Genomic DNA, 57,671 nt, shown 5'->3' with positions numbered 1-57,671 from the left:
CCGCCGGCATGGCCTCCTTGGTACTGCAATCCCAGGTGGTCTTCACCCTGCTGTTCGCCATGATCTGGCTAGGAGAGCGCTGGCAGCCCCACCACTGGGTGGCACTGCCGCTGGCGGGAGCTGGTCTTTACCTCATCGCCACCCATGGCGAGGGCAACCTCCCCCTCATCGGGTTTGTGCTGACGCTGTGCGCAGCCGCCTGCTGGGGCCTTGGCAACGTCATCAATCGCCAGATAGGTCTGCGCTATCGCACCTCTCTGCCAAGCCTGGTCGCCTGGGGCGGGCTGGTGCCCATCCTGCCCTTCTTCGCGCTCTCCTGGTTGTTCGAGGGGCCCGAACTCATCGCGAGCAGCCTGCTCAACATCCGTTGGCAGGGCGTCTTGTGCGTGCTCTATCTCTCGTTTATCGCCACCTGGCTCGGTTATGGCCTGTGGGGGAGGCTGCTGATGCGCTATCCGGTGGCCCAGGTTGCCCCCCTCTCCCTGCTGGTGCCCTGTGTCGGCATGGTGGCCGCCGCCCTGCTGCTCGATGAACACCCCACTCCCCTGCAATGGCTGGGCTCGGGTCTGGTGCTGCTCGGCTTCGTGGTGCATCTGCTGGGGGGCAAGATGCGCTTCTTGAAGACCCAAACCGAGGATTGACCTCGCCCGGGAAACTTCCCATCATGGGTCAGGCCCTCTTGGGCCCACCCCGTTATTTCGGCAGGACGCCATCATCAGGAGAGCAAGGACATGCGTCATCCGTCACTTTCGATCATCCCCTCTTTACCAGGCATCATGCGGGTCACGGCCATGCTGCTCCCCTTCTGCTGGAGCCCGTTCGGCTGGAGTGCCACCCTGCCGGCAGATCTCAAATGGGAGAGCAACGACACCGATCCCGTCTATGCAGACCCCGAGGCCAAGCGAGGCGGCACCTTCCGGGATTTCATGTCGAGCTTTCCGCTCACCTTGCGCAAATACGGGCCGGATTCCAACGGCGGCTTTGCAGCCTACGTGCGCGAGACCAACCTGCCGCTCCTGAGCACCCATCCCGTGACGCGCAATCCCATCCCCATGCTGGCCAATCAGTGGGCTTTCGGCGCGGATAACAAGACGCTCTATTTTCGCATCAACCCCAAGGCCCGCTGGTCGGACGGCCAGCCCGTCACTGCGGACGACTGGGTCTTCACCCTCAAGATGATGCGCAGCAAGGAGATCAACGACCCCTGGTACAACAACTACTACAGCACCCAGATAAGCGAAGTGACCAAGTTTGACGATCACACCCTCGCCATCACCAGCGGCACCGAGAAGAGCCGGGAAGATCTGCTCGAAGCTCTCCCCTTCACCCCGGAGCCCAGCCACGCCATCAAGCTGACCGCCAACTGGGTCAAGGAGTACAACTGGAAGGTGCTGCCGGTCACCGGCCCCTACCAGATTGGCGAGCTCAAGAAGGGCAAGTCGGTTACCTTCGACCGGGTCAAGGATTGGTGGGGGAACGACGAGCGCTACTTCCAGCACCGCTTCAATCCGGATCGCATCGAGATCAAGGTGCTCAGGGATCAGAACATTGCCTGGCAGCACTTCCTGCGCGGTGAGCTCGACACCTTCCCCCTCGTGATGCCCAACTGGTGGCACGACAAGAGCAAGACCGCCGAATTCGAGAAGGGTTATATCGAGCGGCTCTGGTTCTACAACCAGACGCCTCAGCCCCCCATGGGGCTCTATCTCAACACGGCCGATCCCTTGCTGAGCAATCTCGACGTCAGACTCGGCATCCAGCACGCCCTCGCCCTGGACAAGATGATCGCGACCCTGCTGCGGGGGGACTACCAGCGTCTCAACACCTATGGCTCGGGCCAGGGAGATTTCACCAATACCGACCTCAAGGCGCGCCCCTTCGATCCCGCCCTTGCTCGCGAATTCTTTGCCAAGGCCGGCTTTACCAAGACCGGACCGGATGGCATCTTGCGAAACGACAAGGGCCAGCCCCTCTCCCTCAGCATCACCTACACCACGGCGGAACATGCCCAGCGCCTAACCCTGTTGCGGGAAGAGGCGAAAAAGGCGGGGCTCAACCTCGAGCTCAATCTGATGGATGCGTCTGCCGGCTTCAAATCCATGCTGGAGAAAAAACACCAGAGTGCCTGGATGGCCTGGAGCGGCGGTCGCTATCCCGCCTATTGGGAACACTTCCACAGGGTCAATGCCAACAAGCCCCAGACCAACAACATCATGAACATCGATGACGACAGGATCTCGGCCCTGGTGGAGCAATACGACAAGGCGTTCGATTTCGGCAAGAAGGCCGACCTCTCCCGCCAGATCCAGCAGCGACTCTATGAGCTCGCCAGCTTCGTCCCCGCCTATCAGGTGCCCTATACCCGGGCCGGCGCCTGGCGCTGGGTACGCCTGCCCAAGGTGCCGGCAACCCCCCAGAGCGACTTGCTCTACTGGCCCCTTGACGGCTCCAACTCGGGTTACAGCTTCGGCGGCCTGCTCTGGATTGACGAAGCAGCAAAGGCGCAGACCCGGGCCGCCATCAAAGAGGGGCAGACCTTCCCGCCGGTGACCATCACGGATACCACCTACCAGCAAAAATAGGGCAGCTGGCACCGTCGGCCCCAAAACAAAAGACCCCGCACATTGGCGGGGTCTTTGTTACAACCGGGATGGCACCAGGCAGAGGGCACTCAGCCGCGTTTGGCCTGCTTTTGCGCAATGGCGTCAGCGACGTCGGCCGGGTCCAGCACAATGCCTTCCTGATCCGGTGTCGGGAACACGGCCACGCAGAGATCATCCTGCTCCATGCCGTCCACCCAGCGATCCAGCCACACCTTGAGGGTGATAGACTGCGGCTTGCACTCGGCCCACTCCCCTTCGGCCCAGGCCTTGGCGTAGTCGGGATGCGGCCATACCGGGATGCAGTCTTCCTCTTCGGTCGTCAGCATCATGACGCCGTGTTCGTCGGTCAAGACAAACAGCTCTTCGTGCTCGACCAGCTTGCTGATGAAGTGATCAAAGCGGTAATCGGCGTTCAGTTGCAGCGCGGCATTGCGCTCGGTGTCGCTAAGTTCATAGCTCATCGGTCAAGTCTCTCGTTCAATAAAGGGCGACATGTTCACATCTTGCCGACCCCTTGTCCAGCAGGAGTAATGGGTCATCTGTCTTTCCATCGCCTCACCCCAGCTCGGGGGTCAACAGCCGGAGTCCCGCGGTCTCACCCAGTCGCTCCCTCAGCCAATAGGCGGACTCCACTTCCACAAAGCAGAGCTGATCCCGCCCCGCAGCAACCCCCACCATGATCTGCTCAAGCCGTGCTTGCTGGGCGGTACTCCAGGCAGCAACCAGCTTGCCGCCATGGGCCTCGTCCACCACCTCGCGGCGCAGCTCGAACAGGTTATCGGTGATCGGGCTGTTTATCTTGCTCGGGTGGCGCCAGTACATCTGCAGGTTGTCCAGCATCTCCTCATCGTAGCTTGCCAGCGCATCGAGCTCCGGCGTCTCTTTGCTCTGGGCCGCGAACTCGCACCAGCCTGCCGACAAGGTAGCCAGACTCTGGGCATCCTTGCCATGCTGGCGCAGGGTTGTCACGTCTTCCCCACGAATGGCCGGCAGCCAGAGATCTCCTTGATGTTGCGCCAGGAGAGGGAGCAGCAAGGAGGGAGCATAAACAGGAAAACGGGGACCCAGAGAGTGCAGCAGAGAGACCAGAGTAACAGTGATCATGAGACGCGCCTTGAACAAGATGACCTGGCATCACGCCTGGTCATGAGGGTGAACGAGGGTGCCATTCTAGCATGTTTGCCTTGCTGGGGGCGTTTGCGTCCAGCCGGGCCGGTGATAGATAGCGTCCAAAAAAGCAGCGTTTGAACCAGAGCGGCCCCGATAAAGGCCAATTGTTTGAGCCAGCGCCCACTAAAGAGGCACCGGGGATGCTAGGTTGCATACATCTTTAGCGTAAGGAGTGCATCCATGAGTGGGATCAACCAGGTTTCTGACGATTTTGTGAATGAGCTGAAAATACTGGCGTGTTTTGATCCGGCCAACATGAGCCTGGGGATCAAGCTGCGCAGCGACATGTCGGAAGCGCTTTGCCAGGCGGCAGCGCGCCTGCACAGCCAGGGCCTGATCACCGCAGCAGATGGCGGCTATCTGACCCCTTTCGGCATGACCATGCTGGAGCATCTCCAACACCTGCTGGTCGCACTCAAGCCGAATTGAGCGGTTGTGGTGCCCAGAGCGAGAAGTTGAGCAACTCCCAGCGCTCTCCTTGTCGCAGCAGACAAGCAAACAGCAAAGGACCTTCGGGTCCTTTTATCTTGCCATCGACCAGCCACTCTCCCGCCCGTTTTGGCACCGGCTGTACCCTGATCTCATCGGGTTTCACCGCGTTTCCCAGGCGAACATGTACAAACTGTTGACACACGGACACGGCATCATTCACCGCAGGATCCGGCGTTGGCGTGCTGGCCTGACCGGTCAACGCCACGGTCAGCAAGAGGGAGGAGAGCAGGGTCATGACGCGTATTGAGAAGCCATGAAAACAAAAAGCCGTGGCACCAGAGGTACCACGGCTTTCTTAAATTCTGCAAGAATTACAGAGCAGTTACGTTCTCAGCCTGCGGGCCTTTTTGACCTTGGGTCACAGAGAACTGTACGCGCTGACCTTCAGCCAGGGTACGGAAGCCGTTACCTTGGATGGCGCTGAAGTGAACGAAAACGTCCGGGCCGTTTTCTTGCTGGATGAAGCCAAAACCTTTGGTTTCGTTGAAAAACTTAACGGTACCGGTGATCATGTTAGACATATCTTTAAACCTGTATTCAAAATAATTACTTATGCTTTTCAGCGGGTAAAGCTCAAAAAACGGGATTACTTATGAACAACAGGAAAAGATGTAAAACATCATATTCATTGACATAACTATCGCCCTTTCAAGCTGGTTGAGATTATACGTGCCTTTGTCGATTACGCAAACAAATTTGTACCCCGCCAGCGGCGGGGTACGGCGGTTTAGACCTGTGCCGACTCCAGTGCCTGGACCAGGGCTTTGAGGAAGCGAGCCGCCTCTCCACCGGTGCAGGCTCTGTGGTCAAACGTCATCGACAGAGGGAGTGCACGCACCGGGCGCGCCTCGCCGTGGATGAACACCACCTTCTCGAACAACTTGCCCGCTCCTATGATGGCCACCTGGGGTGGTGTGACGATGGGGCTGGCGTAACGGCCAGCGATGGCGCCAAAGTTGGTGAGAGTGATGGTTGCCCCCTGCAGCATTTCCCGCGGCACAGCACGGGCCTTCACATCGGCGATCATCCGATCCAGCCCCTGCCGTATGTCAGCCGGGTCCCGCTCTGCCACGTTCTCCATCACGGGCACATAGAGCCCATGCTTGGAGTCGACCGCGATGGCCACGTTAACCTCCCTGAACAGGCGCCGCGACAGGGTCTCTCCGTCAAACCACGCGTTCATGGAGGGTTCGGCCCGACACGCCACGCCGATCGCCTTGATGAGGCGCACCGTCACATCTTCATCCGGGCGCCAGTGGCGCAAGTCCACTTCGTCGGTGATGCTCACCGGCACCACAGTCCGGTGCGAGAGCTCCATCGCCTTGGCCATGGCCCGGCGCGAGCCTTTCAGGAATTCGTTGCCGCTCTCCTGCTGGGCCTCGAACGCCTGTTGCACATCCTGCTCGGTCACCATGCCAGCGCTGCCGGTTCCCTTGACCTTGTCGATGTCCAGCCCCAGTTTTTGCGCCAGCAGACGGACCGCTGGCATGGCTTGTACCAGCGTGCCGCCGGGCGCCATGGACCCCACCACGAAATGATCCTCGATATGCTGCTGATGGGCGCTGACCTTGCCAACGACGGTGCCGTCATCCTCGCCCCCTTCAAACTCCACCAGCGGTGCCCCGATGTGGAGGATGTCCCCCTCCTGCCCGCACAATCTTGCGATGACCCCGGCCACCGGTGAGGGCACATCCACCAGCGCCTTGGCTGTCTCCACCGACAGCAGTACCTGATCTACCTGCACCGTATCACCGGCGCTCACCTTCCACTCGACGATCTCGGCCTCGGCCAGTCCTTCGCCCAGATCCGGCAATTTGAAAAATTTCATGACCTGCTCCCCCTCTGCTGGGACATCACCAAACATTGACAGACACCATGGAGCCCTGTGGCCCTGGCACTTGCGCATCCGTACCTGTCGTGCGTCATAGCCACTGGTTCTCCATCAGTTGCCGAGCCGCCTGCGCGATCTCCTGCTCGGTGATGAGGTAATACTCCTCGTTGCGATAGTAGGGGACGGCGGCATCCACGCCGGTGAGGCGTCTTGGCGGCGCCTTGAGGGCAGTCATAGCCTCTTCGGTCACCTGGGACACGATTTCGGCACCCACCCCGAAACTGCCACAGGCTTCGTGTACCACCAGCAGCCTCCCGGTCTTGCGTACCGAGGTCAGGATGCTCTCCATGTCCAGGGGTTTGATGGTGGCAAGATCCAGCACCTCGCACTGGATGTCCTGCTCCGCCAGCAGGTGCGCCGCACGCATGACTTCCTGGATGCAGGCACCCCAGGCCACCACAGTGATGTCCCGGCCGGGACGCAGGGTGAAGCAGACATCCAGCGGCAGGCCGACGCCGTCATCCACCACATCCGACTTCATGGAGCGATAGATGCGATCCGGCTCGAAGAACATCACGGGATCCGGATCCCGAATGGCCGACAGCAGCAGGCCGTAAGCCCGCTTCGGGCTCGAAGGGATCACGACCCGCAGCCCGGGGATATGGGCAAACAGGGCCTCGACGCTCTCGCTGTGGTGCTCGGGTGAATGGATGCCGGCGCCGTAGGGGGAGCGGTAAACGATGGGACAGGTGACGCGGCCACGGGTCCGGTTTCGCATCCGCGCCGCCTGGCAGATGATCTGCTCCATGCCCGGGAAGATGAAGCCCTGGAACTGGAATTCGGCCACGGGTTTGAGCCCCTGGGTCGCCATGCCCACCGCCACCCCGGCGATGAGTCCTTCGGCCAGCGGCGTATCGATGACCCGCTTGAACCCGAATTTATCGCGAAGCCCCACGGTGGCGCGAAACACACCGCCGTTGACCCCCACATCCTCCCCCAGTACCACCACATCAGGATCGCGTGCCATCTCGTGGTGCAATGCCAGATTGATCGCTTCGAGCAGCGTGATATCGCTCATAGTCCCTCCCCGCTCTGCTGCATGCCCTTGGCGATGATGCGCTGGCGCTGGGCAAGATAGGCCTTCGGCAGCTCGGCAAACTGGTAATCGAGCAGGGTCTCCGGCGCCTGGGGCGTGATGGCCTCATAGGCGGCAACGGCGCGTTCCACTTCCCGGCCCACCTCTGCCAGCAGCGCCTGTTCCTGCTGCTCGTCCCACCAGCCCCGTTCAAACATGAACTGGCGCAGCCGCTTGACCGGCTCCCTGGCCCAGGCCGCTTCCACCTCGGCGCCGTCACGATAGCGAGTCGCATCATCGGCGGTGGTGTGATCCCCGAGCCGGTAGCTGACGGCTTCGATAAGCGTCGGCCCCTTGCCGCTGCGAGCCCGCTCGACGGCGGCGCGGGTCGCCTCATAGACCGCCACCACGTCATTGCCGTCCACCTGAAGGCTGCGCACCCCGGCTCCTATGCCCTTCTGGGCCAGGGTGGGCGCGCTCGACTGCAACTTGCGCGGCACCGAGATGGCCCACTGGTTGTTGTTGATGATCATCACCATGGGGAGATGCCAGACACCGGCACAGTTGAGCCCCTCGAGAAAGTCTCCCTTGGAGGTACCGCCGTCACCGATGGTCACCACGGCGACCCTGGGCTGGTTGCGCAGCTTGAAGGCGGCCGCGATGCCGGCAGCATGGGTGATCTGGGTGGCGATGGGAACGCAGATGGGCAAGTCTTCCGACAACTCGCCATCGGCCTTGTAGAAGACACTGCCCCGTTCATCGCCGCCCCAATACTGCAGGTTCTGCTCCATGGGCACGCCCCTCACGTAGAGAGTGGGCATGTCCCGGTAGTAGGGCACATAGACATCCTCTGGCTGCATGGCGAGCCCGACCCCGATTCCCACCGCTTCCGCCCCGAGATGGGAGGGAAAGGTGCCGAGTTTGCCGGTTCGCTGCAGTGCTATCGCTTTCTTGTCGTAACTGCGCACCATCACCATGTTGCGGTAGAAGGTGTGCAGCATCGCCTTGTCCAGCCAGGTCGGCAGTGTCGCGACCGGGCGCCCCTCCTCATCGAGGTAACGAAGGAAGGGGATGTCGACATGGGTCATAACTGGCTCCTTGCCGTTGTCAGCGTCACCACCATGAGGTGACATTTAAAATGTAAACAACATGTTAACCAAAGGGCAACGAGATTCATCCAGGTAAGACCAGTAGAAACTTCTTTTATTTTCGAAGGTAATCGGAATTTTCGGCGAGCATAAACAAAGAAGGGAGCCTGTTCAGACTCCCTGTCATATCGAGTTCGGGATCATACCCATCACCGCCATGCTGCTTGCCACCGCCCGTGGCGCAGGATCAGCATGACAAAAAGGCGTCAATTCACTCCCACAAACGGGTGGGTACCACCAGCAGCATGGTGCGCTGCCCGATGGCCACGTTGGCGTTGGGGAAGACCACCGCCTCCCGCGGTTTCTCTACCCTGTATTGCCGATCCCCATCTTCTGCCAGCACAAAACCCTGGGGAAATTCGGTGAAGTTGTCCACATCGCTGGCAAACAGGAAGCGGAACTGCTCCGACTGCTTGTTGATCACCCGATCTATGGCAAAAAGGGTGAAGTCATCGGCTCGCCAGGGCTCGAGGGCCACCTCATCCCGGGTCACCAGCTCCTGCAATGTCTGGCGCACCTCGATGAAGCGGGTCATGTCGTTTTCACCGAAGGGCCGCACCTTGCCCAGCTCCACCGTAAAGGCATGGGCGCCGTGCTGGTGCGAGCTGTAATAGCTGAAGGTGGTGGTCGGGCCGCTCGAGAGCAGTATGGTGCGCACGCCGCAGGCACCGAGGAAACGTACCTGCTCCTTGCAGTGGGGGCGTTCGTGGGGAAAGGGATAGACGGCAAACTTCTCGTGGCGCGAGCCGCGAATGGCGGTATGGAGATCGTAGTGGTAACGGGGCCTGCCCGAGTCGGCAAAGAAGCGACTCACATACTGCTCCAGACGCATGGCGCGGATGCGCTCCCGGTTGCACAGCCCCTCCCCCTTGCTGTGGGCGCCCGAGAAGAGGCGGTTCATGTTCTCTTCCACCTCCCTCACCCCCTGGTTCATGGCGGCAGGGTTGCCAAAGAGGAAGAGCACCCGGTGACGAACCTTGAGCTCCTCTGCGAGCAACCGGGTCAGCAACTGGTTGCAGATCTCGATGGGGGCTGTCTCGTTGCCGTGGATGCCGCAGGAGAGGACGATGTCCTTGTGCCCGGGTTGCCCCGCCTCGGAAGCGGGTTCCAGGCAGATCACGCCGGTATCCCACACGCTCACCCGGGTACCGTCGGTCAGATTGAAGGCGAAAGGCTCGAGCTGCCACTCATGGCGGCGCGTCAGGGCCAAAAAGTCATGCTGGGGAATCATCCGTCTCACCCTTTAGTCTGGAATGCCATGGCCGGATTATACGCAAGGCAACCGGGCTTAAAATCAGTTTTTAAACAAATTCAAACAGTAAGGATACAAAAATGGTGAAAATGAGTGACAACTCATGCAACAGGATCAAGCGGGGGGAAACACGGAAGAGGGAAAGCGGTGAACGGGTATCGGCAGGTGAAGACAGCATGTCTTCGGCAGACAGGCGGGCAGCATGCCCCTGGGATCAGCAGAAAAACAAGGCATCCATGCCCGGCTGATCAACCACGCCAGAACGGCTTGATGGTCTCTTGATAGCGGTCGGCTTCGTTCAGACCGATGTCCTTGAGCAGGTAGGCGGGCAGCTCGGAGAGCTGGCGACGGCTGCGGCTGCGTTCCAGCCAGGTCAGGACGGTCATCTTGACGCGAGCAACCAGATTCGATTCGCTGGAATGCTGGTAACCGGCTTCGGTATAAGTCATGTTGGCCATGATATGGCTCCTCTCTCTCGTTCTGCGCAAGGCTCGGATTTGATGCGCAAAGCTTAGTCAGGGCGGGGAGGTGCCTCAATTGACGAATTTTGATACATGACATTAGTAAAAGTAATGGTTGATATCGCCAGGGCAGTAACAATAACCATATGATTTTAAAATGAAATAATGCTAAAACTTTCCCCCTGGCAGCCTGACAGCATTTTCTCCTGCGCCACCCACTTCTAACTATGCACTTTCCCACGCTAGCTATGCACGGCACGACACCGAGTCAGCAGGGTGCAAACTCTCGGTCACCAGGGTTTGTTAACAAATAGATCGCAACAAGATCGTTATTTAACAAAAAGATACGAACAGGCAACCTGAACCGGATGCCCCCATGTCACCCCCATCGTCAGGGTGGCACCGGACACTTGGCACCCTGCCATCATACTGGTATGGTTATTTATACAGTGGTTTATCATGCTGCCTTCCCACGTTGTCCCAACACCATGCTGAACAGGGGAGCGGCACACACACAGGATCTGCCGATGGACACCTTTACCCCCACCGCCGCCCTGCGTCAACAGATGGCCCTGCTGGAGGCGTCGCTGGCACGCCTTGCCCGGCAACTGGGCCAGCTCGACCTGCTGGAGGCTCATGTCTATCCCCTCCCGGCCGTGGCCCAGGGGGAAGAGCATGAGCCCATCGAGGCCATCGAGGTGGGCTATCTCTCGGGCGAGGCGGCCCTGGCCGCCACCCTCGCCGCCTTTCAGGACCACAGCGCCCGCCCCGGCTGCTCCACCAAGGCGACCCACCGTCTGCCCGGCTGGCTGCGCTTTCCTGCCGCCAGCGCCAGGGAGCTGGCCCCCGTCATCGAGGAGATCAACGCGCACAAGCTCGCCTTCAAGGCCATGGTGCAGGCGGCGGGCGGGCGGGACGAGAAGTTCGAGCTGGTGCACGGTGCCCTGCCCGGTGTCATCACCCTGCAGGTCTATCGCAAGCTGACCTGGCTTCGGGGGGATCTGCATTCGCTGGGCTTCACCTGGGCCGACAAGCAGAGCATCAGCCGCCTCAGCCGGGAGCAGGTACTGGAGATGCTGGAGCGCAGCCGCCGGTATGTACCGGCGCTCTTTGACAACGAAGAGTGGAGCAAGATGGTGGATCAGGAGGTATACGACATTCGCCGCCTGCCAGCGGATGCCGCCCTGCGGATCCGCAGGCCGGTCAAGACCCACCCCATGATCAACCTGCTCTGGCAGGACCGGGAGCCCCGCAAGCAGCAGATCAAGGCGAGCCTTCCCCTGCTGCTCTGCTCCGATACCCAGCCGGCCGTCGCCCATCTGGGCCACTACCCGCCCAAGCTCCGCCAGGCACGCCGGGATCGCAAGATTGGCGGTGACCCCATCATAGAGCGGCTGCACCTCTACCTCTATCAGGGGTAGCGCAGGCTCGGCACCGCCACAAATGACAAGGGGAGCATCACGGATGCTCCCCTTGTCACATCGGGCGACAGCCCATCGCCGTCAGCTCATCAGCAGTGCCCGCAGGCTCTCCACATCCAGCCCCTTCACCTCGGACTGGCCGCTCAGGAGGCCGTCGGCCAGTGCCCGCTTCTCGTCGTGCAGCGCCACTATCTTCTCCTCCACCGTCTGCTCGCACACCAAGCGATAGACGGTCACCGGCTGGGTCTGGCCCATGCGGTGCGCCCGATCGCTCGCCTGATCCTCCACCGCCGGGTTCCACCAGGGATCGAGGTGCAGCACGGTGTCGGCCTGGGTCAGGTTGAGGCCCGTCCCCCCCGCCTTGAGGCTGATGAGGAAGAGTGGCACCGCTTCGTGGCGAAAACGCAGGATGGACTCCTGACGGGACTTGGCCGAGCAGCCCCCATCCAGATAGCAGTAGTCCCACTGCCGCTGTTCGATACGGCTGCGCAGCAGGCTCAGCAGATCGACAAACTGGCTGAACACCAGCACCCGGTGGCCACCATCGATGGCTTCGTCCAGCAGCGCCATCGCCTCGTCCAGCTTGCTGCTGGTCTGGGACCACTCCGGCATCACCAGCTGGGGGGAGCAGCAGAGTCGGCGCAGCCGGGTCAGGCCGCTCAGCACATGCATCAGGGCACGGCCATCGGCACTTTGCACCTGCTGCACCACCTCGCGCCGGGTCGCCTCGTAGAGCTGACGCTCCTCGGGGGAGAGGCTGATGTGATGGATGATCTCGGTCTTGTCCGGCAGCTCCGTCAGCACCTGTTGCTTGAGGCGGCGCAAGATGAAGGGGCTGATCACCGCCCGCAGCATCGCCATGTGCTGGGGATCCTTGACCGCCTTGCCAAAGCGGCGCTTGAACTCCCCGAGGCTCCCGAGCAGGCCGGGGTTGATGAAGCTGAACAGGCTCCACAGCTCCCCCAGATGGTTCTCGATGGGGGTGCCGGAGAGGGCGAGGCGAAAATCCCCGTCGAGCTGGAACAGCAGCTTGGCGCGCTGGGTACCGGCATTCTTGATCTGCTGTGCCTCGTCCAGCACCATGCTCGACCAGCGGCGGGACTTGAGCGCCTGGGAGAGACTGCCGAGCATGCCGTAGTTGACCAGGACGAGCTGTCCGGCCCTGGCCCCCTGGATCAGGGTCTCCCGCTCGGCGGGATGGTCGAACACCACCACCTCGAGCTCGGGGGCAAAGCGGGCCACCTCCTCCTGCCAGTTGGTGACCACTGACTTGGGCACCACCACCAGCGCCGGGCCCAGGTGCTGGCGCATGCGCAGCACAATGAGGGCCTGCAAGGTCTTGCCCAGGCCCATGTCATCGGCCAGACAGGCGCCAAAGCCGTGATGGGCCAGGGTCGCCATCCAGCGTACGCCCTCCTTCTGATAGTCCCGCAGCGCCGTCAGCAGCTCAGGGGGACAGCTCACCTCCTGCTGCCACTCCTGCTGGAGATTCTGCCAGGCGGCATCCCCCTCGGTGGTGATGACGGAGAGCAGGCGGGCCAGCGGATAGGCCAGCTTGTTGTTGATGCGCTGCTCGTTGTCCAGCATGGCGCCGAGCACGGTGAGGCGTTCCACCAGCTTGTCGCTCAGCATCAGGCTGGTCTTCTCGTCGAGTTGCACCGTGCGCTGGCCCGGTGTCAGCTGGCGCAGGATGAGGCGAAGATCGAGGATCTGGTGCTCGTCCAGCGAGAGCGCCCCCTCCACCTGGAACCAGTCCTGACGCCGCTCGATGCGCAGGCTCAGGGCCGCCTCATCAAGGCTCTTGAGGCGGGCGCTGTCCTGGTGCCAGTGCACCACCACACCGGCGTCCACCAACTCCGGCAGGGCGTTGACCAGGGTGAGCGCCTGCTCCCCGTCCAGCTTCCACTCGTTGCCGGGCAGGCCGATGGGTAACTGGTTGCGAAGGCGCTGGGCATCCTCCTTCTCGGCAGCCAGATCCCGCTGCCAGTAGTGATACTCCCGGATACCCTGGCGCACGATGGCCTCCCCCTTGCCCAGAGGCAAGGGAGGCAGGTCCCCCTCCCGGGTCACCAGCTGGACCACGAGCTGCCCCTCCTGCCAGTCGAGCAGGACGGAGGGAACGCCGGGCCAGGGGGCCAGCTCGGCATTGCCCCTGAGCCCCACCACCTGGCTGTGCCAGGGGAGATCGGGGATCGCATCCAGCGTGCGTTGCAGCTCCTCGAGCCCGGCCGGCGGCAATGCCGGAATGGCCTCCAGGGCCGGTAATCTGTCCAGCAGTGCCTGCGGTGTCAGAATAAGCTGCCACAAATCCTGAGCCAGAGGGACGATGTGCGCACCGCGGGCGGCGGGAGCAGGATGTAGTCTGGCGCTCATGCCCTCCCCGCTCTGTACCAGTTGCAGCAGGGGGGCGCTGACGGCCAGTTGCAGCTTCTGTCCCTTGGCATTGAAGAGGCGAGGATGGTTTGCCAGGGGCACCCAGGCATCCCGGGGCAGCTTGCCCATGTTGCGCGGCAGGGTGCGCACCAGTGCCCAGTCCGCCTCGTCCAGCAGGCTGGCGTACTGGGTGGAAAGCAGGGCCGGATCGACCCTTCGCCCGGCGGTCCACTCCCCCTTGGTGCTCTGCTTCTGGATCTTGCACTCAAGCTCAGGCCCCTCTGCGTGGAGCAGCCAGACCAGCCGCTCCTGGGGCTTGCGCACCCCGCTCGAGCGTCCCAACCCCTGCAGCCAGTTGAGCCAGCTTGCCGAGGCGGGGGCCTTGCCTTCCTCCTCGGTGGCATCCTCTTCCTCCCCTTGAGCAGGGCGCAGCGCGCGCAGGGGCCAATGGGCGGCCTCCCGGCCCAGCAGGAGTCGCAGCAGATCCTGGCAGAAGGCCATCAGGCGATGCCGGGGCTCGGCGTCCAGCACGTGGGAGAGGTCCCACTTGTGCAAGATGGTCACCTGGGGGCTCTGCTCGCCGTGGCGCGCCAGGGCGCAGAGATCGAGCCAGAGGTAACCCCAGTGGAGCTCCTCCAGCGGCAGTTGCAGGGTATCGAACAGGCCGACCGCCTGGCCGTGGCGATCTCCGGCCCACTGCCCCAGCAGATCGGCCAGCAGGGGGGAGTGATGGCCCAGACTGCGCTGCCACTTCTTGCGCTGCTCGCTCCCCTGCACCGGATCTGCCTGTTGCAACCAGCCGAGCCAGAGCAGGGCGCTGAACATCCGGGGCCAGGGCGACGCCTCTTGCCCCTGCCACTGGCCAAGCGCGCCCAGCAGCCGCTCGGCCAGGGGTTGCTCATCCCCCTGCTGCGCCAGTTGTTGCAGCGCAGGCCAGTGAGTGGTTACCTCGCCGCCAAAGGGGCCGCAGAGCCACTCCCATTCTCGGGCGCGAGCCTGGATCTGGCCAGAGAGCGCCGGGGAGCAGGAGGTGACCAGCGTTGCCAGCGGCCAGCCCTCGTCAGGCTCTGCGTCAAGCAGGGCCTGCAGGGCGAAGTGTTCGAGCAGCAGGGCCTGCCAGGCGGGGCTGGAGCCTGCCAGCAGGCGGGGAGCATCGGGGAGATCCAGGAGGCTCAGGAGTTCGGCACTCTGGTAATAGGCCGGGATCTGCCCCGCGTCTCCCAGACAGAGCTCGCGCACCACCTCCTGTGCCCGCTCCAGGCCCGTGACCGAGGGGATGCGGGACCACTGCGGCATGGGGCACTCCCCCGCACGCACCGCCAGGATCAGGGTCAGGGTTCCCTCTGCCGTCAGACTCCACTGCTGCTCCGTTCGTTGACGGACAAGCCCCCACTGCTGCAACTGATCGAGGGTGTCGAGCAGCGCACGCCCGGGTGCGCCCGGGGCAAAGAGGGTGTCTTGCAGGTAACGAGTGCTGGCGGCGCGCTGCAATTGCAGCTCGCACAGCAGGGCATGGCAATCTGAAGAGAGGGTGAAGGCTGACATCAGAACTCACGGGCAAGTGCAAAGGCGGAATTTTAACGGGAAAGCGGCGGCGGCTCGACCCTTAAGCGCGAAATAGTGCAAAAAAGCTGGCGCCTTTGATGGGTACGCGAGCGACAGGGCTGACAGGGCACTCGCCCCTGCCACCGGGCAACGGGCCGCAGGAGGGGCGCGGTCATCAAAAAAGGCGCCGCAGCGCCTTCTCGAAATAGATTGTTGGCTCAGCCTTCCAGCCGGGCCAGACGGGCTTCCAGCCCCTGCAACTGCCCCTTGAGGTGCTCGACCTCTTCTTCGAGCGCAGCCAGTCTGTCTGCCGCCGGTGACACAAGGTTGCCAGCGGGCGCCGCGTCGGCCAGCGCCTGCAGATCCACCTCGCCACTGAACAGGTGCGCGTAGCGGGATTCCCGCTTGCCCGGCTCACGGGGCAGCTTGACCACATAGGGCCCCCGCTCGATGAGGGTGGCCAGCACCGCATCCACTTCGGTCACATCGTCAAAGCTGCACAGCCGGTTGGTGCGCGAACGCAGCTCACCCGGGGTCTGCGGACCACGCAACAAGAGTTCGCAGATAATGCCGAGCTCCTGGGCCGAGAACTTCAGCTCGCCGAACTCGGTATTGCAGAAACGATGCTGATAGCGGGGCACCCTGGCGTTGAAACCGGCGGTATTGACCACCAGACGGCGGCGGATCAGCTCGTCGATCACGGCGCGAATATCCAGCTCGGCGAGCTCCAGCACGGGTTCCCGGTTGCTCTTCTGGTTGCAGGCATTGACCAGTGCATTGAGCGAGAGAGGGTACTGATCCGGCGTGCAGATCTCTTTCTCAATCAGGCAGCCGATCACGCGGGCCTCTAATGGGCCTAGTACTATCTCCATGTCATACTCCCTTGCCAAACAAGACGTTAAGACGGTTATCTTAGCCAAGGCGCTTGCGCCGTCCAGCAGATAACCCCATTTTTGCGAGCCGATGAAACCCTTGCTGCAACCTTGTACAGCAAAACGGCCGCGGTGCGCGGGCGAGGTGAACGGATGGCCGGGAACCTCTTTGGCAACCAGCCCCCTCCCCCTTCAACGAGGCGGGCACAAAAACCATCACGGCCGCAAAGGCGGCCGTGATGGTTGACAGATTGAAACGCCCCTCACGAAGAGGGCTTGCGCTCCAGGGTCGCGGCCACCGTTCTTGCGGCCGACACGGTGAGCAAAGGCTCACCCGGATAGAGCATCAGGGCGCTTGCCCGCAGGTTGTCCGCCTCCGCCGTGCGCCCCAGGGCATTGAGGGCGATCACCATGTTGGCGTAGATGTTGGCCCTCGGGGTATGGCGCACGAAGGCCTGCCCCCAGTCGAGGTAGGCTTCAAGCTCCGCCTTGTTGTTGGCCTGCAGACCGACCATGAGGCGCACCGCGTTCACGTCGAACTCCACCCGGGTCAGCCAGGCCATGGGGTTGACGATGTCGAGCAGGAGCGCAGGCTGCTTGTAACCGCCCCGCTCATACTTGGTCACCACCCAGGCGGTATGCAGGGCGGTCAGCATGAAGGGGATGACGATCAGGGGAATGGCGATGGCCATGAAGCGCAGCAGCAACCAGGGGCGGCACAGATGGTCGCGCCAGTTGCCGTGGCCTTGCTCCTCCACCTCCGCATCCATCGCATACAGAAGCAGCAGCAGCGCCCACCACAGGGCGATGGCGTGGTAAAAGGGGTACTCGGTCTGGGTGTGCAGCAAGATGGGGGTCACCAGCGCAAGCAAGGCGGCGCCCTTGACCCAGCCCGCCCGGCTCAGACGCCACAGCAGGGCTCCGCCCATCAGCACCATGCCCAGCATGGGTGCCAGACCCCCTTCAACCGCCCAGTAGAGAAACTCGTTGTGGGGGTGATCCAGGTTGTACTCAATCTGCACCATGGCCGGGTTCAGCGCCTTGTCGGCCATGTAGTGATGGAGAAACACCGACTCGAAGCTGCCATAACCCCAACCGGTCCAGGGCATCTGGGCAATCAGCTTGGCTGCGTAGGGCCAGTAGATGGAGCGCATGCCACCGGACTGGTAGATCTCCAGCCCTCGTCTGGCTCCGGCCATCAGGTATTGCGAGGCCAGCCCAAGCAGAATGCCCAGGGCCACCAGCGCGAGCATCCGGCCCAGCCGCCGCTCACGCCCCAGCTGGGCGGACAGCAGCAAGAGAGCCATCACGCCGCCCAGTTGCCCGACCCGCGATTGCAGGACCACCAGCAGCAGAGAAGTGGCCAGGATCACCCCATAGCGCAGCCCCTTGAGCCAGGGGTTGGCATCACCGCGCAGCTCCAGCCAGATGGCCAGTGACAGGCCGGTCGCCATGAAGCTCGCCATCACGTTGGGTTGCTGGAAGATGCCATAGGGGCGGTTGGTCTGGGTGTCGTACCCAATCCAGTTGCCCGGCACCAGCAGGTAATACTGCACCAGGCCGAGCAGCGCCTCGATAGCAACGGCCCCCAGCAGCAGATAGAGCAGCCTGTCTCGCCCCTCGCGGCCGAATCGCCACTGATAGAGGCTTGCCAGAAACAGCAGGCCGGCAAACAGCCCCAGCAGCCGGGGAATGGCATAGTCCTTGAGCTCGGCTCCCGGATAGGCCATGGGCAGCAACAACAAGAGGCCCCCCAGCCACTGGGCCGTCAGCAGCGGCGAGACCACCAGCCGCTGGCTGAGGGTCACATGCCACAGCCCCAGTGCCATCACCAGGCTGGCGAAGATCCAGCCCCAGGCATTGAACGGCAGATAGAGCCCTGCCCCGCCCGGGTTGTGCATGAAAAAATGCATGCCAAGCAACCAGTAAAGGAGGCTGACAACCCCCAATATCCCAGTCGTCGACGTCACCGTCACTGCTCCCTGTTGTGTCATGCTCGTTTTCTTCCGACACGCCATACATGAAGGGGGGCAGAGCCCCCCTTGTTCACTTCAATCATCCTTGTGCCGATTCCGGTCGGCGAAACGCATGGCGCACCAGCACGATGCCCACCCCCAGCATGCCGCCGAGCAGGGTAGCCAGCACCACCACCAGAGGGCGCTTGGGCTGTTCGCGGCTCAGGGGCTCACTCGGCGAAGCCAGATAGGCGAACGACTGGAAGGGCTGTGCTTCAAGCTTGATGGCCTGAAGGCTGCCCAACTGCAGGCGCAGGTCGCTCAGCGCCGGGTTGAGGAACTCGGGGTTCTTGATCTCCTTGAGGATCTTGAGCTTCTCGGCGAGGGCGCGCGCCCCCAGATCGATGGGAAGGCTCCCCTGCTCCTGCAGATTCTGCACCGGCGCCTCCAGCCCGGCCGCCTGTGTAATGCGCAGACCATATTCGGTACGCAGAATATCGTCTTGCAACTGCTTGAGGGTATCGGCCTTGGCACTCTCGAACTGGGTCTGCAGCGTCTTGATGCGGTTCTGCCAGATGGTATACAGCTCCTTGCCCTTGGCCGCCGACTCCTGATGCTGGATAAAGGCGATGTACTGCTCCAGCCGGGATTTGGCCTCCCCCGCCGTGGCCGCGGCAAAGGAGAGCGTCACATCTTCACGCAACTTGTCCGGCGCCTTGGCGCTGATCCCCTCGGCCATCTTCTTGAGCAGCAGCCGCTTGCCTTTGGGATCTGTGACGTCGGCCTGCGCGGCTTCGGCATCCAGATAGCCTCTTTCCAGCAGGAACTGGCGTTTGTTGTTGAAGCTGTTGAAGTTGTTGACGAAGTCGCCATAGAGCGCCTTCTTGTCAAAGGCAGTAAAAGCCGCTACCGGTACCTGGGCATTGACCAGCTGGTTGATGTTGAGCTCGAGGGACTCCACCTCCTTGAGGGTGGGCGACTTGATCTCGGCCTGGCTGACCCAGACCTGGGGGGCCAGGAGGGCATAAGCGATACCAGCCAGGGCAAAGAGACCTGCCGTCAGCAGGACAAGGAGCTTCTGGCGCCACAGGACCAGGATCAGCTCACGCAGATCGATTTCATCACCGGAAGAGGCTTGCCAACCCTGGGGCAACTGACTGTCTGAATTATCGAATACTTGTTTGTTCATATCGGGCTCTGAAGATGAGGTGATTGCCAGAGGGGGGCGTGACGGTCTTTCTCCGACAAGCGTAATGGCACATTGTCCATGAGGGGCCACTCAATAGCCAGTGTAGGATCCGACCAGTGAAGGGAGGCTTCCAGCTCGGGAGCGTAATAATCGGTGCATTTGTAAAGCACCTGGGCCCATTCGCTCTGAACATAAAAACCGTGGGCAAAACCTGGCGGGATCCAGAGGGAGGTTCCCTCTTCGGCCGAGAGCGACACCCCCACCCACTGGCCCAGGGTCGGGCTCCCGGCGCGCACGTCGACGGCCACGTCGAAGATGGTGCCTGCCAGCACCTGTATCAGCTTGCCCTGGGGCCGCTGGCGTTGATAATGCAGGCCCCGTAGCGTCCCTTGTCGGGAACGACTCAGATTGTCCTGAACGAAGCAAAAATCACCGCACCTGCGGGTGAAAAGATCGTGGCGAAACAGCTCCATGAAGTCGCCCCGCTCATCTGGATGACGCTGGTGACGGATCTGGATAACATCCGGAATCTTCAATGAAATAAAGTGCATAGGTGTTTTCTTTGGAATAATGGGCAAGGATATATCACTCAATGGAGTGCCTTATCAATCCCAATCGGGGTGCATTTTGCCAAAGGGCTCTTGCAACAGACGCAACAGATAGGCGCCATACCCGCTTTTTGCCAGTGGCTGTGCCAGTGACGCCAGTGCCTCGTCAGAGATCCAGCCCTGGCGCCAGGCGATCTCCTCCGGAGCGGCCACCTTGAGCCCCTGGCGTTTCTCCAGGGTCTGGATAAAGCTGCTCGCCTCCTGCAGGCTGTCATGGGTCCCGGTATCCAGCCAGGCAGCACCACGCCCCATGAAACAGACCTCCAGACTTTGCTGTGCCAGATAATGGAGATTGACATCGGTGATCTCGAGCTCTCCCCGTGACGAAGGGCGCAGGCCCCGAGCAATCTCGCTTGCCGTGGCATCGTAGAAATAGATGCCCGTCACCGCATATTGACTGGCAGGAGATGCCGGCTTCTCGACGATCGACTCGACCCGCCCCTCGCCGTCGAACCCCAGCACACCGTAACGTTCTGGATCCTGTACATGATAGGCAAACAGGGTGGCGCCTTGCGTCTTGGCGCTCGCGCGCTGCAACTGGCGGGGCAGCTCGGTGCCATAGAAGATGTTGTCCCCCAGAATGAGGCAGCAGGGGCTGCCGGCCAGAAAGGGCTTCGCAATGAGCAGCGCCTGGGCCAGCCCGGCAGGCTCTTCCTGCACCGCGTAGCAAAATTGCATCCCCCACTGGCTGCCATCCCCCAGCAGCAGCTCGAAGCGGGACAGATCCAGCGGCGTGCTGATGATGAGAATCTCACGGATCCCCGCCTGCATCAGGGTTGAGAGGGGGTAATAGATCATGGGCTTGTCATAGACCGGCAGCAGTTGCTTGCTGATGGCCAGCATCGCCGGATAGAGACGGGTGGCGGATCCCCCGGCCAGGATAATGCCTTTACGCTGGTGCATGGAACACCTCCAGAGGAGAACGGAGAGCCATCAAGACACGCGTCACGTCATTCACCTTCACACTGACTGGCAAGCCAGCGGCTCATCAGCCCTTCCCAGGCCGGGATCTGGATCCCAAACACAGTGGCAAACCGTCGACAATCGAGCCTGGAGTTGAATGGCCGACGGGCTGCCTGGGGCCAGTTTGCAGATGGAATGGGTTTTATCGGAACGGGCTGCGCCAGCAGACCAAGCCGACAGCCTTCCTCAACCAGGGCCGATGCAAAGCCATGCCAGCTCGTCTCGCCTGCGGGGCAGAGATGATAGAGGCCGCCCTTGTCTGGCGCCTTCACAACCTGTATCAGCGCCAGGAGAACGGACGTTGCCAGCCAGTCCACCTGGGTCGGCGCCCCCCACTGATCCGCCACCACCTCAAGGGGCTGGCCCTCGTTGGCACGGCGCAAGATGGCTCGGGCGAAGTGTGCCCCTTCCCCACCATAAACCCAGCTGGTGCGCACGATCAGATGATGGGGACACAGCCCCTGAATGGCCTGCTCTCCGGCCAGCTTGCTGGCACCGTAGACATTGAGCGGGGCAGGCACATCCACCTCGCGCCAGGGAGCACTGCCGGAGCCATCGAACACATAATCGGTGGAAAAATGCACCAGCAGCGCCCCCCTGGCACCGGCTTCCCGGGCAAGCAGTGCGACGGCCTGATGATTGATGCGCTCTGCCAGCTCGGGCTGGCTCTGTGCGAGATCGACTGCCGTATAGGCCGCACCGTTGAGGATGACATCAGGCTGATGGCGGTTCAGGGCGCAGATCAGCGCACCGGGGTCGGTGATGTCACACTCCTCCCTGCCAAGGGCCGTCACCTGCCAATGGGGATAATCCCGGCAAAGGGCAGAAAAAAGGGCTCGTCCCAACTGGCCACGAGCCCCCAGCAACAAGATCCGCATCGGGATTACCGCGCGCCAAAACCGGTCAGGATGGTGCGGATGGTCTTGAACACAATGAGCACATCCAGCCAGAGGGAGAAGTGCTTGATGTAGTAAAAATCGTGCTCGATCTTGATGCGGGTATCATCGGCATCGGCGGCATAACCGTGGACCACCTGCGCCCAGCCACTGATCCCGGGCCGCACGATGTGACGGTACATGTAGAACGGGATCTCCCGTTCGAACTGATCGACGAACGTTCGCTGCTCCGGTCTTGGCCCAATCAGGCTCATGTCCCCTTTAAGGACGTTGAAGAACTGCGGCAGCTCGTCGATACGCAGCTTGCGGATCACCTTGCCCACCCGGGTGACGCGCATGTCACCGTCCTGGGCAAACTGGGCGCCAGCTTTTTCCGAATCCTTGCACATGCTGCGGAACTTGTAGATGCGAAAATCCTTGTTCCCCTTCCCTACCCGGTTTTGCAGGAACATCACGGGGCCCGGACTCTCCAGCTTGATGAGGATCGCCGTCACCAGCATCAGGGGGGAGAACAGCGGGATCGCGATCAACGCGGCCAGAATATCCATTCCCCGTTTGATGAAGGCATAGACGGGGGACGGCAAGAGGGAACCAAGCTGGTTCTCGTGCAGATGGTCGATCTTCACGCGCCCGGTCAGGGTCTCGCTGATCTGCTTGATGTGGTAGACGGGGATATGCGCCAGGGCGCAGCGCGCCAGGAAACGCTCCCACTCACCCGCCAGCTTCTCATCCCGAAGGTCTGCCACCACGGCGTCATAACGCACGGCCCCGAGATCGGGTTTGTCCAGCAGACGCCACTGCACACACTCGTGCCGGGTCAGGGCCTGATAGTCCCCAAAGGGCAGCAAGGCGTATTTGGGGGTCCGGTAACGGCGGCCAATGAAGTAGGCGAGCCAGCAGCAAAGCAAGGCAACCAGATACGACTCGAACAATACCTGGCGGCTGTAAGGCAGACGCAGGAAGAAGAGAATGCCGACCAGGGCACCATAGAGGGTGGTCACCGTGGGGATCATGTAGGCCACGGGACTCGCGCCCGGATAGCGCAGGAAGCGATGCAGCACAATCCCGGTCAGCAGAAACGCCACAAAGGCACCGCTCAGGGTGTTGATCCGGACAGCATCGAAGTGATGCCAAAACTCCAGGCCCCATCGCTCAATGGCTGGCAAGCAGACTGCAAGCAAGGCCCCGAAGGTAAACAAGGCAGGAGGGCTGAATAATACACGCTCATACCAGCGTGAGTGACGACGTTGAAATGACAAGGACAACCCCCAAATAAAATATTAGCTATATATCATTACACAAAACTAGAATTAAAAGAAGATAATAAAACTACAGCAGAACGATTTTATTAAAAAATATTAAATAACAAGAATAGTGCTAGAGCTAGTCGATCACGAGCTCTACGCCTTAGTTCATTAACTCTAACAAGAAGATATAAATTACCTTTATAACCATTTTCAAGGCCAAATCTGAATATGGCTGAACTTTGTAAATCCAAACATTCAGCGATATTCATCACTTGTTTACGATACCATTTGGACTTAATTAGTGAGATCCTTTTCTTGGCTGCTTTAAAATTATTATTAGTACCAACCTGATTATTAGCGTGCTGCCGATATCGCATCATAGGCATAGCGTCTATAAACCAACGATAACCATAACGACGAGAGAAAGCATAAATGAGCCAATCATGAAGTTCTATATTATTAGACACTCTAGCATAGTTACCTATCAACCATTTCTGAAAGTTAATAGCAAAGTCGCGATTAAAAACATAAGTACAACCAGGTCCGGCAGCCTCAAATAGAAAATCCCATCGACGAAATGGTTGAGCCTTGTTGATTAAAACCTCACGCCCATCCTCCCAAAAAGCAATAACATTAGACGAATAACAATCATATTCACTCAAATATTGAGTTGCACGGTATATTTTATCGGAAGGCCAGATATCATCTTGATCAGAAAAAGAAATAATATCATACTCACCAATATAAACATCTTTTAATAGTCTATAGAAATTTTTACCCGCCCCTCCAAATCGTTCACCATAGGGCAAAAGTGTTATATTAGAGAATTTATTTGCATACATAGTGCAAATATCCAAAGAACTATCACAACTTAAATCAAGGCTAATTACAATGTTAACATCAATTTTTTCTTGTCGCAAAATGCTATCAAGCTGCTCTACGAGCGTAGTTGCACCATTGTATGCTGCAACCAAAACGAGACATTTACTATTACTATTACTATTACTATTACTATTACTATTACTATTTACGATCATCTAAAAAATCCATGTCAAAAAATTCTAAAGCTACTTTAAAAAATAACACTTTAACATCCTAAGAGGATATTTCAAATTCTCTAATATAGTAGCGGTAAATAAAAATAAAAAGCTAATTTCCTTTTTATAATAAAGATCTTTTAGAACTATTTTATATGACTCATGCATATTAGCGATGTTTCCTGTCAAACCACTGGCTCCAATAGCTGCCTTAAAACCACCAGCCAATGGTATTTTTATTAAAAATGCAGGCCCCCTTTTTATATTTTCTAGCCAACAACAGTAATCATCAACCACTCTGTACTTTGGATTAAACATCACCATGTCTCTTTTAATCATAACAGTTGGCGTAAAGAAAGGATTACCAATCAAAAAATTGATTTTTTTAATCCTCTTTGATTTAATAATGTCAGAAGACTCCATTTTTTTAAAATTTACATTCTGAACGTAGTAATGCGCAGAGATATGAGCATTGCTTTCAAGCATAAAATGATACTGTACTTCAATCTTCTTGGGGTGCCACACATCATCTGAATCAAGGAATGCAATTAATGAGGAGCTTGATAACGCAACCCCCATATTCCTTGCATATGCGGCCCCCCGATTTTCCGATAAGGAATGTAACCTAATATTTAATTTGTTAGAAAAACATACTACAATATCAGAAAGCACTTTTTTATCTACACTACAATCATCAATTATAATAACTTCTCTGGGTATTAAGGTCTGTTCACAAATAGACTGTAGTGATTGAGATATTGTATTTTCACCATTGTAATATGGTATAACCACACTGACATCAACCATTATAGACCTCATTATACTTTCTCGACTTTTCCTTTACATAGAAAAGTAATAATATGGAATATATATACATTGCATCATATGGATATATCAGAGACATCCCAGCAATAATCATAGGCAATGTTATATATAAGCTATCGAATCCTACTTTTACATACGAGTAGATAATAATAGAAATATAAAAAAACATTCCAACAATACCCACTTCGCCAACAATAAGAGGTATCATTGCATGAGCATACCCACCTTCTTTCCAACTATATAAGTAGCCACCAACATCAAATCCCTGGCCAAACATAAGTGTGCCTAAATTGACTTCAAATATCTTGGAAAAAAAAGCATTAAATATACCAAACTTTGTTTCAAAACTGGCATCATTAAAATCTAAAAAATCAATATAGTGGATGATAATAGCTAGTATTAATGGCGTGATAATTGAAAACAATACAAATTTACTTTGGATACTTACCTTTCTAAGAAGGTATAATACAGGAATAATGAAAAATGCCACATAAGCTGCGCGACTTAACGTCATTATTATTATAACGATACAAAATAACGACAATATCTTCCTAAAAAAACCACAAAACAAATAATACACTAACACACTAACAACTAATGCATGCAAGGCCACATAATTTGAATCCAGATACATTATGCTTCCATACTTAAATACATAGAATGTATCTCTCTTTAAAGCGTCACTGTAGCCCTCCCCATCCCCCTTTACTGCGTACTCAGGATGCATAAAACGAATATATGTATCAATCAACATCAATAAGATGGATGCAACAGTAAAAAGCTGCCCACCTTTTATGACCTCATTTAAGTTTATTTTTTCACAGATAGACTTTAATGATATAAAAACTGCAAGTGGGTAGATAAACTCTATGCTTTTTCCAACAGCAGCGTACCCTAGATCGATTGACCATATAAGTACGTATGTAGTAGCAATAAAGGAATACAATAATAATGAAATAGCATTCCCCCACTTCAATATGCCGTTTTTAACATAAAAAGATGAGAGCAGAACAAAAGGAAATATTACTATGATAACTCGTAATGGAATATATCGGGTAGAATCATTAAAGTAAAAAGATAGCCTTATTGACAAGGAAATACTAATAATATAAAAAAACAAGGTGAAATAATTTCTACCATGTGTTTTTGTAAGATGCATTATTTATCCTGAGAGGTGTCTGAAATAGCCATGAAGCCCGTCAAAAGACTTTTCAGAAAGTAGAACTTAGAGACCCCCATAACTTTTGACATTGGTTTCAAAAATGACAACCTTAAAATCAAAAGCAGGCCGATTATAAAGCCAAACCCATATCGGTAAACCGCCCCTTTTGCTTTCAGAATACTAAAGGCATTATTTTTATTTGTTGCTGTACTTTCTTTAGGATGCGACACAATATATTGATTAATGAAGCTAACGTTTAAATTGGCATCTATTGCATCAAAAAGAAAAACACTCTCTTCTCCACAAATGAATTTAGCTCCTATCCCAAAATCTTTATTAAAGAACACCTCAGATGTGTCTATTTTTCTTTTGTCGATAACCATTTCAATAGAGCATGCATGTAAACATTCTATTTTACTTAATTGTCCACTGTTTATCGGATATTTTCTAAAATCCGTTGAGTCTTCTGTAACCTTAGCTTTAAACAAGGCAATATGAAAAGGATTTTCTTTTTGGGCTGATAATATCTTATCAGCCACATCACACTCATAGACAACGTCATCATCAGATATAAGTATTAACTCTTCTGTAGAGTACTTCAATGCTTCATTTCTGCTATTCGTCAGTCCCTTTGTATCACTTTCAATTAGAGTTATATCTTCATAAGAAAATCTTTCTTTTGCATCATTTGAGATAAATACATCGACATAATCCTGATGCACTATCAAATACCTACAATTATTTAAAAATGGTAAGGATGATAGCCTGTTTATTCTCTTTCCATATGTCGATATACATATTTCCAGCATTTGTTCACCATTATGCATAAATTTAGCGATAATTAAAAATCAGAAATGATATTTATAATTCATTTAAAAATCAAATAGATTTTTCTTTATAGAAGAAACTATCGTTTCATTTCCTTTATGATAGTCAATACCAAATAACGCTTTCATATCATTCCGTTCCGTTTGATGGTCATCACTATTGGAAATGATTTTTTCCATTGCAGCTATAAGTTCAGACAATGAATAAACTTTAACTCCCGGCGTATTTAAATCATAATCTAGATAAAGCTCTCGCTCTTTCAAATAGTTTTCTTTATCAAACGGGAAAAATATTATTGGTCTATCTAGAATCAAAAAATCAAAAAATATTGATGAGTAATCCGTAATTAAACAATCAGCCATAACCATTAACTCACAAGGATCTATTTTATTGTCAATCAAAGATATATTTGACCATCCTATAGGGTTAATAGTCAGCTCTGTCGCAGGGTGTAGTTTTATTTTTAACCTAGCATTATTTCTTGCTAAAAAATCATTGAGCAGCTCAAAATTAATGCCTGACTCTGCTATGAAATCCACACCTGAATCACGCCAAGTTGGTGTATATACGAAAGTAAAGGGGCTTTTATCAGCATCAATACTCTTATTTTTTGTCATTTTTAAAATTTGACCAATTCTAGGATAAGAAGTTATGATTAAATTTTCTATACCTCTCAGCCTGAATGCAGAAATATAAGAATATTCAGCCACATATAATGACGGGCATAGCACCAGATCATGCCTTAAGTGTGCATGAGGGTGCATAAACTTAGATAAGATATTGGCTTCATGGAATATTTTCACCAAAGGCAAACATCTGATGTCAAATTCAATTTTCTTTAATGGAATCCCATGCCATAAATTAACATTAAGAGCTCCTCTAGATGTAAACCAGCAAATATCCCTAGCGTACGAACTATAAATATAGACACCAGCTCGAAGACAGAAGTACAATCCCATAACAGAATATCTACGATAAGACTTACCATATTTAGAGGCTAATTCAACTGATTGAATATTTTGCGATATCCAGACAGGTGTTATATCTGGATTATTTTTACACACATGTTCATAAAGATATCTACTGTTATCCCCATATATGCCAAAGCACCCGAAAACCCAAATATTTTTATTCCTTGGAAAAGCTCCCGAGAGCCAATATAAAAAGTACTGCATGCATCTAAAAGCAATTCTGAAAACATTATTCATATATATGATTTCATTTTATGTTAATGAGCATGATAATAGCTACACATTAAGACTAGCATTATGCTGTGGCAATGAGCAGGAATTATCTTGAGATGACGTGTGGGACTTAGCAATAATAAGATTAAGATTTTCGACAATTTAAATGATATGTGACTACATTGTGAAAATATTTACTCTATTTTTTCTGTAAGAAATAAAAAAAAATCACTCTTATAAGCATAACTAGAGACTCTACAGCCAAAACACTTAGGCATATGTTTTTTGCCGTAATAGCATCCGTTATATACATAACACTTAGCGCCAGGATCTGAATTACCGCAGCAAAAATAACACTTCTATTTGCTATATCAATCCTGTTAATGGACGCAAATGCTGGATAGCCAAAGTTAACCCCAACAAAATTAATTAGAAGTGCTATAAGAAATATCTCTAGATATTCATGTGCAGAAATAAATTGCTCGCCAAACAAAAAACCCATTATCTCTTGAGAATAAGATATACCAATAATGGCAGTAAATGCCATAGGGATTATCCCTACTCCAACGAATTTATAAAGATCTTTTTTATTGCCGGTTCTAGCCAGATAAGGGAACAATGCTTGACTTACTGGTGATATAATACTTTGACCTGCTTGATATAATTTTTCCGCACTATTATACAATGCCGCAGCATTAGTTCCAGAAAATGAGCCCACGAGAAAGGTACTTGCACTCGTATATACTCCCACTGCTAATCTTGAAACAAAAAATACACCTCCCTCTTTCAATAGGGTATAACATTTTTTACGATCAGCCATTGAAATCCAATAGCCTTCTTTATATATGCTGATAACCCCAATAGATGTAGCCAATAGATTACTTAAAGCAAAAAATATTAAAACAGAGTCAGTTTGATTTTTTTCTTTAATAAAAATAAAAATTAAGAAAACGTAAAGCAGTTTTGCAGACACCATAGATATGGTGATTTTTTTCATTTTCTCTATGCCTAAAAAAAACCAATTAGGCTGAAAAGATTGAAAGAAAATTGATGTTATTATAGCAATATGGATGCTGCTAATATCTGGTATTGTATTGCCTAGCCTAAAATATAGTAAAACAAATGCGGAAGTTATTAAAAACAAGAAAAGTTTTACGGTAAAAATAGCCCCCAAGTAATCGGCTACCATTCTCTTATTTTCTTTGTTTCTTGCCAGCCAATAAGGAGCTGATATACCAAAGCCATAGTCGGTAATAATCAGAGCAATACTACAAAGTGACATTGACATAGCTACCGTGCCAAAACCCTCTAATCCGAGAACACGGCTAAGATAAGGTAACACTAATAACGGCGCTATATAGTTACTGAACTGAACTAACATCAATGATAGAATGTTTTTGCTTAATGCTACCTCTCTCAATTAATCCTCTCTCAGCTTTTAATGCATTTACTTTTATAAAAAGAAAGGGAAATGAATTGACTTTTAAGCTTCACTTGTTGTCAATAACAAAATCCGGGTTTAATTCCAAAATGCCTTTTCGATAGAATACAATATCTCCAGATTTATACTGTTGAGTTGTAATTGCGTTAATTATAGGTCTTATACCTTCTTCAATCGTCATTACATTTGAGTTATTTATTGAAAGTCCATCACGTAATTTTGTATCGATAGCTCCAGGACATAGAGCTAAAGTATCATATCCATCTTTAGCTAATCCCATAGTTAGTTTAATTACCCCCGCTTTAGCGGCACAATAAGCAGTCCAATCTTTATAAGCGTTAAATGCTGCTGTAGACGATATATTTACGATACGGCATCTATTATTCTTTATGAGGGCCATTCTAGATACTAGATATGTGCCGATCAAATTTGTCTGTATATCATTGATCCAGAGTGCTGGTTCGGAATCCACAATTCGACTAGAATATAATGAACCTGCACAATTGACTACGACATCAAAACTATTACCTAAAAAATAATTCTCAACAGATTTTTGACTTGTTACATCTAACTCAGCACGTTTTGGAGCCGAGACTTGATAAACATCAAATCTGCAAAGTGTCGCGGCTATATGTTTTGCTAGATCACTGTTACCACCAGTTAATAAAATTTTCATATTTTTGGCTCTGGTATTGGATGATTATCACTTCGCTCAATCAATTTTTCATACTGATCATGAATTTTCTTTTTAAGATTAGTAGAACTCACTCCTTTTCCATATGGCATATAGAAAACTTTCACACCTAATTTTCTTAAATAATCATACTTCCCTAACCAATCATCACCTATCACGAAGATGTCAATGTTTAGCTTTTTAACAGTTTCACTGTGCTCTAAAGTATGTTGAGGTACCACAACATCAGGTGCTCGTAATCCTTCTATAATTGATATGCGCTCTTCGAATGGTACAGCTGGTGGATTTTTATAGCTACAAACTAACTCGTCTGTACTAACCCCAACAATAAGTACATCTCCTAATCCACGACCATATTCTATCATTTTCAGATGGTTACTATGAAATAAATCAAATGTACCAGATACATATACAATATGTGACATAAATCACCTTATATTATTTCGCATTTAAAATAAATAAAAATACCCACTTTATTAAACCATCATATTTAATGGTAAAGCAGCTGTGTCTTTTTCTGACAATATCGGAGCCCCATCAAAAGGCCAATCAATCCTTAACTCTGGGTCGCACCACAGAATAGTTCTTTCACAATGTGGTTTATAATAACTTGTCGTCTTGTATAAGAAATCCACTGACTCGCTTAAAGTTAAAAATCCATGAGCAAAGCCGGCAGGAATCCATAATTGTCGTTTATTCTCTGCAGAAATATTCACTCCAACCCACTGTCCGAATGTAGGTGAGTTATTACGAATATCTACCGCGACATCAAATACCTCACCCACAGCACATCGCACCAGTTTCCCTTGAGCATGGGGTGGCAACTGGTAGTGTAATCCACGTAGCACGCCTTTCGACGACTTTGAGTGATTGTCCTGTACAAAGGTAACAGGATATCCTACAGCCTCTTCAAACTGCTTATGATTAAAGCTTTCAAAGAAAAAACCACGCTCATCACCAAATACTTTGGGCTCCAAGATAAGCACATCAGGAATTGCTGTCTTGATTACATTCATCTGTCTATCCACATTTAATTAAATCTTTATGGGGGAGCATATTCCCTCCCCCATATCACATCAGGCTTTGGCAACTATTTTTAACAAATATTGGCCATACGCATTCTTTGCCAACGGTGCAGCAAGTTCACGAACCTGTTCGGCATTAATGAACTTCTGGCGATAGGCGATCTCTTCCGGGCAAGCCACTTTCAGTCCCTGACGTGTTTCTATAGTCTGAATAAAGTTGCTCGCTTCTATCATGCTTTCATGGGTACCGGTATCAAGCCAGGCATAACCACGTCCCATCATGGCCACCGATAGATTGCCTTGCTCCAAGTAGATACGGTTCACATCGGTGATTTCCAGCTCACCACGCAGTGACGGCTTTAGGCTCTTGGCGATCTCAACCACGCTGTTGTCATAGAAGTAGAGCCCCGTCACCGCATAGTTGCTCTTGGGCTCCAGTGGCTTCTCTTCCAGGGAAATAGCGGTGCCCTCTTTATCAAACTCCACCACCCCATAACGTTCCGGGTCATGCACATGGTAGGCAAAAACGGTAGCTCCACTATCTTTACTTGCTGCAGTTTCCAGTTGTTTCTGCAGATCATGGCCATAGAAGATGTTGTCGCCCAGTACCAGCGCACAGGGGTCTGAGCCGATGAACTCTTCACCCAGAATAAAGGCTTGGGCCAACCCGTCCGGGCTTGGTTGCACCTTGTATTGCAAATTCAGGCCCCACTGATTGCCATCCCCCAACAATTGCTCAAAGCGAGGAGTATCTTGCGGCGTACTGATGATCAAAATATCGCGAATACCTGCCAGCATCAGGGTGCTGAGCGGATAGTAGATCATTGGCTTGTCATATATGGGCAGCAGTTGCTTGCTAACCGCCATAGTGACTGGATAGAGACGAGTGCCAGAGCCGCCGGCCAGAATAATGCCTTTACGTTTGGTCATGATGCTTGTTTCTTATTTTTAAATTGCAAAAGAAAAGGGTGGCTTGCGACTACACCTTTCAAGTTTTACCCTTGCCTGTCGGGGTTTTACTTGCCGAGGATCTCAGCCAACATCCGCTCCACGCCGACCTTCCAGTCCGGCAGCACCAGATCGAAGGTGCGCTGAAATTTAGTGGTATCAAGACGGGAGTTATTGGGGCGTTTGGCAGGTGTCGGGAAGGCACCGGTCGACACCGCATTAAGTTGCGTGACCGCTAGTTCAACCCCGGCCTCTCTGGCTTTGGCAAACACCAGCTGGGCATAGTCAAACCAGGTGGTGGTGCCGGTGGCAATCAGATGATACAGCCCGGCAACCTCGGGTTTGCTCTGCGCCACGCGGATCGCATGGGCTGTGCAATCGGCCAGCAACTCGGCACCGGTCGGGGCGCCGAACTGGTCATTAATGACTGACATCTCGCTACGTTCTTTGCCAAAGCGCAGCATGGTCTTGGCAAAGTTGGCGCCGCGGGCGGCGTAGACCCAACTGGTGCGGAAGATCAGATGACGGGAACAAAACGCAGCCCCTTGCTCACCCGCCAGCTTGGTCTCACCGTAGACGTTGAGCGGTGCCGTTGTGTCGGTTTCCAGCCAGGGGAGCTCGCCACTGCCATCGAACACATAATCGGTGGAGTAATGCACAAACCAGGCACCCAATGCTTCCGCTTCTTTGGCGATAGCGGCCACACTGGTGGCGTTGAGCAATTCAGCAAACTCCCGCTCGCTCTCGGCTTTGTCTACCGCAGTGTGGGCTGCTGCGTTCACGATGACATCAGGCTTCACCAGGCGAACAGTCTCCGCCACGCCGGCCGGCTTGCTGAAGTCACCGCAATAATCGGTTGAGTCAAAATCGACGGCAGTGATACGACCCAGCGGCGCCAATGCGCGTTGCAGCTCCCAACCTACCTGACCGTTTTTGCCAAACAGCAGAATATGCATCAGGTACGCTCCCCGTAGTTCTGCTCAATCCAGGATTGGTAGGCGCCGCTCTTGACGTTGCTGACCCACTGCTGGTTACCCAGATACCACTGCACCGTCTTGCGGATACCGGACTCGAAGGTCTCTTGCGGTTGCCAGGCGAGTTCGGCGCTCATCTTGCTGGCGTCGATGGCATAACGGCGATCGTGACCGGGGCGATCGGCCACATAGGTGATTTGATCGCGGTAGCTTCTCCCCTCACCCCGGCCCTCTCCCCCAAGGTGCGAGGGAGACAGAGGTACCATCTCGTCCAGCAGATCGCAGATGGTATGAACGACGTCCAGATTCTGTTTCTCGTTATGACCGCCAATGTTGTAGGTCTCGCCGATCACGCCTGTAGTGACCACGGTATAGAGTGCACGCGCATGATCCTCAACATAGAGCCAATCGCGGATCTGGTCGCCCTTGCCATAAACCGGCAGCGGCTTGCCATCCAGCGCATTGAGGATGACCAGCGGGATCAGCTTCTCAGGGAAGTGGTAAGGACCGTAGTTGTTGGAGCAGTTGGTGACAATGGTCGGCAGGCCGTAGGTACGGCGCCAGGCGCGAACCAGATGGTCACTGGAGGCTTTAGAGGCAGAATAGGGGCTGCTGGGGGCGTAAGGGGTGGTTTCAGTAAAGAGTGGCAATGGCTCACCAGCGGCGACTTCATCCGGATGGGGCAGATCCCCATACACCTCGTCGGTGGAGATGTGGTGGAAGCGGAAGGCCGCCTTGCGTATCTCATCCAGACCGTTCCAATAGGCACGTGCCGCTTCCAGCAACATATAGGTGCCGACGATATTGGTTTCTATAAAATCGGCAGGGCCGGTGATGGATCGATCAACGTGACTCTCGGCAGCCAGGTGCATCACGGCATCGGGTTGGTGGGCAGCGAAGATCCGATCCAATTCGGCGCGGTTGCAGATGTCAACTTGTTCAAACGCATAGCGGTCGCTAGCAGAGACAGCCGCCAAGGATTCCAGGTTGCCCGCATAGGTCAACTTATCGAGGTTGACCACTGAATCTTGGGTATGCCGGATGATATGACGAACAACGGCAGAGCCGATAAAACCGGCACCACCAGTCACGAGGATCTTCATTGAAAGGTTCCCGATTGCAATCTGATTAAATGAAAAAGAGATTTCTGGCTATGGTTGGCGACCATATGCCGTCACATCTCATTATGAACAAGCGTATTGTGTGTAATAGCGCAATAGCTGGAGTAGGGAGCATCCATTTACTTCAGCAGGTTGGCGCTTTATTTCAGGAGCGTGGAAAAACAACATTGATGGAAACGCAGATTATGCCGTTGTCAGCTCAGAAGGTGAACAAGGCTTATGCTACCGCCCTTGGGTTACAGCTCCCAACATGCTGCTTTTAACCTGATTGTCCGTGCTGTTGGCCATCACATCCTCCAGCTTCTTGTTTTGATTGATGTTTAACAATGTTGTCGCATTACATTGCACACCCAGGCAGTCCACAGCCTGCATTGCTCACATCTTGGGCTATCTGCGCCCCAAACCCGATTCGGGGTCAGATTCTATCTTGTTTAACCCAAAGATGAACAGTCAAAACAATAGGAAAGCGCCTATTGAAATCAGGATTCAAAAAAAACCATTCATGTGATACTGCCCTCCGTGAATCCACTCAGCCGTTGCCGGGGATTGCCCTGCTTTGTTCCAGCATCCAGGCAAGGCAATGTAAACATGTTTAATTTCAAACAATTAAAAACATACCTCAAGTGCTTGCAGGCACTCGGGGATGGCCTGACGCCAGCAAGGTCCCCTGCCCCTGTGTACCGGCAGGCCGGAAGCGGCATGCCGCTTGTGCGATAAGAATGGTCGCGACCAGCCCCTGCACCGGCTCTGACCCTCAACACCCAGAAACCGGCAGGCACGGATAGCGAGCCTGTACACGAGGCTGATGACACAGCGTTGCATCATGGGAAATGCATGAGGAAAGAAGGCAGGGATGATTCAGTCCCGATACAGCGGGGTCAGGTAGGATCCGGATTGACTCTCCCTCTTGTTGACCCTCTAATTGACAGCCTGGACCCTCATCATCATGCATCTTATGAAAATCCTACTGGTTGAAGACGACAAGCTGCTCAATCACCACCTCTCCACCCTGTTGACCGAGGCCCAGAACCAGGTTTACAGCACGGACAATGCCCAGGTGGCGCTACACTACGCAGCCGACTACCCCATCGATGTCGCCATCATCGATCTAGGCCTGCCTGACATGGATGGCCTTCAGCTCATCACCCGCCTGCGCGAGCAGCAGATCCCCTTTCCCATCATTGTGCTGACGGCCAGAGGCAACTGGCAGGACAAGGTGGAAGGACTGGAGGCCGGGGCGGACGACTACCTGGTCAAACCCTTCCAGAAGGACGAGCTGCTGGCCCGCCTCAATGCGCTGGTACGCCGCAGCGCCGGCTTCATCTCCCCCAGAGTGAAGGCGGGTGACTACGAGCTGGATCTCTCCCGCAAGGAGCTGACCATCGCCGGCGAGGTCACCGTGCTGACCAGTTTCGAATATCTGATCCTGGAATACCTGATGCGAAATGCCCGTCAGGTGGTCTCCAAACAGCAGTTGCTGGATCAGCTCTATGGGGATGGTGAAGGGGATCCCAACACCATCGAGGTGATGGTGAGCCGGCTTCGCAAAAAACTGGATCCGGAAGGGAGCATCCAGCCCATCTCCACCATCCGCCGCCAGGGCTACATCTTCAACCTCGCCTGCAGCTGATGCGCCTTGCCATGATGCATCCCCTGACCCTGATCCGCCGCTCCCTGCACCTCAAGCTGATGCTGAGTGCCATGCTGGTCATCGCGCTCATCATGGCCTTCTCCGTCTACATCCTCTACCTCGGCCATGCCGAGGAGCAGGCCCAGAAAGCCAGTGTCCGCATGCAGGAGAACCTCTCCAAGCTGTTCTCGTCCAAGCAGCCGGAGCCCCATGCCATGACGGATCTTGGCAAGCTCACCCCGGATGCCATCGACCCCAATCTCGACACCCTGATCTGCCGCGCCGACGGGGAGCTGAGCTGGTCCAGCCTCCACATGCCGGAGGTGGTCTCCATCAAGGAGACCATCTGCCGGGATCTGATGAGATACCTAGGGGGACTGGATCAGGACTATTTCTTCAAGCTGCATACCATCAAGAACGGCGAGAGCTACTTCATCTACAGCCTGCGTTTCCTGCGCAATCATGGCGCCGGCCCCACCACCTACTACGTGGTGATGGTCGATTCCGCCAGGCGCTATCAGGCCCAGACCCGCGATTACCTCTACCGCTGCATTCGCCAGGCGCTGCTCGCCTACTGTCTGCTGGGCGCTCTGTTGCTGCTCACCAGTTTCTGGAGCCTCTCCTCCCTGCGTACCATGGCGCGCCAGATTGACGAGATCCGCGCCGGTACGCGAGAGGCACTGTCAAACGACTACGAGCGCGAACTGACTCCCCTGACAAGCTCGGTCAACCAGTTGCTGGAGAACGAACGCCAGCAGACCCAGCGCTACCAGCACGCCCTCAACGATCTCGCCCACAGCCTGAAAACCCGGCTGGCGCTCATCCAGATCACCGCCCAGGAGCTCAAGCTCGGCCACGACATCCATGACAACATCAATGAACAGATCACCACCATGGATCAGATCATCCAGTACCAGTTACGCCGCGCCGTCACCGGGCGAAAGCGCCTCGCGAGCAAGGGCACCGAACCGGTTCCCCTTATAGAGAAGCTGCTGGCCAGCCTCGCCAAGGTCTATCGCCACAAGAAGCTGCAGACCGGCTTCCAGTTTGACGACGATGTCTTCTTCCACGGCGAGCAGGGCGATCTGATGGAGCTGATGGGCAACCTGCTGGACAACGCCTGCAAGTTCGCCATCAGCGAGATCCGGGTTCATGTCCGCCACCGGGAGAGGGGTCTGCTCATCGTGGTGGAAGACGACGGCCCCGGCATCACCCCCGGCAAATCGCAACAGATCTTCCAGCGCGGCGTGCGGGCTGACAGCTCCCCCGGCCAGGGGATTGGCCTCGCCGTGGTGACCGAAATCGTGCACAGCTACGGCGGCGAGATCCGGGTGGATGACTCCCCGCTCGGCGGCGCGAGATTCCACATCACCCTCCCCTGACAGCGCAGGAGCCAGTACCTGGCTCCTGCCGCATTCGGGCGTTGCCATCCCGGTGCTTTCCATGTCTCACTCCTTATGCCTCGACCAGGCCAATCACATGGCAGCGAGGCTGACGAGCTTGCCCCCCCATCAGAAGCTGGCCTGCAGCTCTCCTCAGCCCCATGCTCGCGCAGAAACGACAGGCATAAAAAAACCGGCCGCGAGGGCCGGTAAAACAGTTCAGGCTTGTCAGGTGACAATGCGCACCCAGCGGATGAAGACCGGTTTCAATTCCCTATGAAGCCCCGTCCTCTTGAGTACGTAGGTTCACTTTACGCCCCGGTCACTGAATCGGGACTGAACCATGTTCACGCTGGCAAGGCTCAGAGACGGATCCCGAGGGACTGGCGCAGATAGGCGCCGGCACCGAGCAGCCCCGGCCCTTCATGGGTGATGAGGAAGACCGGAATGTCTTTGAGATAAGGCTTGAAGCGCCCCTTGTCCTCGAAGGCGACCCGAAAGCCCGATCCGATGAAGAACTCCTGGAAGCGCGGCACTATGCCACCGGCGATGTAGACACCGCCGAAGGTGCCCATGTTGAGGGCCAGGTTGCCGGCAAAGCGGCCCATGAGCACACAGAACAGGCTCAAGGTGCGGCGGCAATCGAGGCAATCCCCCGCCAGCGCGCGCTCGGTGATGTCCTTGGGGGCAAAAGGTTCGGGCTCGCGGCCATCGGATTTGACCAGGCCGCGATAGAGATTGACGAGCCCGGGGCCCGAGAGGAAACGCTCCGCCGACACATGACCCAGCTCGCCGCGCATCACCTGCAGCACCGCATCTTCCTCTTCCGTGTTGGCGGCGAAGTCCACGTGACCGCCCTCACCCGGCAGGCTCAGCCACTGCTCACCGGCCTGCACCAGGTGGGCAACGCCAAGGCCGGTCCCTGCGCCATAGATGGCGATGGGCTTGCCGGCTACCGGAGCCGCGCCCCCGAGCTGGATGCGATCGCTCTCGCCGAGCACGGGCACCGCCATGGAGACGGCAGTGAAATCGTTGATCACCTGCAGGCGCGCAAGGCCGAGGTTGGCCTGCATCTCGCGGATGGAGAACTCCCAGCTGTGGTTGGTCATGGCGACCCAGTCACCGTTGATGGGACAGGCGATGGCGATGCACGCCTCGCCCACGGTGGCATCGTGCTCTTCGAGATAGAGGCGCACCACGGCCTCCAGGCTGGGATGGGCCAGCCCCGAATAGGTTTTTGCCTGAGAAATGGCGCCCGTCGCCAGTTCGCAGAGGGCCAGCCGGGCATTGGTACCGCCAACGTCGCCCACCAGCGCATGGGTATGCTGCATAACAAACTCCTTCGTTACCGACTCGGGGCGGCCCTTACCGTCCCGACATTATTATTTGGCTGCAATACTACTCGAGCCCGCAGCCGGGCTGCGCGATTTATGCAGACAAGTGTGCGCCCGCTCACAGTGTTGTTGCTTTGCAACATTTGTAAGCGTTTTCAAGACGCAAATGGAAGTTTGCAACTAAAAACACGAAATAATTAGACATGAGTCATACTTTGCAGGGCCGAGATTAGTTCCGATAAGCGCTTGTCTTGTATAGTCATCGCGGAGACTGGAAACCTGCTTGAGCTGTGAATTTAGTGCACAGACACTGAAGTTAAATTACAAAAATGCCTGGTGGTAATGATGAATACCCTCGATAAAATTACGAACAATCTGGAAAGTTTCAGTAAATCAGAGCGTAAGGTGGCTGAAGTGATCCTGGCCTCACCCCAGACCGCCATTCACTCCAGCATTGCTACCCTGGCCAAGCTGGCCGATGTGAGCGAACCGACCGTCAACCGTTTCTGCCGTCGCCTCGATACCAAGGGTTTTCCCGATTTCAAGCTGCACCTGGCCCAGAGCCTGGCCAACGGCACCCCTTATGTGAACCGCCATGTGGAAGCGGAAGACGGCCCGGACACCTATACCGCCAAGATCTTCGAATCCACCATGGCCTGCCTTGATGCCGCCAAGAACAGCCTGGACATCTCGGCCATCAACCGCTGCGTCGATATTCTGACCCAGTCCAAGAAGATCAGCTTCTTTGGTCTGGGCGCCTCCTCCGCCGTCGCCCGGGATGCCCAGAACAAGTTCTTCCGCTTCAACATCCCCGTGGTGAGCTTCGATGACATCGTCATGATGCGCATGAGCTGCATCAACAGCAGCGAAGGGGACGTGGTGGTCCTCATCTCCCACACCGGCCGCACCAAGGCCCTGGTGGAAATTGCCGCGCTGGCCCGGGAAAACGATGCCACCGTCATCGGCATGACCGCCAAGGACTCTCCCCTGGCCCGCGAATGCAACCTGGTGCTCTCAATGGACGTGCCGGAAGACACCGACGTCTACATGCCCATGGCCTCGCGCATCGCCCAGCTCGCCCTGGTGGACGTGCTGGCCACCGGTTTCACCCTGCGCCGTGGCATGAAATTTCGCGAAAACCTGAAGAAAGTCAAAGAAGGTTTGCGCGAATCCCGCTTTGATACCCCGCACTCCTCCTGATCATTCGGGGGTCCGCCCCCGACTGTCTATGCCAACGGGCTTGGTGTAGTATCGAAATTCAATCAAACAAGGCCACCCAGATGGCCTGCCAGTTGGCGCCATGCCACATGCTTGACGGGGCAGTATTTCAAGTCATATCAACTTCACATTGGAGTCTTTCATGCCAAGACGTACAAAGATTGTTACCACACTCGGTCCGGCGACCGATCGCGACGGCATTCTCGAGGGGATCATTCGCGCCGGTGCCGACATGGTGCGGATGAACTTCTCCCACGGCACTCCTGAAGATCATATCCAGCGCGCCAACCAGGTGCGTGACATCGCCGCCAAGCTGGGTCGCCACGTGGCCATCATGGGCGATCTGCAAGGCCCCAAGATCCGCGTCTCCACCTTCAAGGATGGCAAGATCTACCTCGCCATCGGTGACAAGTTCATTCTCGACGCCGCCCTCGGCAAGGGAGAAGGCTGCCAGGAACAGGTTGGCATCGACTACAAGAGCCTGCCGCAGGACGTGGTATCCGGTGACATCCTGCTGCTGGACGATGGCCGCGTGCAACTGAAGGTCGAGCAGGTCGAAGGCACCCGCATCCACACCACGGTGACCGTGGCCGGCCCGCTCTCCAACAACAAGGGCATCAACAAGAAAGGTGGCGGCCTCTCCGCCCCCGCCCTGACCGAGAAGGACAAGGAAGACATCAAGACCGCCGCCCGCATGAACGTGGACTACCTGGCAGTTTCCTTCCCCCGCAGCGGCGATGATCTGCGCTACGCCCGCGAACTGGCCCGCGAAGCCGGCTCCAACGCCAAGATCGTGGCCAAGGTCGAGCGCGCCGAGACCGTCGCCAGCGACGAGGCGATGGAAGACATCATCCTCGGCTCCGATGCCGTCATGGTGGCCCGTGGTGACCTGGGTGTCGAAATCGGCGACCCCGAACTGGTGGGTGTGCAGAAGAAGCTCATTCGCCACTCCCGTCGCCTGAATCGCGTGGTCATCACCGCGACCCAGATGATGGAGTCCATGATCAACGCGCCGCTCCCGACCCGTGCCGAAGTCATGGACGTGGCCAACGCCGTGCTGGACGGTACCGATGCGGTGATGCTCTCCGCCGAGACCGCCGCCGGCCAGTTCCCCATCGAGACCGTGACCTCCATGGCCAGCGTCTGTGTGGGCGCCGAGAAGCACCCGAGCCTGAACGTCTCCAACCACCGCATGAGCTACACCTTCACCTCGGTGGAAGAGGCGGTGGCCATGTCCACCATGTATGCGGCCAACCACCTGGAAGGGGTCAAGGCGATCGTGGCGCTGACCGAGTCGGGCACCACCCCGCTGCTGATGTCCCGCATCAGCTCCGGCCTGCCCATCTTCGCCATGTCTCCTCACAACAAGACCCTGGCCTGGGCCAACCTCTACCGCGGTGTCACCCCCGTGCTGTTTGATGGCGACGAGACCAAGCCGGTCTACGAGGTGTGCCGCGACGCGCTGGACGTGCTCAAGGCCAAGGGACTGCTGCAAAGCGGCGACATGGTATTGCTCACCCACGGCGACAAGATGGAGACCGTCGGCAGCACCAACACCTGCAAGGTAATGATGGTCGAGTAATCGCCCCTCCTCCCTGCAACAAAAACGGCTCCCGCGGGAGCCGTTTTTTTATGGGATCAGCCCCAGGTTCAACCGCGAAACAGCTCCACCTTGTCCCCATCCTGCAGGCTGCCGGCGCCGCGCACCACCACCTTGTCTCCCTGCTTGAGGGCGCCACTCACCGCCACCTCCCGCCTGTCCCCAAATAGCACGGTGACCGGCACCCGGTTCACCGTGAGCGCCTCGCCGTGCTGCTCCACCTGATAGACCACGCTTCCCTCGGTGCCGAGCACCAGGGCATCCCGTGGCAACAGCATGGTGTGCTGCTCTCCCATCGGCAGCGCCACCCGCACCGGCGAGCCGATGATGAACGTGCCCGCTTCCGGCTTGAGGCGCAGCTCGATGAGCCGGGACTTGGGATCGGCGCTCGCCGCCCGCTGGTAATAGATGGCGTGGCTGCTGAGCAGCTCCCCTTCCACCCGCAACCGGGTCTGGGTGGCCAGTTGACGGGCCCAGGCGATGGGCGCACGCAACCGGATGTCCGGCTGGTCCGGATTGACCAGCTCAAGCGCCTGTTCGCCCGCATCCACATGCTCCCCCGGCTGGATGAAGTGTTCATTCACCACTCCGTCAAACGGGGCAAAGATGCGGCTTCTGCGCAGCAGCTCCTCAATCTGGCGCACCTGCACCCGCGCCAGCTGCTCGGCCAGCTCAGCCTGCTCCACGTCATAGCGCGCCTTGTCATACTGGCTCTGGGAGGCACTCTTTTGCTGGTGCAAACGATCCAGGCGCTGGAACTCGGCGCGAGCGTAACGCAGATTGCTCCCCTCTCTGGCTTGTTCCGCCCTCGCCTGCTCCAGCGAGAGGCGCAAGGTCGCGCTGTCCAGGCGCAGCAACTCGTCCCCTGCCTTCACCCGGCTGCCAAACTCGGCTATCCACTCCACCCGACCGCTCACTTCGGCGCTGAGCGCCGCCTGCTGGCGGCTTGCCACCGTGCCGCTGACCCAGATGCTGGCCCCGGCCTCTCCCTGGGCCACCTCCGCCAGCGTCACCATCTTGCTTTGTGCAAGCGCAGGCAGCCCGCCAGCCAGCAGCAGAGCCCCCACCACTATCCTTGTGAAACCTTGTGTCATCGATGAGCTCCTTGCTCAGGCACGCTGCCGAAGGGCGTGCGGTATGTCGGTCTGCTCCCCCAACCGCAGGAAGGCGGGCAACAGGATCAGGGTGAAGAGGGTGCTGCAACTCATGCCACCGACGATGACGGTGGCCAGCCCCCGGTAGATTTCGCTCCCCTCGCTCGGACTCAGCATCAGGGGCAGCATGCCGAAGATGCTGGTGAGGCTGGTCATGGCGATGGGACGCATCCGGCTTTGCAGAGCATCGGTGACTGCCGACTGTCGGCTCATCCCCTCCCGCTCGGCCATCCTGGTCTGGTGCACCAGCAGAATGGCGTTGTTGACCACCAACCCGAGCAGGATGACGAAGCCGATGATGGTGAGCAAGTCCATCGGCAGCGGCGCCACCAGACCGCTCAGGTGCAGCGCCAGCACGCCGCCGACGGTGGCGAGCGGCAAGGTGAGCAGCACCAGCACGGCATCCTTGAGGGAGGCGAAGACCCCCCACAACAGAATGAGCAGTATCATCACGGCGAACAGGAAGATGCTGCCGAGGTTGCCGAGCGCCTGCTGCAGGCTGTCGGCATTGCCGGCGACCCGCAGCTCCCCCCCGGCTGGCAGCAACGGCCGGATGGCGGCAAAGCTCTTGTGCTGCAGGGTGTCGAGTACCTGCTCCATGCTCATCCCCGCAGGGGGCGAAATCTGCAGACTGATGCTGCGCCGCCCATCGGATCGGAAGATGCTCTCAGGCCCGAGTTGCGGCTCCACCCGCAGCAGTTCCCCAAGGGGAACGATGCGCCCGGACGGGGTAGCAAGCGGCACCGCCTTAAGCTCGTCCGGGTTGGCGGAGGCCTGCCCCATCAGCAGGATGTCGAGCCGCTCATCCCCGTCGAAATATTCGCCGACCCGCAGACCATCGCCAAAGGTCTGGATGATGGCGGGCATGGGGGAGCGATCCCAGCCCACCTCGGCCAGGCGCCTGTCCTGGGGCACCAGCCGAAGCTCGGGAGCGGTGAAATCGAGTCCGGGCTCTGGCCTGACCTGGGCGCCGGGCAAGTCCCGCTGCACTATGGTCATGCTCTCCCGGGCCGCCTGATAGAGTTCGGGCAGCCCGCCCCCCTGGATCAGCAGGGAGATGCTGTTTTCACTGTCAAAACCGCCAAACAGGGACCCCTGACCGCCAAACACCCGGGTGTCGGGAATGCCCACCAGCAATTGCTTCATCAAGAGCTGCTCCAGCACCTTGATCTGGTTATCCTCCTTTGGCCGCACCCCGATCTGGGCACCGCCCGGGTAGCGCAGGATGTAGTAGTTCTTGAGGACAGGCTCCTTCTCCCCTTTCATATAGGGGTCGAGGCGGGCAATCAGGGTATCGATCACCTCCTCCCGCTGGGCCTTGAGATTGACCCCGGGGGTGAAACTCATCCAGACGTCGATGGCGTCCCGCTTCACATCCGGCAGGTAGTTCATCTTGGGCAACATCAACCAGCTCACCAGCACAGGCCCCGTCATCATCAGGACGATGATGGCCCAGCGCCTGGGGGCGGTGGCCGTCCAGCGGATCACATGGCGGGTGACGCGGCACCACAGGCGCTCAAAGGGATCAATCAGCCGCTCGTGCCCCATCCAGCGCGCCGCCACCGCAGGCAACACAGTCACCGCCACCACCATGGAGACGGTCACCGCGCAGGCGATGGTGAGCGCAAGATCGGCAAACAACTGCCCTTCCACGTCGTTGAGCAGGAGCACCGGCAGGAAGATGGCGACCGTGGTCAGGGTGGACGCCACCAGAGCGGTCCACACCCGGCGGGTGCCCTCCAGCGCCGCCTCTCCCTTGCTGATGTCACCCCGCTCATGGCGCCGGTAGATGCTCTCCAGCACCACGATGGCGGCGTCGAGCACCATGCCGACCGCAAACGCAATGCCCGCCAGGGAGATGATATTGAGGGTCCGCCCCATCACCTTGAGCAGGCAGAAGGTGAGCATGATGCTGATGGGAATGGCGATCGCGATCATCAGGGTCGCCTTGAGCTGGCGTAGAAAGACCCAGAGGATGGCGCAGGAAAGCAGCACCCCGAGCCCCAGGTTGGCGGTCACCATGCTCACCGCCCGGTTGATGTAGAGGGAAGCGTCAAACGACTGCTCCATGTGCAGGCCGACCGGCTCCAGCACCTCCCGGTTGAGCTCCCCAACCTTGGCCTTGATCCCCTCGAGCGCCGCCAGGGCATTGGCGCCGCTCTCCTTGAAGATCTGCGCCGCGATGGCGGTGTTGCCGTTCTGGATGCGCAGCACCGGGTTCTCCTCCCGGGCCACTCTGATCTCGGCCACGTCCCGCAGATAGATGGGCAGGCCGTCACGCCAGTCCACCACCTTGTCCCCCAGGGCCGCCACGTCATAGCGACCGGCAAAGCGCAGCTTGTACTCCCAGCGTCCGATGTCGAGGGTCCCGGCCGACACATCCCAGCCCGTCGTTGCCCGGCTGGCGAGCACCGGGATCTCCACCCCCAGCTCGGCGGCGCGGTAAGGGTCGAAGCGGATCTGGATCTGGCGCTCGTTGATCCCCTCGATGTCGACCGTGGACACCCCGGGGATCCGCTCCAGCTCGGGCTTGACCCTCGCCTCGATCAGCGCCTGGTGATCGTCTATCTCCCCCTTGGCGCCGGGCAGCTGCTGGATGAAGAAGAAGGTCAGGGTGTCGTTGCTGCTGTAGTTGTTGACGTAAGGACCACCGATGTTGTCCGGCAGCCCCGAGACCCGGTTCAGGCGGGAGATGACGTCAAGCTGGGCCCGCTGCATGTCGGTGCCGAGGGCAAACTCCATGTCGATTTCGGTGAAGCCGGGGTAGCTGTTGCTGCTGAGACTCTTGAGCCCCTGTACCCCCTGCATCTCCTGCTCGATGGGATCGGTTATCTCCGACTCCATCTCCTGGGGCGAAGCCGAGCGCCAGTCCACCGTGATGTTGAGGTGAGGACGGTCTATGTCGGGAAACAGCTGGACGGGCAGTCCCCGGATGCTGAGCAGGCCCAGCAAAAAAATCAGCACGACCGAGACCGCCACCCAGATGGGGCGTTCGATCGCCGTTTTGGCGAGGTTCATTCACTCTTCCTGAGTTGTTGTTATCGGCCATTCCGATGGCCTTGCTTCCTGCCCCAAGGGTGGGGGCCATTGCATTAAACTGGAATTAATCGACCTTGTAAATGCCTGGTTAAACAACAAAAAACCGGCCACTAGGGCCGGTTGTCGGTTTACGCTCGGGGTCAGGCTGCATGCTCGACCGTGTTCGGTTGAGACAATCCTTCCAGCTCGCCAGGAGCGAAGTTGTCCACCTGGATCGCCTCGTAGCGCAGGGCATCGGCGGCCAGCAGCTTGTCCGCCTCCTCCTTGCCGAGGATGGACTGGGACAGGGCCGCAGCCACCAGCTCAGGCAGCGCCAGCTTGCGGGGCAGTCTGCCCTCTTTCTGGGCCTGCACCAGCTTCTTCTCGATGGGCTGCACCGAGACCATGGCCTGGAAGGCACGCTCCATCAGCCCCACCGGATCCGCCTCGTCCTTGCCCACATAACAGAGCGCGGTCAGCCGATCCCGGAACTCGCCCGGCGTCATCATGGCCAGACAGATGGCATGGCAGCGATCGTCCGCCGGCATCTTGTAACCGACGCCGAACGGGAACACCACCCGCTTGAGTACGGCACCCACCACCTTGTTCGGGAAGTTCTGGAAGAAGCCCTCGAACGCCTTGCCAATCAGGTAGAGGTTGCGCTCCACCGCGTACTGCACGAACGGCAGGTCAGAGACCATGCGGCCCTGATCCTCGTAATGCTTGAGGGTGGCGGAGGCCAGGTAGAGGTGGCTCAGCACGTCACCCAGACGGGCGGAGATCATCTCCTTGCGCTTGAGATCGCCACCCAGCATCAGCATGGAGACGTCGGCGCACAGGGCCAGCCCTTTACTCATGCGAGAGAGCTGCTTGTAGTAGCGGGCGGTTTCGCCAGCCACCGGGGCACTGTTGAACTGGCCCAGGGTCAGCCCCTGGAACAGGGCACCGAAAAAGTTGCCGGTACCGAAGGCGATGTGTTTCATCAACAGGGCGTCAAACTTCTCGAGACCGCGCTCCACATCGGTGTCGGCCGCCGCTTCCAGCTCGGCAAACACATACGGATGGCAGCGGGTGGCCCCTTGCCCGAAGATCATCAGGTTGCGGGTCAGGATGTTGGCCCCTTCCACCGTGATGGCCACCGGAATGCCCATGTAGGCGTAGCCGGTGTAGTTTTTCGGGCCCAGCTGGATGGCACGACCGGCGTGGATGTCCATGGAGTCATCCATCACCTGGCGGGCCATCTCGGTCATGTGGTACTTGGAGATCGCGGTGACGATGGCCGGTGCCTGACCCAAGTCCAGGGAACCTGCGGTCATGCGACGAGCGCCTTCGAGCTGATAGGTGAGGCCGCCGATGCGGGCCAGCGCTTCTTGCACACCTTCAAACTTGCCGATGGACATGCCGAACTGCTTGCGCACATAGGAGTAGGCGCCCACGGTGCGGCTCGCCATGTGACCGCAGGCGGTGCCAAGGGCTGGCAGCGAGATGCCGCGACCGGCGGAGAGGCACTCCACCAGCATGCGCCAGCCGCGGCCGGCGTAATCCGGGCCACCGATGATCCAGTCGAGCGGAATGAACACATCCTTGCCGAAGGTCGGGCCGTTCAGGAACGCCAACCCCATGGGGTAGTGGCGATCGCCGACGCGCACGCCAGGGTGACTGGTCGGGATCAGCGCACAGGTGATGCCGATCTCTTCCTTGTCACCCAGCAGTTTTTCCGGGTCATAGAGCTTGAACGCCAGCCCCAGCACGGTGGCGCGCGGCGCCAGGGTGATGTAGCGCTTGTTCCAGTTCAGGCGAATGCCCAGCACCTCTTCCCCCTTGTGCATCCCCTTGCAGACGATCCCCTTGTCCGGGATGGCGCCCGCATCGGAGCCCGCTTCCGGCCCGGTCAGAGCGAAGCAGGGTACCTCCTTGCCGTTGGCCAGCCCCGGCAGCCAGAAATCTTTCTGGGCCTGGGTGCCGTAATGCATCAGCAGCTCGCCCGGGCCGAGGGAGTTGGGCACCATGACGGTGACCGCGACGCTCAGGCTCTTGGTGGCGATACGGGTGACGATGGTGGAGTTGGCAATCGCCGAGAACTCGCGGCCGCCGTAGGATTTCGGGATGATCAGGGAGAAGAAGCCTTCTTTCTTCAGATAGTCCCACACCGGCTCCGGCAGGTCCTTGGTCTCGTTGACGATCTTGAAGTCGTCAACCATGGCGAGCAGGGTTTCGACCTGGTTGTCGATAAAGGCCTGCTCTTCTGCGCTCAGCTCGGCCTTGCCGTAGCCGTGCAGTTTCTTCCAGTCCGGGTTGCCGCGAAACAGCTCCCCGTCCCACCAGACGGAGCCGGCCTCCATGGCCTCCCGCTCGGTGGCCGACAGGGGCGGCAGTATCTTCTTGAAGATGCCGAACACGGGGCGGGTCACCACCTTTTTACGGATGGCGGGGACACCGAGCACCACGGCTATCGCCAGCACCAGCAGGACAAGCAATGTGATCATACCGAAGTTCCTTCTATTTCACTGTTTCCGTTGATTATTGTTAGGTGTTACACGGCCAGGGAGAGCCTGGTCGACTCCACGGGCGCCCCGACACCGGACGCCAGATAAGGAATGACGTTGCGCACCAGCCCTTCCACATCGAGCTGCTGGCCAAAATCGGCCTGGGCGATGTCACGCAGGGCATCCGCAGAGGCCATGGTGAAGACGACGGTGCCCAGGGTGAAGTGCAGGCGCCAGAAGAGATCCGCTGGCGACAAATCCGGATTGGCCTTGGAGATGGCCTGGGTGATCCCGTGCAGGGTCGCCCCATAATGGGTGGTAATAAAGCGGCGCAGGTGACCCTGACTGTCGATATAGCCGCGCCCCAGCAACTGCATGAAGAGCGCCGGGCCATTCGCCCTGACGGCCGACAGTTTCATCAGGGGTTCGACAAAGCTCTCGAACACCTGCAACAGGGTCAGCTGATCCTGCGCCATCAACGTCTGCAACCGCCCGTCCAGTGCCGGCATGAAGAGGCTCAGATAACGGTCGAGCACCGCCTGGATAAGCTCCTTCTTGGAGCCGAAGTGATAATTGACCGAAGCCAGGTTCACATCGGCCTCGCTGGTGATCAGACGCAACGAGGTATCGGCGAACCCCCGCTCGGCAAACAGCACCTCGGCGGCGTCGAGAATACGGTTCTTGGTATCGATTTTACTCACTGGACACCTCACTTAAACGAATGTTTAAAAAGTACGTTTCACGCCCACCCATGTCAAGAGAATGTGAACAAGTGTTGGCTAAATGTTTTTAATCAAAAAAGAGGGAAGATGGCGGGAACTTCGCGGCGAGACGGCACTCTATATCTATGCCACTGCAATTAAACATTAAGTCTCGCCCAACCTGCGTTATGCTAGTTGGGCATTTTTTTGGCCTGCCGTCACCCGATGCGCCGACAGAGAACCAAAAAAACCGTCGCAGGGGCGACGGCGGGGAAAACGGGTCTGACCATCCAGTGTCGACCCATCGATGGGTGTTCAGGCTTGCATCGATGTCGTCATCCTCGCAGTGAAACGTCATCAGACTTTGTCAGCACAGACCCAAATTGTGACAAAGTATGGCAACCAGCCACATGGCCCGGCTTCACCAATCTTGCTATGCTGTCGCCTCATGCCAGAGGGGAGAGAAGATGAAGTATACGGTCGATACCCACACGCACACCGTCGCCAGCACCCACGCCTACAGCACCATTCACGATTACCTGCCCATCGCCAAAGCCAAGGGGATCAAGCTGTTCGCCACCACGGACCATGGCCCGGACATGGCAGATGCTCCGCATTACTGGCATTTCGTCAATCTGCACGTGTTGCCCAGGGTCGTGGACGGGGTCGGCATCCTGCGCGGCATCGAAGCCAACATCAAGAACATTGACGGTGAAATAGACTTCCCCGAGCGCTACGAGTCCCGGCTCGACATGATCATGGCGGGCTTTCACGAACCGGTGTTCCCCCCCTGCGATCAGGCGACCCACACCCAGGCCATGATCAACGCCATTCGAAGTGGTCGGGTCGACATGATAAGCCACCCCGGCAACCCCGCCTTCCCCATCGATATCCAAGCGGTGGTCAAGGCAGCGGCAGAGTATCGAGTGGCGCTGGAGGTCAACAACTCCTCGTTCAGTCACTCCCGTGCAGGCAGCGAAAGCAACTGCCGCGCCATCGTCGAGGCAGCGCGCGATCTGGGTGCCTACCTCACTTTCGGCTCCGACTCCCACGTGGCATTCAGCCTCGGCGACTTTGATCACTGCCATCGGCTGGTCACCGAAGCCAACTTCCCACATGAGCGGATCCTGGCCCGCTCCCCCCGCGCCCTGCTCGATTTTCTCGAGAGCCGCGGCCGTGCCCACATCCCGGAGTTCGTTGACCTCTGATATGCCTTAACATCATGAGCCAACTCATAAAATCGAGTTGGCTCAATTGACTTGTCCGGCTTTTTTCACGACTCTGAACATCAAGCCGCCGGTATAGCTCAGTTGGTAGAGCAGCGCATTCGTAATGCGAAGGTCGTAGGTTCGACTCCTATTACCGGCACCAGACAGACGAAGGGTGGCCTCAGTGCAAGGCCAACCCTTCGTGCTGTTTGTCCCGGGTCTCTGGCCAAGACGCCGGTGTGACTGCACCAGAACCCCCTCCCCCTCCAGGACACCGCCATCCGCGACGGTCCTGTTCATCTTTCAGAGCCTGACGCACCAACCTGGCCCCACCATCAGAGAGGGCAGCCAGGCAGCCACGCCCCGGCTGCACCTGGGTGAGCATCGTTATCCCGGGGCGCCTCAGCGCTGGGCATAGATCTGGTCGAACACCCCGCCCTCCTTGAAGTGAGTGCGCTGGATCACAGGCCACTCGCCGAAGGTCTTCACCACGTCGAGGAAGATGGCGTTCGGGAAACGGTCTGCAAACTCGGCGAGGATCGCCGGGTTGCGCGGGCGTAGATAGTTGCTGGCAGCAATGCGTTGGCCTTCGTCAGACCAGAGATAGGCCAGATAGGCTTCGGCCTCCTTGCGGGTACCCTGCTTGTCGACCACCTTGTCCACCACTGACACCGGCAGCTCGGCCACGGCGGTGACGCTCGGATAGACCACCTCGAAGCTGCCACGACCGAACTCCCGAGCAATCATCTCGGCTTCGTTTTCGAACGTGACCAGCACGTCCCCTATGCGGTTCTGGATGAAGGTGGTGGTGGCAGCGCGGCCGCCGGTGTCGAGCACGGGAACCTGCTTGAACAGCTTGCCGACAAATGCCCTGGCCGCATCTTCATCGCCCCCCTGCTCCAGCACATACCCCCAGGCAGACAGGTAGGTGTAGCGGCCGTTCCCCGAGGTCTTGGGGTTGGGCACGATGACCTGTACCCCCTCCTTGAGCAGATCAGGCCAATCCTTCAACCCCTTGGGGTTGCCCTTTCGCACGATGAACACGGTGGCCGAGGTGAAGGGGGCGCTGTGATCCGGCAGGCGATCCGCCCACCCCTTGGGCACCAGGCCCCCATGCTCGGCGAGGGCGTTGATGTCGGTGGCCATGTTCATGGTGATGACATCGGCGGGCAGGCCGTCGATGACGGCGCGCGCCTGCTTGCTCGATCCGCCGTGGGACATGTTGATCTGCAGTGGCTCCCCACCTTCGGCCTGCCAGTGCTTCAGGAAGGCTCCGTTGTACTCCTTGTAAAAATCGCGCATCACGTCATAGGAGGCGTTGAGCAGGGTGGTCGCCTGGGCCAGCGGGGCGAGAGCCAGTCCTGCAACAAGCAGGGTGGCGGGCACGAGTCGTTTCATTTCACATCCTTGGAATGAGGGGCGAGTGACTGACTATAAGAGCCGACCATTTATTCTTTGAAAGAATAATTACTGCTCAGCTTATGCGATAAATGGCATCTCCTGGGTCCGGCGCAACGGATGACGGCGATGAGGTGGTCACCTCCAGGCGGGCCATGATGGCTGCCGAGGACGGCGCCCATGAGCCTGGGGCTCCTCCTGCCCGCTTCCTGCCCCGGGCAGGGAGCGCCGTTGTCACCTGCCTCGATTTGGCTTCTCGACATGACAGATAAAAAACGGGGCGAACCTAGTGGTTCACCCCTGATGCTTTTTACGTCAACCCCGACGGGTCACCCCTGTTTGTCTGATGCCGACTCTGCGTCCTTCGGCGCCTGCCAGCCGCCACCGACGGCCTTGTAGAGGGCGACCTGGTTACTCAGCTGGGCGAGCCGGGTGCTGATGAGCCCCTGCTTGGCGCTGAACAGGGAGCGCTGGGCATCGAGGCGGGTCAGGTAGCTGTCCACCCCTTGCTCGTAACGCACCTCCGCCAGCCTGAAGTAGGTCTGGTTGGCATCCACCAGCGCCTGTTGCGCCTGCAACTGCTGCGCGTAGTCCGCCTGGGCACCGAGGGTGTCCGCGACCTCCTTGAAGGCGGTCTGGATGCTCTTCTCGTAGCTCGCCACCGCCTGCCTAGTCCCCACCTCGGCCACGTCCAGATCCGCAACGCGCTTGCCGCCATCGAAGATGGGCAGATTGATCTGGGGCATGAAGGTCCAGGTGCCGGTGCCGCCGTCAAACAGACCGCTCAGCTGGTTGCTGGCGGTGCCCGCCGTCGCGGTGAGCGAGATGGTCGGGAAGAAAGCGGCGCGGGCCGCCCCTATGTTGGCGTTGGCCGCCTTCAGGTTGTGCTCCGCCGCCAGGATGTCCGGGCGTTGTTGCAACAGGCTGGAGGGAGCCCCCACCGGGATCGGCGCCAGTTTCACCTCGGCCAGGGTAGCCGGTTGTGCCGCCAGCACCGGGATATCGGTGCCAAGCAGCAGGGCCAGACCGTTTCTGTCCTGCTTCACCAGACGCTGGTATTGCGCCTGGCTGACCTTGGCGTTTTCCAGTGCCGTGCGCCCCTGGGCCAGCTCCATCTCGGAGGCGGCGCCCAGGCGGTATTTGTGCTCGGTCAGGGCATAGCTCTCCTGCTCGGTGGCGAGGGTCGCCTGGCTCAGGGCCAGCAACTCCTGATCCGCCAGCAAGGTGAAGTAGGCATTGGCCACCGAGGCCACCAGCGCAATCTGGGTGCTGCGCTGGGTCTCGATTTGCGCCAGATAGGTCTCAAGGGCCTGATCTTTCAGGCTCTGGATCCGGCCAAACAGATCCAGCTCATAGGCGGTGATGCCGATGTTGGCGCCGTACTGGCTGCTGATGGTGCCCTGCCCCGTACTACTGAGGTCATCGGATCCCTGCTGGCGGGTACCGCTGCCACTGGCGGCCAGGGTCGGCAACTGGGCCGCCCGCTGGATACGGTATTTCGCCTCGTAGGCCTCGACGTTGAGGGCTGCCAGGCGCAGATCCCGGTTGCTCTCAAGGGCGGTGCCGATCAGCGTCTGCAGGGCCGGGTCCTGGAACTGCTGGCGCCAGGGGGCAAGTTCCCCCTTGGCGGCCAGGTCAGCTTGCCAGGAGGCGCCTTGGGGCAGCTCGGGGCGCTGGTAGTCGGGGGCCATGGAGCAGCCCCCCATCATCAGGGTCACGCCCAGGGCGATCAGGGTCTTAGTCATGGTTGATCTCCTTGGTGTGAACACTCTCTTCCCCGGCATGCTTGCGTTCGGTGAAATAGCGCATCACCAGCACGAAGAAGAGCGGCACGAAGAAGATGGCGAGCACGGTGGCACTGATCATCCCCCCCATCACGCCGGTCCCGATGGCGTTTCGGCTGCTGGCGCCCGCCCCGGTACTGATCACCAGGGGCAGTACCCCCAGGATGAAGGCGAGCGAGGTCATCAGGATGGGGCGCAGGCGCTGACGCGAGGCCTCCACCACCGCATCCCCGAGCCTCATCCCCTTGTCGTGCAGCTCCTTGGCGAACTCGACGATGAGGATGGCGTTCTTGGCCGACAGCCCGATCGTGGTGAGCAGGCCCACCTGGAAGTAGACGTCATTCTCAAGCCCGCGCAGGGTCGCGGCCAAAATGGCCCCCAGCACCCCGAGCGGCACCACCAGCATGACCGAGAACGGAATGCTCCAGCTCTCGTAGAGGGCCGCCAGACAGAGGAAGACCACCAGGAGCGAGATGGCGTACAGGGCCGGCGCCTGGGAGCCTGCCTGACGCTCCTGGAAGGAGAGGCCGGTCCACTCGATGCCGATCCCTTCCGGCAACTGTTTCACCATCTCCTCGATGGCCGCCATGGCGTCACCCGTACTCTTGCCAGGGGCCGCCTCACCGACGATCTCCATGGCGGAGACACCGTTGTAGCGCTCAAGACGGGGCGAGCCGAAGCTCCACTCCGTGCTGGCAAAGGCGGAGAAGGGCACCATCTGGCCCGCGCTGTTGCGCACGTACCACAGCTTCAGATCTTCCGGGTTCATCCGGAAAGGGGCATCCGCCTGCAGATAGACCTTCTTGACCCGGCCTCTGTCGACGAAGTCGTTCACATAAGAGGAGCCCCAGGCCGCAGACAGGGTGTTGTTGATGTCGGTGATGGAGAGCCCCTGGGCCAGCGCCTTCTCGTAATCGATCTTGATGTCGAGCTGGGGCGTGTCTTCCATCCCGTTCGGGCGTACCCGCACCAGGTTGGGATCCTGCGACGCCATGCCGAGCAACTGGTTGCGCGCCTGCATCAGCTTCTCATGACCCAGACCGCCGCGGTCCTGCAGGAAGAAGTCGAAGCCGGTGGCCGTGCCGAGTTCCGGAATGGGGGGCAGGTTGAAGGCGAAGACCTGGGCTTCCTTGATGCTGAACAGGAACCCCATGGCGCGGCCGATGATGGCATTGGCGCTGCGCTCTTCTCCCTTGCGCTCACTCCAGTCCTTGAGCTTGATGAAGGCCATGCCGCTGTTCTGACCGCTACCGGCGAAACTGAAGCCCGCCACCGTCAGCACGGAGTCCACGTTCTCCTTCTCGTTCTCGAGGAAGTAGTCGCGCATCTCCCCGAGCACCACCTCGGTCCGCTCCTTGGTCGCCCCCACCGGGAGCTGCACCATGGACATGATGACCCCCTGATCCTCTTCCGGCAGGAAGGAGGTGGGCATGCGCATGAAGAGCACCGCCAGCACCGCCAGCATGGCCAGATAGATGATGCCGTAGCGGGTGCCCTGCTTGATCACCTTGCGCACGCCGTTCTGGTAACGGTTGGCGTTGGTGTCGAAGAAGCGGTTGAACCAGCCGAAGAAACCGCGCTGGGCGCCGAATTCACCGTGCTTCATGGGTTTGAGCAGGGTGGCGCACAGGGCCGGGGTCAGGATCAAGGCCACCAGCACCGAGAGCACCATGGCCGAGACGATGGTGAGGGAGAACTGGCGATAGATGGCACCGGTAGAGCCACCGAAGAAGGCCATGGGCACGAACACCGCCGACAGCACCAGGGCGATGCCCACCAGGGCGCCGGTGATCTGGGTCATGGACTTGCGGGTCGCCTCGAGGGGGGAGAGATCCTCCTCGCTCATCAGACGCTCCACGTTCTCCACCACCACGATGGCGTCATCCACCAAGAGGCCGATGGCGAGCACCAGACCGAACATGGTCAGGGTGTTGATGGAGAAGCCGAAGGCCGCCATTACCCCGAAGGTGCCGAGCAGGACCACGGGCACCGCGATGGTCGGAATCAGGGTTGCCCGGAAGTTCTGCAAGAACAGATACATGACGCAGAACACCAGGAAGATCGCCTCGATCAGGGTCTGCACCACCTCCTCGATGGAGATCTTCACGAACGGCGTGGTGTCGTAGGGATAGACGATCTCCATGTTGGCCGGGAAGTACTCGGAGAGTTCACCCAGCTTGGTCCGCACGTGCTCGGCGGTGTCCAGGGCGTTGGCACCGGTCGCCAGCTTGATGGCGACGGCGGCGGTGGCCTGGCCGTTGTAGAGCGCGGTCGCGTCGTAGTTTTCACCGGCAAGTTCGACCCGGGCCACGTCCTTGAGCTGGACCTTGGAGCCGTCCTGGTTCACCCGCAGCAGGATGTTGTTGAACTCCTCCACGGTGGAGAGCCGGGTCTGGCCCATGATGGTGGCGGTAAATTGCTGATCGCTCACCGCAGGGGTCCCCCCCAGCTTGCCGAAGGCAACCTGGGCATTCTGGGCCTTGATGGCGGCCTGAATGTCGGCCGGGGTCATCTGCACCCGGTTGAGCTTGTGGGGATCGAGCCAGACACGCATGGAGTACTGGCTGCCGAACAAGGTGATGTCACCGACCCCGTCCAGACGGCTCAGGGGCTCCTTGATGTTGGCTACCACATAGTCCGCCAGGTCATCGTTGGTCATGGCGCCATCGGTGGAGATGAAGGCGGCCACCATCAGGAAGCTGCTGGAGGTCTTCTGTACCCGCACGCCCTGTTGCTGCACCTCTTGGGGCAGGAGCGACATGGCCTGTTGCAGCTTGTTTTGCACCTGCACCTGGGCGATGTCGGGATCCGTACCCGGCTTGAAGGTGAGGGTCACGCTGACGTTCCCTGACGAGTCGGATTGCGCCGACATGTAGAGCAGGTGATCCAGCCCGGTCATGTTCTGCTCGATGATCTGGGTCACCGAGTCTTCCACCGTCTTGGCGGAGGCCCCCGGGTAGCTGGCGGAGATGCCAACCGCCGGCGGGGCGATGGTCGGGTACTGGGCCACCGGCAGGCCGATGATGGCCATGGCCCCGGCCAGCATGATCACCAGGGCGATCACCCAGGCGAAAATGGGTCTATCTATGAAAAAACGTGCCATGAGGCGACTACTCCATCCTACTGCTTGGTTGCCGGGGTCTGTTGTGCGCTGTTGCCGGCACGTTCAGTGGGCGCCACCACGACCCCGGGTTTGACTTTCTGCAGACCGGCGACGATCACCTTCTCGCCAGCCTTGAGACCGGACTCCACCACCCAGCTGTCGCCGGACATGCGGCCGACCTGCACTTCACGCAGTTCCACCTTGTTGTCCGCCGTCACCACCATGACGGTGGCACCGCCCTTGGGGGTACGGGTCACGGCAGTCTGGGGCACCAGCAGGCCTTGCGGGCGCTCGCCCTCCTGCAAGGTGGCGCGCATGAACATGCCGGGCAGCAGCAGTTGATCCGGGTTGGGCACGATCACCCGCAGGGTCACCATGCCGGTCGCCTCGTCCACGGTCACATCGGAGAACTGGAGGGCCCCTTTCTCGCCATACTGGCTGCCATCTTCCAGCTGGAAGCTGACACCGGCCCCGTCCTTCTCCCCCTGGGTCAGCTTGCCCTCGGCCACCAGGCGCTTGAGGCGCAGCAGGTCGGCGGTGGACTGGCGCACGTCCACGTACATGGGATCGAGCTGAGAGATGGAGGTGAGGCTGTCCGCCTGCTGGGCGGTCACCAGGGCACCCTCGGTCACCGCAGACTTGCCGATGCGGCCGCTGATGGGGGCCGTGATGCGGGTGTAAGCCAGGTTGATGTTGGCGGTCTGCAATGCGGCCTTGGCGGCCCCGATCTCGGCCAGCTGCTGTTTCCAGGCCGCGTCGGCGTCGTCATACTCCTGGCTGCTGATGGCTTTCACCTTCACCAGCTCGGCGTAGCGCTGGGCCTTGAGGCGGGCGCTGCGCTCGTTGGCCTCGGCCTTGGCGAGGTTGGCCTTGGCGGAAGCCACTTCGGCCTGATAGACGGCGGGATCAATCTGATAGAGCAGTTGACCGGCCTTGACGTCGCTCCCCTCGGTGAACAGGCGCTTGAGGATGATGCCGTTCACCTGGGGACGCACCTCGGCCACCCGCAGGGGGGCGGTGCGGCCGGTGAGCTCGGACAACAGTTGCAGAGGGGCCGTATGGAGGGTGACCACGTCCACGGCGGCGGGAGGCATCTCCCCCATGGCCTGCTGGGCCCCGTCCTTGTCACCACAGCCAGCCAGCAGGCCGCTTGCCAACAAGGCAAGGCCGACCGAACGTGCGAGAATATGTTTATGCATCAAGTCTCTGAACCTCAGTTTCAATCAAAAAGAAGTGACAAAACCACAGGGTTTATAAGGCCCCTGTTGGTAAAACGGCGAAGATGAGGCAATATACATACATTCATGAATGTATG

At 57.4% G+C, this 57,671-nt stretch carries 47 protein-coding genes and 1 tRNA gene (1 of these 48 running past the window's edge); 10 read left to right on the top strand and 38 right to left on the bottom strand.

What is annotated here, in order from left to right:
- Both BN1120_RS18825 and BN1120_RS18820 read left to right on the top strand, forming a co-directional pair.
- Positions 1–641: the 3' portion of an EamA family transporter gene (locus BN1120_RS18825; protein WP_042017534.1), read on the top strand. 253 nt of this gene lie to the left of the window's left edge; only the last 641 of its 894 coding nucleotides appear in the window; its start codon lies off the left edge, out of view; it ends in the stop codon at positions 639–641.
- Between the two features lie 135 nt (positions 642–776).
- Positions 777–2,582, top strand: a complete 1,806-nt coding sequence (locus tag BN1120_RS18820) for an extracellular solute-binding protein (protein ID WP_197713281.1) — start codon at positions 777–779, stop codon at positions 2,580–2,582.
- Positions 2,583–2,671: 89 nt separating this feature from the next.
- On the opposite strand, the gene BN1120_RS18815 is transcribed toward BN1120_RS18820, so the two are convergent.
- Both BN1120_RS18815 and BN1120_RS18810 read right to left on the bottom strand, forming a co-directional pair.
- On the bottom strand, positions 2,672–3,064 hold the full coding sequence (locus BN1120_RS18815) for a DUF2750 domain-containing protein (protein ID WP_010675308.1): 393 nt from the start codon (positions 3,062–3,064) through the stop codon (positions 2,672–2,674).
- 94 nt (positions 3,065–3,158) lie between these two features.
- Positions 3,159–3,707 (bottom strand): hypothetical protein, encoded by a 549-nt coding sequence (locus BN1120_RS18810; protein WP_010675309.1) that lies wholly within the window; start codon positions 3,705–3,707, stop codon positions 3,159–3,161.
- A 246-nt stretch (positions 3,708–3,953) separates the two neighbouring features.
- Between BN1120_RS18810 and BN1120_RS18805 the strand changes: the two genes are divergently transcribed.
- Positions 3,954–4,202 (top strand): TIGR02647 family protein, encoded by a 249-nt coding sequence (locus BN1120_RS18805; protein WP_010675310.1) that lies wholly within the window; start codon positions 3,954–3,956, stop codon positions 4,200–4,202.
- Here the strand turns inward: BN1120_RS18805 and BN1120_RS21090 are convergent.
- The 7 genes from BN1120_RS21090 to BN1120_RS18770 form a co-directional block, all read right to left on the bottom strand.
- Positions 4,189–4,500 (bottom strand): hypothetical protein, encoded by a 312-nt coding sequence (locus BN1120_RS21090; RefSeq protein WP_111736037.1) that lies wholly within the window; start codon positions 4,498–4,500, stop codon positions 4,189–4,191. The genes BN1120_RS18805 and BN1120_RS21090 overlap by 14 nt on opposite strands.
- A gap of 76 nt (positions 4,501–4,576) precedes the next feature.
- A complete protein-coding gene (locus tag BN1120_RS18795) occupies positions 4,577–4,786 on the bottom strand; it encodes a cold-shock protein (RefSeq protein WP_005302803.1) in 210 nt (69 codons plus the stop codon).
- Between the two features lie 206 nt (positions 4,787–4,992).
- Entirely contained in the window at positions 4,993–6,093 is a 1,101-nt protein-coding gene (locus tag BN1120_RS18790; protein WP_042017529.1) for a dihydrolipoamide acetyltransferase family protein, read from the bottom strand.
- A 94-nt stretch (positions 6,094–6,187) separates the two neighbouring features.
- Positions 6,188–7,174 (bottom strand): alpha-ketoacid dehydrogenase subunit beta, encoded by a 987-nt coding sequence (locus BN1120_RS18785; protein ID WP_010675313.1) that lies wholly within the window; start codon positions 7,172–7,174, stop codon positions 6,188–6,190.
- Positions 7,171–8,259, bottom strand: coding sequence for a pyruvate dehydrogenase (acetyl-transferring) E1 component subunit alpha (gene pdhA / locus BN1120_RS18780; RefSeq protein WP_042017528.1), 1,089 nt, complete (start codon positions 8,257–8,259; stop codon positions 7,171–7,173). Before pdhA ends, BN1120_RS18785 begins: the two co-directional genes overlap by 4 nt.
- Before the next feature lie 271 nt (positions 8,260–8,530).
- Entirely contained in the window at positions 8,531–9,550 is a 1,020-nt protein-coding gene (astE, locus tag BN1120_RS18775) for a succinylglutamate desuccinylase (protein WP_041213176.1), read from the bottom strand.
- 269 nt (positions 9,551–9,819) lie between these two features.
- Positions 9,820–10,029 carry a DUF1127 domain-containing protein gene (locus BN1120_RS18770; RefSeq protein WP_042017526.1) on the bottom strand — a complete coding sequence of 70 codons (210 nt, stop codon included), beginning with the start codon at positions 10,027–10,029 and terminating at the stop codon, positions 9,820–9,822.
- A gap of 530 nt (positions 10,030–10,559) precedes the next feature.
- Here BN1120_RS18770 and BN1120_RS18765 point away from each other — a divergent pair.
- Positions 10,560–11,453, top strand: coding sequence for a DNA replication terminus site-binding protein (locus BN1120_RS18765; protein WP_042017524.1), 894 nt, complete (start codon positions 10,560–10,562; stop codon positions 11,451–11,453).
- Between the two features lie 81 nt (positions 11,454–11,534).
- Here BN1120_RS18765 and BN1120_RS18760 read toward each other — a convergent pair whose 3' ends face one another.
- From BN1120_RS18760 to rfbB, 20 genes are all read right to left on the bottom strand, one after another.
- Positions 11,535–15,371 (bottom strand): DEAD/DEAH box helicase, encoded by a 3,837-nt coding sequence (locus tag BN1120_RS18760; RefSeq protein WP_042017522.1) that lies wholly within the window; start codon positions 15,369–15,371, stop codon positions 11,535–11,537.
- Between the two features lie 218 nt (positions 15,372–15,589).
- On the bottom strand, positions 15,590–16,243 hold the full coding sequence (locus tag BN1120_RS18755; RefSeq protein ID WP_039040218.1) for a YceH family protein: 654 nt from the start codon (positions 16,241–16,243) through the stop codon (positions 15,590–15,592).
- A 263-nt stretch (positions 16,244–16,506) separates the two neighbouring features.
- Positions 16,507–18,156: a PglL family O-oligosaccharyltransferase gene (locus BN1120_RS18750; protein WP_231959442.1), complete on the bottom strand. Its 1,650-nt coding sequence runs from the start codon at positions 18,154–18,156 to the stop codon at positions 16,507–16,509.
- 142 nt (positions 18,157–18,298) lie between these two features.
- Positions 18,299–19,387, bottom strand: a complete 1,089-nt coding sequence (locus BN1120_RS18745) for an LPS O-antigen chain length determinant protein WzzB (protein WP_231959440.1) — start codon at positions 19,385–19,387, stop codon at positions 18,299–18,301.
- Positions 19,384–19,938 (bottom strand): dTDP-4-dehydrorhamnose 3,5-epimerase, encoded by a 555-nt coding sequence (gene rfbC, locus BN1120_RS18740; RefSeq protein WP_042017517.1) that lies wholly within the window; start codon positions 19,936–19,938, stop codon positions 19,384–19,386. The genes BN1120_RS18745 and rfbC (BN1120_RS18740) overlap by 4 nt, the downstream gene beginning before the upstream one ends.
- 54 nt (positions 19,939–19,992) lie before the next feature.
- Complete coding sequence (rfbA, locus tag BN1120_RS18735; RefSeq protein WP_042017516.1) at positions 19,993–20,898, bottom strand: glucose-1-phosphate thymidylyltransferase RfbA; 906 nt, start codon at positions 20,896–20,898, stop codon at positions 19,993–19,995.
- A gap of 47 nt (positions 20,899–20,945) precedes the next feature.
- The gene (gene rfbD, locus BN1120_RS18730) at positions 20,946–21,836 is read right to left on the bottom strand and encodes a dTDP-4-dehydrorhamnose reductase (RefSeq protein WP_042017513.1); all 891 of its coding nucleotides are present in this window, start codon (positions 21,834–21,836) and stop codon (positions 20,946–20,948) included.
- Between the two features lie 5 nt (positions 21,837–21,841).
- Positions 21,842–22,939, bottom strand: a complete 1,098-nt coding sequence (locus BN1120_RS18725) for a sugar transferase (RefSeq protein ID WP_231959439.1) — start codon at positions 22,937–22,939, stop codon at positions 21,842–21,844.
- Positions 22,940–23,202: 263 nt separating this feature from the next.
- The gene (locus BN1120_RS21085) at positions 23,203–24,138 is read right to left on the bottom strand and encodes a glycosyltransferase (RefSeq protein WP_080768111.1); all 936 of its coding nucleotides are present in this window, start codon (positions 24,136–24,138) and stop codon (positions 23,203–23,205) included.
- Between the two features lie 30 nt (positions 24,139–24,168).
- A complete protein-coding gene (locus BN1120_RS21080) occupies positions 24,169–24,945 on the bottom strand; it encodes a glycosyltransferase family 2 protein (RefSeq protein ID WP_162183366.1) in 777 nt (258 codons plus the stop codon).
- Positions 24,938–26,122, bottom strand: a complete 1,185-nt coding sequence (locus tag BN1120_RS18720; protein ID WP_145983739.1) for a hypothetical protein — start codon at positions 26,120–26,122, stop codon at positions 24,938–24,940. The genes BN1120_RS21080 and BN1120_RS18720 overlap by 8 nt, the downstream gene beginning before the upstream one ends.
- Entirely contained in the window at positions 26,122–26,847 is a 726-nt protein-coding gene (locus BN1120_RS21075) for a glycosyltransferase family A protein (RefSeq protein WP_162183365.1), read from the bottom strand. The genes BN1120_RS18720 and BN1120_RS21075 overlap by 1 nt, the downstream gene beginning before the upstream one ends.
- 150 nt (positions 26,848–26,997) lie before the next feature.
- Positions 26,998–28,161 (bottom strand): CDP-glycerol glycerophosphotransferase family protein, encoded by a 1,164-nt coding sequence (locus BN1120_RS21070; RefSeq protein ID WP_080768108.1) that lies wholly within the window; start codon positions 28,159–28,161, stop codon positions 26,998–27,000.
- Between the two features lie 175 nt (positions 28,162–28,336).
- Positions 28,337–29,557, bottom strand: coding sequence for an oligosaccharide flippase family protein (locus BN1120_RS21065; protein WP_042017502.1), 1,221 nt, complete (start codon positions 29,555–29,557; stop codon positions 28,337–28,339).
- Between the two features lie 70 nt (positions 29,558–29,627).
- On the bottom strand, positions 29,628–30,254 hold the full coding sequence (locus BN1120_RS21060) for an SDR family oxidoreductase (protein ID WP_080768106.1): 627 nt from the start codon (positions 30,252–30,254) through the stop codon (positions 29,628–29,630).
- Positions 30,251–30,697, bottom strand: coding sequence for an adenylyltransferase/cytidyltransferase family protein (locus tag BN1120_RS21055; RefSeq protein WP_080768105.1), 447 nt, complete (start codon positions 30,695–30,697; stop codon positions 30,251–30,253). Before BN1120_RS21055 ends, BN1120_RS21060 begins: the two co-directional genes overlap by 4 nt.
- Positions 30,698–30,748: 51 nt before the next feature.
- Positions 30,749–31,288: a dTDP-4-dehydrorhamnose 3,5-epimerase gene (gene rfbC / locus BN1120_RS21050; RefSeq protein ID WP_080768104.1), complete on the bottom strand. Its 540-nt coding sequence runs from the start codon at positions 31,286–31,288 to the stop codon at positions 30,749–30,751.
- Positions 31,289–31,348: 60 nt separating this feature from the next.
- Positions 31,349–32,227, bottom strand: coding sequence for a glucose-1-phosphate thymidylyltransferase RfbA (gene rfbA, locus BN1120_RS18705; protein WP_042017499.1), 879 nt, complete (start codon positions 32,225–32,227; stop codon positions 31,349–31,351).
- Positions 32,228–32,313: 86 nt separating this feature from the next.
- Positions 32,314–33,201: a dTDP-4-dehydrorhamnose reductase gene (gene rfbD, locus BN1120_RS18700; protein WP_042017498.1), complete on the bottom strand. Its 888-nt coding sequence runs from the start codon at positions 33,199–33,201 to the stop codon at positions 32,314–32,316.
- A complete protein-coding gene (gene rfbB, locus BN1120_RS18695; protein WP_042017497.1) occupies positions 33,201–34,322 on the bottom strand; it encodes a dTDP-glucose 4,6-dehydratase in 1,122 nt (373 codons plus the stop codon). Before rfbB ends, rfbD (BN1120_RS18700) begins: the two co-directional genes overlap by 1 nt.
- A 973-nt stretch (positions 34,323–35,295) precedes the next feature.
- Here rfbB and BN1120_RS18690 point away from each other — a divergent pair.
- Positions 35,296–35,970 (top strand): response regulator, encoded by a 675-nt coding sequence (locus BN1120_RS18690; protein WP_041207018.1) that lies wholly within the window; start codon positions 35,296–35,298, stop codon positions 35,968–35,970.
- 11 nt (positions 35,971–35,981) lie between these two features.
- On the top strand, positions 35,982–37,352 hold the full coding sequence (locus tag BN1120_RS18685; protein WP_407923532.1) for an ATP-binding protein: 1,371 nt from the start codon (positions 35,982–35,984) through the stop codon (positions 37,350–37,352).
- Between the two features lie 362 nt (positions 37,353–37,714).
- On the opposite strand, the gene glk is transcribed toward BN1120_RS18685, so the two are convergent.
- Positions 37,715–38,683 carry a glucokinase gene (gene glk / locus BN1120_RS18680; RefSeq protein WP_039041241.1) on the bottom strand — a complete coding sequence of 323 codons (969 nt, stop codon included), beginning with the start codon at positions 38,681–38,683 and terminating at the stop codon, positions 37,715–37,717.
- Positions 38,684–39,031: 348 nt separating this feature from the next.
- On the opposite strand from glk, the gene BN1120_RS18675 reads away from it, so the two are divergent.
- Together BN1120_RS18675 and pyk are read left to right on the top strand one after the other, a co-directional pair.
- Positions 39,032–39,886, top strand: a complete 855-nt coding sequence (locus tag BN1120_RS18675; RefSeq protein WP_029314760.1) for a MurR/RpiR family transcriptional regulator — start codon at positions 39,032–39,034, stop codon at positions 39,884–39,886.
- A gap of 160 nt (positions 39,887–40,046) precedes the next feature.
- Positions 40,047–41,486 carry a pyruvate kinase gene (gene pyk / locus BN1120_RS18670; protein ID WP_041214849.1) on the top strand — a complete coding sequence of 480 codons (1,440 nt, stop codon included), beginning with the start codon at positions 40,047–40,049 and terminating at the stop codon, positions 41,484–41,486.
- Between the two features lie 68 nt (positions 41,487–41,554).
- On the opposite strand, the gene BN1120_RS18665 is transcribed toward pyk, so the two are convergent.
- The 4 genes from BN1120_RS18665 to BN1120_RS18650 form a co-directional block, all read right to left on the bottom strand.
- On the bottom strand, positions 41,555–42,598 hold the full coding sequence (locus tag BN1120_RS18665; protein ID WP_042017494.1) for an efflux RND transporter periplasmic adaptor subunit: 1,044 nt from the start codon (positions 42,596–42,598) through the stop codon (positions 41,555–41,557).
- A 15-nt stretch (positions 42,599–42,613) separates the two neighbouring features.
- A complete protein-coding gene (locus tag BN1120_RS18660) occupies positions 42,614–45,676 on the bottom strand; it encodes an efflux RND transporter permease subunit (protein ID WP_042017492.1) in 3,063 nt (1,020 codons plus the stop codon).
- 161 nt (positions 45,677–45,837) lie between these two features.
- Positions 45,838–48,162 carry an acyl-CoA dehydrogenase gene (locus BN1120_RS18655; RefSeq protein ID WP_042017491.1) on the bottom strand — a complete coding sequence of 775 codons (2,325 nt, stop codon included), beginning with the start codon at positions 48,160–48,162 and terminating at the stop codon, positions 45,838–45,840.
- Positions 48,163–48,209: 47 nt separating this feature from the next.
- Positions 48,210–48,863 (bottom strand): TetR family transcriptional repressor PsrA, encoded by a 654-nt coding sequence (locus tag BN1120_RS18650; protein WP_005324182.1) that lies wholly within the window; start codon positions 48,861–48,863, stop codon positions 48,210–48,212.
- A gap of 467 nt (positions 48,864–49,330) precedes the next feature.
- On the opposite strand from BN1120_RS18650, the gene BN1120_RS18645 reads away from it, so the two are divergent.
- The gene (locus BN1120_RS18645; protein ID WP_005324180.1) at positions 49,331–50,071 is read left to right on the top strand and encodes a phosphatase; all 741 of its coding nucleotides are present in this window, start codon (positions 49,331–49,333) and stop codon (positions 50,069–50,071) included.
- An 87-nt stretch (positions 50,072–50,158) separates the two neighbouring features.
- A tRNA-Thr gene (locus tag BN1120_RS18640) sits at positions 50,159–50,234 on the top strand.
- A gap of 239 nt (positions 50,235–50,473) precedes the next feature.
- On the opposite strand, the gene BN1120_RS18635 is transcribed toward BN1120_RS18640, so the two are convergent.
- From BN1120_RS18635 to BN1120_RS18620, 4 genes are all read right to left on the bottom strand, one after another.
- Positions 50,474–51,469 (bottom strand): sulfate ABC transporter substrate-binding protein, encoded by a 996-nt coding sequence (locus tag BN1120_RS18635; RefSeq protein ID WP_042017489.1) that lies wholly within the window; start codon positions 51,467–51,469, stop codon positions 50,474–50,476.
- Between the two features lie 329 nt (positions 51,470–51,798).
- Positions 51,799–53,214 carry an efflux transporter outer membrane subunit gene (locus tag BN1120_RS18630; RefSeq protein WP_042017486.1) on the bottom strand — a complete coding sequence of 472 codons (1,416 nt, stop codon included), beginning with the start codon at positions 53,212–53,214 and terminating at the stop codon, positions 51,799–51,801.
- Positions 53,207–56,356, bottom strand: coding sequence for an efflux RND transporter permease subunit (locus tag BN1120_RS18625; RefSeq protein WP_010673711.1), 3,150 nt, complete (start codon positions 56,354–56,356; stop codon positions 53,207–53,209). The genes BN1120_RS18630 and BN1120_RS18625 overlap by 8 nt, the downstream gene beginning before the upstream one ends.
- A gap of 17 nt (positions 56,357–56,373) precedes the next feature.
- Positions 56,374–57,555 (bottom strand): efflux RND transporter periplasmic adaptor subunit, encoded by a 1,182-nt coding sequence (locus tag BN1120_RS18620; protein WP_010673710.1) that lies wholly within the window; start codon positions 57,553–57,555, stop codon positions 56,374–56,376.
- Between the last annotated feature and the right edge of the window lie 116 nt (positions 57,556–57,671).

Source organism: Aeromonas caviae, assembly GCF_000819785.1.
Lineage (GTDB): Bacteria > Pseudomonadota > Gammaproteobacteria > Enterobacterales > Aeromonadaceae > Aeromonas > Aeromonas caviae.
The sequence above is the reverse complement of the archived record's forward strand: the minus strand, read 5'-3'. Positions and strand labels throughout refer to the sequence as shown.

Excerpts from the sequence above, each read along its gene's own strand:
- BN1120_RS18820 (WP_197713281.1), top strand. The coding sequence starts at position 777 with ATGCGGGTCACGGCCATGCTGCTCCCCTTCTGCTGGAGCCCGTTCGGC.
- BN1120_RS18815 (WP_010675308.1), bottom strand. The coding sequence starts at position 3,064 with ATGAGCTATGAACTTAGCGACACCGAGCGCAATGCCGCGCTGCAACTG.
- BN1120_RS18810 (WP_010675309.1), bottom strand. The coding sequence starts at position 3,707 with ATGATCACTGTTACTCTGGTCTCTCTGCTGCACTCTCTGGGTCCCCGT.
- BN1120_RS18805 (WP_010675310.1), top strand. The coding sequence starts at position 3,954 with ATGAGTGGGATCAACCAGGTTTCTGACGATTTTGTGAATGAGCTGAAA.
- BN1120_RS21090 (WP_111736037.1), bottom strand. The coding sequence starts at position 4,500 with ATGACCCTGCTCTCCTCCCTCTTGCTGACCGTGGCGTTGACCGGTCAG.
- BN1120_RS18795 (WP_005302803.1), bottom strand. The coding sequence starts at position 4,786 with ATGTCTAACATGATCACCGGTACCGTTAAGTTTTTCAACGAAACCAAA.
- BN1120_RS18790 (WP_042017529.1), bottom strand. The coding sequence starts at position 6,093 with ATGAAATTTTTCAAATTGCCGGATCTGGGCGAAGGACTGGCCGAGGCC.
- BN1120_RS18785 (WP_010675313.1), bottom strand. The coding sequence starts at position 7,174 with ATGAGCGATATCACGCTGCTCGAAGCGATCAATCTGGCATTGCACCAC.
- pdhA (WP_042017528.1), bottom strand. The coding sequence starts at position 8,259 with ATGACCCATGTCGACATCCCCTTCCTTCGTTACCTCGATGAGGAGGGG.
- astE (WP_041213176.1), bottom strand. The coding sequence starts at position 9,550 with ATGATTCCCCAGCATGACTTTTTGGCCCTGACGCGCCGCCATGAGTGG.
- BN1120_RS18770 (WP_042017526.1), bottom strand. The coding sequence starts at position 10,029 with ATGGCCAACATGACTTATACCGAAGCCGGTTACCAGCATTCCAGCGAA.
- BN1120_RS18765 (WP_042017524.1), top strand. The coding sequence starts at position 10,560 with ATGGACACCTTTACCCCCACCGCCGCCCTGCGTCAACAGATGGCCCTG.
- BN1120_RS18760 (WP_042017522.1), bottom strand. The coding sequence starts at position 15,371 with ATGTCAGCCTTCACCCTCTCTTCAGATTGCCATGCCCTGCTGTGCGAG.
- BN1120_RS18755 (WP_039040218.1), bottom strand. The coding sequence starts at position 16,243 with ATGGAGATAGTACTAGGCCCATTAGAGGCCCGCGTGATCGGCTGCCTG.
- BN1120_RS18750 (WP_231959442.1), bottom strand. The coding sequence starts at position 18,156 with ATGCATTTTTTCATGCACAACCCGGGCGGGGCAGGGCTCTATCTGCCG.
- BN1120_RS18745 (WP_231959440.1), bottom strand. The coding sequence starts at position 19,387 with ATGAACAAACAAGTATTCGATAATTCAGACAGTCAGTTGCCCCAGGGT.
- rfbC (WP_042017517.1), bottom strand. The coding sequence starts at position 19,938 with ATGCACTTTATTTCATTGAAGATTCCGGATGTTATCCAGATCCGTCAC.
- rfbA (WP_042017516.1), bottom strand. The coding sequence starts at position 20,898 with ATGCACCAGCGTAAAGGCATTATCCTGGCCGGGGGATCCGCCACCCGT.
- rfbD (WP_042017513.1), bottom strand. The coding sequence starts at position 21,836 with ATGCGGATCTTGTTGCTGGGGGCTCGTGGCCAGTTGGGACGAGCCCTT.
- BN1120_RS21085 (WP_080768111.1), bottom strand. The coding sequence starts at position 24,138 with ATGATCGTAAATAGTAATAGTAATAGTAATAGTAATAGTAATAGTAAT.
- BN1120_RS21080 (WP_162183366.1), bottom strand. The coding sequence starts at position 24,945 with ATGGTTGATGTCAGTGTGGTTATACCATATTACAATGGTGAAAATACA.
- BN1120_RS18720 (WP_145983739.1), bottom strand. The coding sequence starts at position 26,122 with ATGCATCTTACAAAAACACATGGTAGAAATTATTTCACCTTGTTTTTT.
- BN1120_RS21070 (WP_080768108.1), bottom strand. The coding sequence starts at position 28,161 with ATGAATAATGTTTTCAGAATTGCTTTTAGATGCATGCAGTACTTTTTA.
- BN1120_RS21060 (WP_080768106.1), bottom strand. The coding sequence starts at position 30,254 with ATGAAAATTTTATTAACTGGTGGTAACAGTGATCTAGCAAAACATATA.
- BN1120_RS21055 (WP_080768105.1), bottom strand. The coding sequence starts at position 30,697 with ATGTCACATATTGTATATGTATCTGGTACATTTGATTTATTTCATAGT.
- rfbC (WP_080768104.1), bottom strand. The coding sequence starts at position 31,288 with ATGAATGTAATCAAGACAGCAATTCCTGATGTGCTTATCTTGGAGCCC.
- rfbA (WP_042017499.1), bottom strand. The coding sequence starts at position 32,227 with ATGACCAAACGTAAAGGCATTATTCTGGCCGGCGGCTCTGGCACTCGT.
- rfbD (WP_042017498.1), bottom strand. The coding sequence starts at position 33,201 with ATGCATATTCTGCTGTTTGGCAAAAACGGTCAGGTAGGTTGGGAGCTG.
- rfbB (WP_042017497.1), bottom strand. The coding sequence starts at position 34,322 with ATGAAGATCCTCGTGACTGGTGGTGCCGGTTTTATCGGCTCTGCCGTT.
- BN1120_RS18690 (WP_041207018.1), top strand. The coding sequence starts at position 35,296 with ATGAAAATCCTACTGGTTGAAGACGACAAGCTGCTCAATCACCACCTC.
- BN1120_RS18685 (WP_407923532.1), top strand. The coding sequence starts at position 35,982 with ATGATGCATCCCCTGACCCTGATCCGCCGCTCCCTGCACCTCAAGCTG.
- glk (WP_039041241.1), bottom strand. The coding sequence starts at position 38,683 with ATGCAGCATACCCATGCGCTGGTGGGCGACGTTGGCGGTACCAATGCC.
- BN1120_RS18675 (WP_029314760.1), top strand. The coding sequence starts at position 39,032 with ATGAATACCCTCGATAAAATTACGAACAATCTGGAAAGTTTCAGTAAA.
- pyk (WP_041214849.1), top strand. The coding sequence starts at position 40,047 with ATGCCAAGACGTACAAAGATTGTTACCACACTCGGTCCGGCGACCGAT.
- BN1120_RS18665 (WP_042017494.1), bottom strand. The coding sequence starts at position 42,598 with ATGACACAAGGTTTCACAAGGATAGTGGTGGGGGCTCTGCTGCTGGCT.
- BN1120_RS18660 (WP_042017492.1), bottom strand. The coding sequence starts at position 45,676 with ATGAACCTCGCCAAAACGGCGATCGAACGCCCCATCTGGGTGGCGGTC.
- BN1120_RS18655 (WP_042017491.1), bottom strand. The coding sequence starts at position 48,162 with ATGATCACATTGCTTGTCCTGCTGGTGCTGGCGATAGCCGTGGTGCTC.
- BN1120_RS18645 (WP_005324180.1), top strand. The coding sequence starts at position 49,331 with ATGAAGTATACGGTCGATACCCACACGCACACCGTCGCCAGCACCCAC.
- BN1120_RS18635 (WP_042017489.1), bottom strand. The coding sequence starts at position 51,469 with ATGAAACGACTCGTGCCCGCCACCCTGCTTGTTGCAGGACTGGCTCTC.
- BN1120_RS18630 (WP_042017486.1), bottom strand. The coding sequence starts at position 53,214 with ATGACTAAGACCCTGATCGCCCTGGGCGTGACCCTGATGATGGGGGGC.
- BN1120_RS18625 (WP_010673711.1), bottom strand. The coding sequence starts at position 56,356 with ATGGCACGTTTTTTCATAGATAGACCCATTTTCGCCTGGGTGATCGCC.
- BN1120_RS18620 (WP_010673710.1), bottom strand. The coding sequence starts at position 57,555 with ATGCATAAACATATTCTCGCACGTTCGGTCGGCCTTGCCTTGTTGGCA.